The organism is Rhodococcus jostii RHA1 (genome assembly GCF_000014565.1).
GTDB lineage: Bacteria > Actinomycetota > Actinomycetes > Mycobacteriales > Mycobacteriaceae > Rhodococcus_F > Rhodococcus_F jostii_A.
Genome location: NC_008271.1, coordinates 173,015 through 229,507, shown reverse-complemented (window position 1 = coordinate 229,507; position 56,493 = coordinate 173,015). Strand labels below are relative to the sequence as shown.

The 56,493-nt window shown below is 66.3% G+C and carries 54 protein-coding genes (1 of these 54 running past the window's edge); 38 read left to right on the top strand and 16 right to left on the bottom strand.

Annotated elements, in window-relative coordinates:
- The 4 genes in view from RHA1_RS43870 to RHA1_RS43855 are tightly spaced (at most 59 nt apart) and all read right to left on the bottom strand, a layout consistent with a single transcriptional unit that may run on beyond the window.
- Nucleotides 1–15, bottom strand: the start of a protein-coding gene (locus tag RHA1_RS43870) for an ArsR/SmtB family transcription factor (protein WP_011600506.1). The gene continues 321 nt to the left of window position 1, outside the view; only the first 15 of its 336 coding nucleotides appear in the window; it begins with the start codon at nucleotides 13–15; the stop codon falls past the left edge of the window.
- Nucleotides 16–74: 59 nt separating this feature from the next.
- Nucleotides 75–434 carry a DUF202 domain-containing protein gene (locus tag RHA1_RS43865; RefSeq protein ID WP_011600505.1) on the bottom strand — a complete coding sequence of 120 codons (360 nt, stop codon included), beginning with the start codon at nucleotides 432–434 and terminating at the stop codon, nucleotides 75–77.
- Nucleotides 435–443: 9 nt separating this feature from the next.
- Nucleotides 444–866: a YidH family protein gene (locus RHA1_RS43860; RefSeq protein ID WP_041813753.1), complete on the bottom strand. Its 423-nt coding sequence runs from the start codon at nucleotides 864–866 to the stop codon at nucleotides 444–446.
- Nucleotides 830–1,975, bottom strand: coding sequence for an MBL fold metallo-hydrolase (locus tag RHA1_RS43855; RefSeq protein WP_011600503.1), 1,146 nt, complete (start codon nucleotides 1,973–1,975; stop codon nucleotides 830–832). The genes RHA1_RS43860 and RHA1_RS43855 overlap by 37 nt, the downstream gene beginning before the upstream one ends.
- Before the next feature lie 174 nt (nucleotides 1,976–2,149).
- On the opposite strand from RHA1_RS43855, the gene RHA1_RS43850 reads away from it, so the two are divergent.
- From RHA1_RS43850 to RHA1_RS43830, 5 genes are read left to right on the top strand one after another with little or no spacing between them, the layout of a single operon-like run.
- On the top strand, nucleotides 2,150–2,659 hold the full coding sequence (locus RHA1_RS43850; RefSeq protein ID WP_011600502.1) for a DsrE/DsrF/DrsH-like family protein: 510 nt from the start codon (nucleotides 2,150–2,152) through the stop codon (nucleotides 2,657–2,659).
- Between the two features lie 25 nt (nucleotides 2,660–2,684).
- A complete protein-coding gene (locus RHA1_RS43845; RefSeq protein ID WP_011600501.1) occupies nucleotides 2,685–2,918 on the top strand; it encodes a sulfurtransferase TusA family protein in 234 nt (77 codons plus the stop codon).
- 5 nt (nucleotides 2,919–2,923) lie between these two features.
- Nucleotides 2,924–4,444, top strand: a complete 1,521-nt coding sequence (locus tag RHA1_RS43840) for a 4Fe-4S dicluster domain-containing protein (RefSeq protein ID WP_050787739.1) — start codon at nucleotides 2,924–2,926, stop codon at nucleotides 4,442–4,444.
- A gap of 28 nt (nucleotides 4,445–4,472) precedes the next feature.
- Nucleotides 4,473–7,340, top strand: a complete 2,868-nt coding sequence (locus RHA1_RS43835; protein ID WP_011600499.1) for a molybdopterin-dependent oxidoreductase — start codon at nucleotides 4,473–4,475, stop codon at nucleotides 7,338–7,340.
- Nucleotides 7,337–8,506 (top strand): Mrp/NBP35 family ATP-binding protein, encoded by a 1,170-nt coding sequence (locus RHA1_RS43830; protein WP_011600498.1) that lies wholly within the window; start codon nucleotides 7,337–7,339, stop codon nucleotides 8,504–8,506. Before RHA1_RS43835 ends, RHA1_RS43830 begins: the two co-directional genes overlap by 4 nt.
- Before the next feature lie 247 nt (nucleotides 8,507–8,753).
- On the opposite strand, the gene RHA1_RS43825 is transcribed toward RHA1_RS43830, so the two are convergent.
- The gene (locus RHA1_RS43825; RefSeq protein ID WP_011600497.1) at nucleotides 8,754–9,119 is read right to left on the bottom strand and encodes an FHA domain-containing protein; all 366 of its coding nucleotides are present in this window, start codon (nucleotides 9,117–9,119) and stop codon (nucleotides 8,754–8,756) included.
- A gap of 567 nt (nucleotides 9,120–9,686) precedes the next feature.
- Here RHA1_RS43825 and RHA1_RS43820 point away from each other — a divergent pair.
- Entirely contained in the window at nucleotides 9,687–9,875 is a 189-nt protein-coding gene (locus tag RHA1_RS43820) for a hypothetical protein (protein WP_148228601.1), read from the top strand.
- A 34-nt stretch (nucleotides 9,876–9,909) separates the two neighbouring features.
- On the opposite strand, the gene RHA1_RS43815 is transcribed toward RHA1_RS43820, so the two are convergent.
- Complete coding sequence (locus tag RHA1_RS43815) at nucleotides 9,910–10,572, bottom strand: ArsR/SmtB family transcription factor (RefSeq protein ID WP_011600494.1); 663 nt, start codon at nucleotides 10,570–10,572, stop codon at nucleotides 9,910–9,912.
- A gap of 90 nt (nucleotides 10,573–10,662) precedes the next feature.
- On the opposite strand from RHA1_RS43815, the gene RHA1_RS43810 reads away from it, so the two are divergent.
- Both RHA1_RS43810 and RHA1_RS43805 read left to right on the top strand, forming a co-directional pair.
- Entirely contained in the window at nucleotides 10,663–12,027 is a 1,365-nt protein-coding gene (locus RHA1_RS43810; RefSeq protein WP_011600493.1) for an MBL fold metallo-hydrolase, read from the top strand.
- Nucleotides 12,024–13,340 carry an MFS transporter gene (locus RHA1_RS43805; RefSeq protein WP_011600492.1) on the top strand — a complete coding sequence of 439 codons (1,317 nt, stop codon included), beginning with the start codon at nucleotides 12,024–12,026 and terminating at the stop codon, nucleotides 13,338–13,340. The genes RHA1_RS43810 and RHA1_RS43805 overlap by 4 nt, the downstream gene beginning before the upstream one ends.
- Nucleotides 13,341–13,373: 33 nt before the next feature.
- Here RHA1_RS43805 and RHA1_RS43800 read toward each other — a convergent pair whose 3' ends face one another.
- Nucleotides 13,374–13,832 (bottom strand): SRPBCC family protein, encoded by a 459-nt coding sequence (locus RHA1_RS43800; protein WP_011600491.1) that lies wholly within the window; start codon nucleotides 13,830–13,832, stop codon nucleotides 13,374–13,376.
- Nucleotides 13,833–14,219: 387 nt separating this feature from the next.
- Here RHA1_RS43800 and RHA1_RS43795 point away from each other — a divergent pair, with 387 nt between their 5' ends.
- Nucleotides 14,220–14,888, top strand: coding sequence for an ATP-binding cassette domain-containing protein (locus RHA1_RS43795; protein ID WP_011600489.1), 669 nt, complete (start codon nucleotides 14,220–14,222; stop codon nucleotides 14,886–14,888).
- On the top strand, nucleotides 14,885–16,429 hold the full coding sequence (locus tag RHA1_RS43790; protein ID WP_011600488.1) for an ABC transporter permease: 1,545 nt from the start codon (nucleotides 14,885–14,887) through the stop codon (nucleotides 16,427–16,429). Before RHA1_RS43795 ends, RHA1_RS43790 begins: the two co-directional genes overlap by 4 nt.
- Before the next feature lie 54 nt (nucleotides 16,430–16,483).
- On the opposite strand, the gene RHA1_RS43785 is transcribed toward RHA1_RS43790, so the two are convergent.
- Entirely contained in the window at nucleotides 16,484–18,745 is a 2,262-nt protein-coding gene (locus RHA1_RS43785; protein ID WP_011600487.1) for a heavy metal translocating P-type ATPase, read from the bottom strand.
- A gap of 185 nt (nucleotides 18,746–18,930) precedes the next feature.
- Entirely contained in the window at nucleotides 18,931–19,215 is a 285-nt protein-coding gene (locus tag RHA1_RS43780; RefSeq protein WP_011600486.1) for a heavy-metal-associated domain-containing protein, read from the bottom strand.
- A 271-nt stretch (nucleotides 19,216–19,486) separates the two neighbouring features.
- Between RHA1_RS43780 and RHA1_RS50205 the strand changes: the two genes are divergently transcribed.
- The 7 genes from RHA1_RS50205 to RHA1_RS43745 all read left to right on the top strand — a co-directional run bounded on the left by RHA1_RS50205 (nucleotide 19,487) and on the right by RHA1_RS43745 (nucleotide 24,517).
- Nucleotides 19,487–19,732: a YgaP family membrane protein gene (locus RHA1_RS50205; protein ID WP_148228600.1), complete on the top strand. Its 246-nt coding sequence runs from the start codon at nucleotides 19,487–19,489 to the stop codon at nucleotides 19,730–19,732.
- A complete protein-coding gene (locus tag RHA1_RS43770; RefSeq protein ID WP_041813750.1) occupies nucleotides 19,729–19,980 on the top strand; it encodes a hypothetical protein in 252 nt (83 codons plus the stop codon). The genes RHA1_RS50205 and RHA1_RS43770 overlap by 4 nt, the downstream gene beginning before the upstream one ends.
- A gap of 115 nt (nucleotides 19,981–20,095) precedes the next feature.
- Nucleotides 20,096–22,534, top strand: coding sequence for a heavy metal translocating P-type ATPase (locus RHA1_RS43765; protein ID WP_011600484.1), 2,439 nt, complete (start codon nucleotides 20,096–20,098; stop codon nucleotides 22,532–22,534).
- A gap of 42 nt (nucleotides 22,535–22,576) precedes the next feature.
- Nucleotides 22,577–22,708 (top strand): hypothetical protein, encoded by a 132-nt coding sequence (locus RHA1_RS53140; RefSeq protein WP_011600483.1) that lies wholly within the window; start codon nucleotides 22,577–22,579, stop codon nucleotides 22,706–22,708.
- 188 nt (nucleotides 22,709–22,896) lie between these two features.
- Nucleotides 22,897–23,205 carry a metal-sensitive transcriptional regulator gene (locus RHA1_RS43755; protein ID WP_011600482.1) on the top strand — a complete coding sequence of 103 codons (309 nt, stop codon included), beginning with the start codon at nucleotides 22,897–22,899 and terminating at the stop codon, nucleotides 23,203–23,205.
- Between the two features lie 287 nt (nucleotides 23,206–23,492).
- Nucleotides 23,493–24,233 carry a DUF305 domain-containing protein gene (locus RHA1_RS43750; RefSeq protein WP_011600481.1) on the top strand — a complete coding sequence of 247 codons (741 nt, stop codon included), beginning with the start codon at nucleotides 23,493–23,495 and terminating at the stop codon, nucleotides 24,231–24,233.
- 56 nt (nucleotides 24,234–24,289) lie between these two features.
- On the top strand, nucleotides 24,290–24,517 hold the full coding sequence (locus RHA1_RS43745) for a heavy-metal-associated domain-containing protein (RefSeq protein ID WP_237727131.1): 228 nt from the start codon (nucleotides 24,290–24,292) through the stop codon (nucleotides 24,515–24,517).
- A gap of 336 nt (nucleotides 24,518–24,853) precedes the next feature.
- Here the strand turns inward: RHA1_RS43745 and RHA1_RS43740 are convergent, their stop codons facing one another.
- Both RHA1_RS43740 and RHA1_RS43735 read right to left on the bottom strand, forming a co-directional pair.
- A complete protein-coding gene (locus tag RHA1_RS43740) occupies nucleotides 24,854–26,011 on the bottom strand; it encodes a sensor histidine kinase (RefSeq protein ID WP_011600478.1) in 1,158 nt (385 codons plus the stop codon).
- A complete protein-coding gene (locus RHA1_RS43735; protein ID WP_011600477.1) occupies nucleotides 26,008–26,766 on the bottom strand; it encodes a response regulator in 759 nt (252 codons plus the stop codon). The genes RHA1_RS43740 and RHA1_RS43735 overlap by 4 nt, the downstream gene beginning before the upstream one ends.
- Before the next feature lie 132 nt (nucleotides 26,767–26,898).
- Here RHA1_RS43735 and RHA1_RS43730 point away from each other — a divergent pair, with 132 nt between their 5' ends.
- The gene (locus tag RHA1_RS43730) at nucleotides 26,899–27,171 is read left to right on the top strand and encodes an SHOCT domain-containing protein (protein WP_011600476.1); all 273 of its coding nucleotides are present in this window, start codon (nucleotides 26,899–26,901) and stop codon (nucleotides 27,169–27,171) included.
- A 101-nt stretch (nucleotides 27,172–27,272) separates the two neighbouring features.
- Complete coding sequence (locus RHA1_RS43725) at nucleotides 27,273–28,850, top strand: multicopper oxidase family protein (protein WP_050787738.1); 1,578 nt, start codon at nucleotides 27,273–27,275, stop codon at nucleotides 28,848–28,850.
- Nucleotides 28,851–29,035: 185 nt separating this feature from the next.
- On the opposite strand, the gene RHA1_RS43720 is transcribed toward RHA1_RS43725, so the two are convergent.
- From RHA1_RS43720 to RHA1_RS43710, 3 genes are read right to left on the bottom strand one after another with little or no spacing between them, the layout of a single operon-like run.
- Nucleotides 29,036–29,293 (bottom strand): hypothetical protein, encoded by a 258-nt coding sequence (locus RHA1_RS43720; protein ID WP_011600474.1) that lies wholly within the window; start codon nucleotides 29,291–29,293, stop codon nucleotides 29,036–29,038.
- A complete protein-coding gene (locus RHA1_RS43715) occupies nucleotides 29,290–29,667 on the bottom strand; it encodes a DUF2218 domain-containing protein (RefSeq protein ID WP_011600473.1) in 378 nt (125 codons plus the stop codon). The genes RHA1_RS43720 and RHA1_RS43715 overlap by 4 nt, the downstream gene beginning before the upstream one ends.
- The gene (locus RHA1_RS43710; RefSeq protein WP_011600472.1) at nucleotides 29,661–30,320 is read right to left on the bottom strand and encodes a class I SAM-dependent methyltransferase; all 660 of its coding nucleotides are present in this window, start codon (nucleotides 30,318–30,320) and stop codon (nucleotides 29,661–29,663) included. Before RHA1_RS43710 ends, RHA1_RS43715 begins: the two co-directional genes overlap by 7 nt.
- Nucleotides 30,321–30,448: 128 nt before the next feature.
- On the opposite strand from RHA1_RS43710, the gene RHA1_RS43705 reads away from it, so the two are divergent.
- From RHA1_RS43705 to RHA1_RS43690, 4 genes are all read left to right on the top strand, one after another.
- Nucleotides 30,449–31,027 carry a TetR/AcrR family transcriptional regulator gene (locus tag RHA1_RS43705; RefSeq protein WP_050787721.1) on the top strand — a complete coding sequence of 193 codons (579 nt, stop codon included), beginning with the start codon at nucleotides 30,449–30,451 and terminating at the stop codon, nucleotides 31,025–31,027.
- 98 nt (nucleotides 31,028–31,125) lie between these two features.
- The gene (locus RHA1_RS43700; protein WP_237727130.1) at nucleotides 31,126–31,731 is read left to right on the top strand and encodes a Clp protease N-terminal domain-containing protein; all 606 of its coding nucleotides are present in this window, start codon (nucleotides 31,126–31,128) and stop codon (nucleotides 31,729–31,731) included.
- Nucleotides 31,732–31,873: 142 nt separating this feature from the next.
- Nucleotides 31,874–32,245, top strand: a complete 372-nt coding sequence (locus RHA1_RS43695; protein WP_041813746.1) for a hypothetical protein — start codon at nucleotides 31,874–31,876, stop codon at nucleotides 32,243–32,245.
- A gap of 393 nt (nucleotides 32,246–32,638) precedes the next feature.
- Entirely contained in the window at nucleotides 32,639–33,580 is a 942-nt protein-coding gene (locus tag RHA1_RS43690) for a recombinase family protein (RefSeq protein WP_011600467.1), read from the top strand.
- Between the two features lie 1,565 nt (nucleotides 33,581–35,145).
- Here the strand turns inward: RHA1_RS43690 and acs are convergent.
- Nucleotides 35,146–37,074 carry an acetate--CoA ligase gene (gene acs, locus RHA1_RS43685; protein ID WP_148228599.1) on the bottom strand — a complete coding sequence of 643 codons (1,929 nt, stop codon included), beginning with the start codon at nucleotides 37,072–37,074 and terminating at the stop codon, nucleotides 35,146–35,148.
- Between the two features lie 664 nt (nucleotides 37,075–37,738).
- Entirely contained in the window at nucleotides 37,739–38,248 is a 510-nt protein-coding gene (locus RHA1_RS43680; RefSeq protein ID WP_011600463.1) for a hypothetical protein, read from the bottom strand.
- A gap of 314 nt (nucleotides 38,249–38,562) precedes the next feature.
- Here RHA1_RS43680 and RHA1_RS43675 point away from each other — a divergent pair, with 314 nt between their 5' ends.
- From RHA1_RS43675 to RHA1_RS43605, 15 genes are all read left to right on the top strand, one after another.
- Nucleotides 38,563–40,203, top strand: a complete 1,641-nt coding sequence (locus RHA1_RS43675; RefSeq protein ID WP_167541037.1) for an AMP-binding protein — start codon at nucleotides 38,563–38,565, stop codon at nucleotides 40,201–40,203.
- Nucleotides 40,196–41,341, top strand: coding sequence for a CaiB/BaiF CoA transferase family protein (locus RHA1_RS43670; protein ID WP_011600461.1), 1,146 nt, complete (start codon nucleotides 40,196–40,198; stop codon nucleotides 41,339–41,341). The genes RHA1_RS43675 and RHA1_RS43670 overlap by 8 nt, the downstream gene beginning before the upstream one ends.
- A gap of 63 nt (nucleotides 41,342–41,404) precedes the next feature.
- A complete protein-coding gene (locus RHA1_RS43665; RefSeq protein WP_011600460.1) occupies nucleotides 41,405–42,097 on the top strand; it encodes a GntR family transcriptional regulator in 693 nt (230 codons plus the stop codon).
- 108 nt (nucleotides 42,098–42,205) lie between these two features.
- Nucleotides 42,206–43,357 (top strand): thiolase family protein, encoded by a 1,152-nt coding sequence (locus tag RHA1_RS43660; protein WP_011600459.1) that lies wholly within the window; start codon nucleotides 42,206–42,208, stop codon nucleotides 43,355–43,357.
- On the top strand, nucleotides 43,354–43,770 hold the full coding sequence (locus RHA1_RS45305; protein WP_011600458.1) for a Zn-ribbon domain-containing OB-fold protein: 417 nt from the start codon (nucleotides 43,354–43,356) through the stop codon (nucleotides 43,768–43,770). The genes RHA1_RS43660 and RHA1_RS45305 overlap by 4 nt, the downstream gene beginning before the upstream one ends.
- A complete protein-coding gene (locus RHA1_RS43650) occupies nucleotides 43,757–44,920 on the top strand; it encodes an acyl-CoA dehydrogenase family protein (RefSeq protein ID WP_011600457.1) in 1,164 nt (387 codons plus the stop codon). Before RHA1_RS45305 ends, RHA1_RS43650 begins: the two co-directional genes overlap by 14 nt.
- Complete coding sequence (locus tag RHA1_RS43645; RefSeq protein WP_011600456.1) at nucleotides 44,917–45,747, top strand: enoyl-CoA hydratase/isomerase family protein; 831 nt, start codon at nucleotides 44,917–44,919, stop codon at nucleotides 45,745–45,747. The genes RHA1_RS43650 and RHA1_RS43645 overlap by 4 nt, the downstream gene beginning before the upstream one ends.
- A 38-nt stretch (nucleotides 45,748–45,785) precedes the next feature.
- Complete coding sequence (locus RHA1_RS43640; RefSeq protein WP_011600455.1) at nucleotides 45,786–46,571, top strand: enoyl-CoA hydratase-related protein; 786 nt, start codon at nucleotides 45,786–45,788, stop codon at nucleotides 46,569–46,571.
- A 48-nt stretch (nucleotides 46,572–46,619) separates the two neighbouring features.
- A complete protein-coding gene (locus RHA1_RS43635; protein WP_011600454.1) occupies nucleotides 46,620–47,369 on the top strand; it encodes an SDR family NAD(P)-dependent oxidoreductase in 750 nt (249 codons plus the stop codon).
- Nucleotides 47,366–49,177 (top strand): CoA-transferase, encoded by a 1,812-nt coding sequence (locus RHA1_RS43630; protein WP_041813743.1) that lies wholly within the window; start codon nucleotides 47,366–47,368, stop codon nucleotides 49,175–49,177. The genes RHA1_RS43635 and RHA1_RS43630 overlap by 4 nt, the downstream gene beginning before the upstream one ends.
- 72 nt (nucleotides 49,178–49,249) lie before the next feature.
- Nucleotides 49,250–49,894 carry a TetR/AcrR family transcriptional regulator gene (locus RHA1_RS43625; protein WP_011600452.1) on the top strand — a complete coding sequence of 215 codons (645 nt, stop codon included), beginning with the start codon at nucleotides 49,250–49,252 and terminating at the stop codon, nucleotides 49,892–49,894.
- Nucleotides 49,895–50,520: 626 nt separating this feature from the next.
- Nucleotides 50,521–51,972 carry an aldehyde dehydrogenase family protein gene (locus RHA1_RS43620; protein WP_011600451.1) on the top strand — a complete coding sequence of 484 codons (1,452 nt, stop codon included), beginning with the start codon at nucleotides 50,521–50,523 and terminating at the stop codon, nucleotides 51,970–51,972.
- 564 nt (nucleotides 51,973–52,536) lie between these two features.
- Nucleotides 52,537–53,703, top strand: coding sequence for a sugar ABC transporter substrate-binding protein (locus RHA1_RS43615; RefSeq protein WP_011600450.1), 1,167 nt, complete (start codon nucleotides 52,537–52,539; stop codon nucleotides 53,701–53,703).
- An 81-nt stretch (nucleotides 53,704–53,784) separates the two neighbouring features.
- Entirely contained in the window at nucleotides 53,785–55,308 is a 1,524-nt protein-coding gene (locus tag RHA1_RS43610; protein ID WP_011600449.1) for a sugar ABC transporter ATP-binding protein, read from the top strand.
- Nucleotides 55,242–56,414: an ABC transporter permease gene (locus RHA1_RS43605; RefSeq protein WP_237727129.1), complete on the top strand. Its 1,173-nt coding sequence runs from the start codon at nucleotides 55,242–55,244 to the stop codon at nucleotides 56,412–56,414. The genes RHA1_RS43610 and RHA1_RS43605 overlap by 67 nt, the downstream gene beginning before the upstream one ends.
- The last annotated feature ends 79 nt before the right edge of the window (nucleotides 56,415–56,493 follow it).

The window sequence follows — 56,493 nt, the reverse complement described above, 5'->3', positions numbered from 1 at the left end:
GATGTCTTGGTCCATCACCCCTCCAAACCGGGCCTCGGAAGCTGATTATAGGTGCGGCCCGCGCGCCGGCTCGGTCAGGCGTCGGTGAGGAGCAGCAGCGCCAGGGCGGACACCGCGAGGATGACGACACCGGCTGCGAGCAGGCGTACGAGGCCGGGGGCCGGCGGCGGCTCGCCGGCCGCCACCTTCTTGACCAGCCGCACGTACCGCTGTTCCGACAGCAGGAGCAGAAGCAGGGAGGCGGACAGCCCGGCGAGCCCTGCAACAGCCGCCGGGAATCGGCCCGCGGCCAGGTGTAGCAGCAACGCCGACACGCCACCGACGCCGAGGGCGGTCCGCTGCCATGCCATGGCGGTCCGCTCGGCCTGCAGTCCGACGTCGACGGCCGGGTCCTTCCTGCGGCGATGCGGCAGCAGCCGACCGGTCAGGGTCATCGCTGCGACCTAGGTCTCGACGAGGTCGACCACGATCAGCACCAGTGCCGCCAGGGATCCCAGCGCGAGCATCGCGGCCACCAGTCTCGGCATCGGCGAGTACGGCAGCTGTTCGCCGAGTCGCATCGCGCGTTCGTTGCGTTCCCAGTGGGTGTAGGACACGGCGCTGAGTGCGCCGCCGAGACTGATCAGCGCGAAGCCCAGTCCGTGGCGAATCGCCGTGGGGCCGGGCACGAACTGTACGACGGCAACTCCGGCCGCCATCAGGGCCAGTGCGGTGCGGACCCAGGAAAGGAAGGTGCGTTCGTTGGCGAGGGTGAACCGGTAGTCGGGATGCTCGCCGACCTCGTGCAGTGGGGTTTTCCTGGGGCGTGCCGGTCGGCGGGGAGTGCTGGTCACGATGTCCCCGTCAGTGAGGTCGATGCCGCGCATTGATTGCGTCCGACGTCGAGGACTTCGATCTCGTCGTCCCCGGGGGTGATCTGTCCGGCGTTCACCCGGCGGATCGTGTCGTAGGACTGCGGCGCTGCGGGTAGGGAGCTGACGATCTGCTCGACGAATCGTTCGATGGCCCGCTCGTTGAGCAAGGTGGCGGTGAAGACCTCGTCGAGGGTGGTGGTGACGAGTCCGTCGGTGTTGATCTCTTCGCTGCTGGACCAGTGCGCCGGGGCAATGATCGTGCGTGGATCGAGAGGTCGAAGCCGCTCGTGCACGCTGCGGAAGAGGTCGCGGGCGAGTTCGTCGGCCTGACCGGTCAGGTCGGGCCGTCCGAGCCCGCGAACGAAGACGGTGTCCCCCACGAGCAGTACCGTCTCGCTCACCAACAGCGCGGTGGTGCCGGGGGTGTGTCCCGGCAGGTGCATCGTCATGGCGCGGACCACGGCGGAGCCGAGGTCGAGCTGGTCGCCGTCTTTGAGGGGCCGGTTGGGAAATGGGACGATCCCGCCGGCGTCCTCCGGCGGCAGGTGGTACTCGGCGCCGAGCCGGGCGGCCACGGCGGGGCCACCACTGATGTGGTCGGCATGGACGTGGGTGTCCACGACGTGTGTGACGGCCATGTCGTGGACCTGCGCGAGTTCCAGGTAGGGCTCGGGAGATCTGGTGGGGTCGACGATGACGGCGTTGCCGCCGGGAACTCCGACGAGGTAGGACAGGCACGCCTTCGCGGGTCGCTGGAACTGCCACACGCGCACGTCCCCGGGTAATCCGGTGATCTCGACGGGGACGAGAAGCCGGTTCCAGGCGTCGGTTCCGCCCGCCAGGGAGCGGGTGCGCACTCCGAGCGCCTCGAACTCTTCGGCGACCAGTTCGGAGCCGTTTCCCTGCCCGCAGACGATCACCGCACCCTCGCGGGTGGCGGCGGCCTGCTCCTCGAGTTCCTCCATCACGCGGTACACCGGGACGTGTCGGGTGGGGACGGGCCGCGGGCCTTCGACCTTGCCGGCCTGGAAGTCGTCGGTGCTGCGGACGTCGAGGATCTCGGTGACGGTACCGGCCTGGATCTCGCGAAACAGTCCCATCGAGGTGATGGTGTCGGCCATGTGTCCTCCCGGAGTGCACGGATGTCGGGTGATCCGCGTGTTCGATACGACGCGAAGAGGCATCTTGCAGTATGCGCATATACGAATGTAGTGTTCTAGATCACAGTTAGCAATGTCTGCGCGAAGGCTCCACTGGGGCCTCCTGGGCAGCCAGCCGAGAAAGGGGGCCGGCGCATGTCCGACAGCCCGCAGCGCGATGACGATGTCATGCCGGAGAGCATGACGATCGTGGCCTGGAGTGGTGACCTGGACAAGATGTGGCCGACGCTGATCCTGGGGTCGACCGGTGCCGCGTACGGCATGTCCACCACGATTTTCTTCACGTTCTGGGGGCTGTTCCCGCTGGTGCGTGACGATGTCAGGATCACCGGCACCAACGCGATGACCAAGGCACTGGCAGGGATGAACCGGCCGGGGATGAGCCACATGAAGCTGTCCAAACTTCACATGGCCGGCGCCGGTCCATGGATGTTGAAGAAGCTGGCGCGGGGCCAGAATGTGGCCCTGCCGATGGACCTGGTGCAGATGTGCACGGAGCTGGGCGTGAACCTGTGGCCGTGCGAGATGAGCATGGAGTTGCTCGGCCTGCGCCGCGACCAGCTCATCGACGGTGTCGGCGAGCCCGTCGGTGCCGCCACCGCGCTGTCCGCGATGAGCAAGTCCCAGATCAACCTCTTCATCTGACCCGCCGCATTCAGGGGAGCCCGCCGTGACTTATCAGATCGACGTCACCATCGACGCCAAGGGCCAGAAGTGCCCGATGCCGGTGCTCCTCGCCTCGCGTGCGGCCCGGAAACTCGCGTCCGGTCAGATTTTGCTCGTCGAGGCCACCGACGGCGGGTCGAGGACCGATATCCCGTCGTGGGCGAAGGACACCGGGAACGAACTGCTGGAGCGCACCAGCGAAAACGGCGTCTACCGCTACATCATCCGGAAGAAGTGAGGTCGGTGCGCTACGGCTTCGCCATCGACCAACGCACCTGCATCGGCTGTCACGCGTGCACGGTGGCCTGCAAGACCGAGCACGAGGTGCCGGTCGGACAGTTCCGCACCTGGGTGAAGTACGTCGACACCGGCGAGTTCCCGGACACCACCCGCTCCTTCGGGGTGATGCGCTGCAATCACTGCACCGATGCCCCGTGCGTGAAGATCTGCCCCACTCAGGCACTGTTCAAGCGCGACGACGGCATCGTCGACTTCGACAACGAGCGCTGCATCGGCTGCAAGAGCTGCATGCAGGCGTGCCCCTACGACGCCCTCTACATCGACGACACCACCCACACCGCAGCCAAGTGCAACCTGTGCGCGCATCGGATCGACAACGACATGGAGCCCGCCTGCGTGGTGGTCTGCCCCACGCACTCGATCTGGGTCGGCGACCTCGACGACCCGACGAGCGGCATCGCCGGCTTGATCAGCACCCACGAGACCGCGGTGCGCTCCCCGGAGCAGAACACCGGGCCCAACGTCTTCTACCTCGGTGCCGACCGCGCCGTCCTCGACCCGCTGGCCGCACCGGTCGCCGACACCTACCTGTGGGCGAAACCGGACGCGCACCGCCTCGCGACCGCCGGCGATCTGCCCGGCGACCGCACCACCCGGGCGCGCACCACGCTGAACACCGCGCACCCGCGGCCGTGGGGGTGGCGGGTGACGACCTACCTGTGGACCAAGGCCGTGGCCGCCGGCGCGCTGGCCATCGCCGGGCTGGCCCACCTCCTCGGCGTCGACCTGGGCTGGCTCGGCGATTACGGTGCCCCCGCCGTCGCCCTTCTCGGCGCTACCGCCACCGGGGCCCTGCTGATCTGGGACCTCAAGCGTCCCGAGCGTTTCCTCTACATCTTCCTGAAATCCAACTGGACCTCATGGCTCGTCTGGGGCGCCTACGCCCTGGCCGCCTTCGCCGGCGGCGCGGTCCTGTGGATCCTCGCCGCCCTCCTCGGGATCGGCTGGGCCCAGACCGTGCTGGCCTGGCTCGCCATCCCGTTCGGTGCGCTCGTCGCCGGCTACACCGGCTTCCTCTTCGGGCAGGCCGAGGGCCGCGACCTGTGGCAGTCGCCGCTGCTGTTCTGGCACCTGCTCGTGCAGGCTGCAATGGTCGGCGCCGGCGCCCTCCTCGTCATGGCCCCGTTCGCGGACCTCGCCAGTGGCGCAATCGCTTTCCTCACCCGCGCGTTCGTGCTCTCGACGGGCCTGCACCTGATGATGCTGGGCATCGAGTACTCCAGCAGGCACGCCAGCCGCCAGGCGTCCGTGGCCGCGCACATCATCACGCACGGCCGCTACGCGCGACTGTTCTGGCTGGGAGCCATCGCCCCCGCGGTGCTGGCGGCCGCGCTGGCCGCGCCCGCGTGGACCGGGTCCGGCAGTGCCGTGCTCCTCGTCCTCGCGGGCCTGCTGGCCCAGGTCGCTCTCCTGGACTACGAGACGGCCTACGTCCGGGCGGGCCAGGACCCGCCCCTCTCGTGAACGAACGACCACGCCGAAGGGACCAGCCATGACTGCCGAGACGAACCGCACACCGGCATCGCCGGCGATGCCGGGCGAACGCACGCACGAACGGCTGCGGAACTTCCCGCCGGTCGAAAACTGGGACCACCACGTCGAATACGACGCCAAGGCGCACCCGCGCAAGGTGCCGCACGAGTACATGCTGGTGCCCACCACATGCTTCAACTGCGAGTCGGCCTGCGGACTGCTCGCCTACGTGGACAAGTCCGACATGTCCATCAAAAGGGTGGAGGGCAACCCCGCCCACCCGGGCTCACGAGGACGCAACTGCGCCAAGGGTCCCGCGACGATCAACCAGGTCAACGACCCCGAACGGATCCTGCACCCGCTCAAGCGCGTCGGCACGCGCGGCAGCGGCCGGTGGGATCGGGTCAGCTGGGACGACGCGCTCGACGACATCGCGGCCCGGATCCGGGCCGCCATCGTCGAGGACCGCCGGGACGAGGTCATGTACCACGTCGGGCGGCCCGGCGAGGACGGCTTCGCCGAACGGTTCCTGCTGGCGTGGGGCATAGACGGGCACAACAGCCACACGAACATCTGTTCCGCCGGCGCGCGGCTCGGCTACTCGCTCTGGGGCGGCTACGACCGGCCCTCGCCCGACTACGCCAACGCGAAGGTGATCCTGCTGATTTCCAGTCATCTCGAGGCCGGGCACTACTTCAACCCACACGCGCAACGGATCATGGAGGGCAAGATCGAGGGCGGAGCCACGGTCGTCGTGCTCGATCCGCGGCTGTCGAACACGGCCTCCCACGCCGACCTCTGGATTGCCCCGTGGCCCGGAAGCGAGGCCGCGATCCTGCTGGCCGTCGCGGCCCACCTGCTCCGAACCGGCCAGATCGACCGGGCATTCATCCGCCGCTGGGTGAACTGGTCGACGTACATGACACACCGCCACCCCGAGCACCCTGCCGACGACTTCGACCAGTTCATCCGCGCGTTGACCGAGGACTACGCCGGATACACCTTCGCCTACGCGGCGCAGGAGGCGCAGGTGCCCGAGGAGCAGATTGCCGAGCTAGCCCGGATCGTCGCCACCGCCGGCAGAGCACTGTCGGCACACGTCTGGCGCGCCGCGGCGTCCGGCAACCTCGGCGGGTGGCAGGTGTCGCGGGCCCTGTTCTTCCTCAACGTGCTCACCGGCAGCGTCGGCACCAAGGGCGGCACCAGCCCCAACGGCTGGGACAAGATCATCGCCCACGGCCCCAACGTCCCCGAGGGACACCAGTCGTGGAACGAGATGATCTGGCCGGCGGAGTTCCCCCTGTCGACCAACGAGATGTCGATCCTGCTACCCCACCTACTCGCGGACGGCCGCGGGAAGCTGTCAATGTACTTCTCCCGGGTTTACAACCCGGTGTGGACCAACCCCGACGGCTTCAGCTGGCTCAAGGCCCTGACCGACGAATCGCTCGTCGGCTGCCACGTCGCGCTCACCCCGACGTGGTCGGAGACGGCGACGTTCGCGGACTACGTCCTGCCGATGGGGCACAGCACCGAACGGCACGACACCCAGTCCTACGAGCAGTACGCCGGCAAGTGGCTCGGATTCCGCCAGCCGGTCACCCGGGTGGCCCTGGAAAAGATGGGCCGGCCCGTGTCCGACTCCCGTGAATCCAACCCGGGGGAGGTGTGGGAGGAGAACGAATTCTGGTTCGAGCTGTCCTGGCGCATCGACCCCGACGGCAGCCTCGGCATCCGGAAGTACTTCGAGTCGCCGTACCGGCCGGGCGAGAAGGTCACCGTCGACGAGTACTACCGCTGGGTCTTCGAGAACAGCGTGCCCGGTCTGCCACACGCTGCCGCCGGCCAGGGGCTGACCCCCTTGCAGTACATGCGAAAGTACGGCGTCTTCGAGGTCACCAGGGATGCCTATCGACTCGACGAGCGGCCACTGTCGGACGCCGAAATCGACGGGGCGACCCCGGACGGCAACGGGGTGCTCCGCAAACCCGTCACCCTCGATTCGACCCCGCCGCTGGTCGGGGAGGCGGGTGCGGTGGGGGTCGTCCACGCGGACGGCAGCAGGACCGCCGGCTGGCTCACGCCGTCGCGCAAACTCGAGCTGTTCAGCGACACCATGGTCGACTTCGGGTGGGAGGAGTACGCCACACCCGGCTACATCGAGTCCCATGTCAGCTACGGCTCGATCGACCAGGCCAACAACGAGATTGTGCTGATGCCGACCTTTCGGCTCCCGACCCTGGTCCACACGCGATCAGGTAATGCCAAGTACCTCAACGAGATCAGCAACACCCATCCCCTGTGGATGAACAGCGTGGACGCCGGGCGCTTCGGGGTCGGTACGGGGGATCTGGTCCGGGTCAACACCGAGATCGGCTACTTCGTGGCCCGCGTCTGGTCCACCGAGGCGATCCGCCCCGGTGTCATGGGGCTCTCCCACCACATGGGGCGGTGGCGCACGTCCGAGAACGCGGGGTCCCGGTGGGTGATGGGCCTGGTCGACCTCGGCAACGACGGCAACGGGGTGTGGAGGCTGCGCTACAAGGAAGGGGTGAAGCCGTTCCACAGTGACGACCCGGACAGCGACCGGATCTACTGGGACGACCCCGGGGTGCACCAGAACCTCGCATTCGCCGTGCATCCCGACCCGGTCTCGGGCATGCACTGCTGGCACCAGAAGGTGCGCGTCGAGAGAGCCCACGCGGACGACCGGTACGGCGATGTGGTGGTGGACACGCAGCGGTCCCGTGAGGTGTACCGGGCCTGGATGGACAACACCCGTCCCGGACCGAGCCGGTCCGGGCTGCGCCGTCCAGAGTTCATGATGCGTCCGGTCAAACCCCGCCGACGCGCCTTTCGATCGCCCGATGCGGAGGAGCGAGCATGAGCCTGTTGTCGCGGAGGCGTGCCGACGCGAAGGTCGATCCGGCCGACGTGCGCACCGCACTGGCACGCGTCGAGGATCCCGAGCTGCACCTGCCCCTCGAGGAGGCCGGGATGCTCGGCGAGGTGGAAGTCGACCGCTCCGGCGTCGCGCGGGTGACTGTCCGGCTCACGACGCCCTCATGCCCACTGAAGGAGACCCTCACCACCGACGTCACCGCGGCAGTCCGCGCCATCGCCGGCGTCTCCGGCGTCGAGGTCGCCTTCGCGGCGATGGGCGAGGGCGAGCGTATGCGGCTCGCCGCACGCCTGCGCGGCTCCGTGCCATTGGGTGCCCATTCGTTCGGCCCGGGTTCGGCGACCCAGGTGTATGCCGTGGCCTCCGGCAAGGGTGGCGTGGGTAAGTCCACGATCACGGCCAACCTCGCGGTGGCCCTGGTCCAGCAGGGCAAGCGGGTCGGCATCCTCGACGCCGATGTCTGGGGATACTCCATCCCGCACCTGTTCGGGGTGCGCCGGGCGCCGGTCGCGCTGAAGGGACTGATGCTGCCGGTCGAAGCCTTCGGGGTCGCGTTGATGTCGGTGGGGTTCTTCGTCCGGGACGACGAGCCGGTCGTCTGGCGCGGCCCGATGCTGCACAAGGCAATCGAGCAGTTCTTGGACGATGTGTACTGGGGTGAACTCGATGTTCTGCTCATCGACCTCCCGCCCGGCACCGGCGACGTGACGCTCTCGCTGCTCGAGTTCGTGCCCGACGCAGCGCTCATCGTCGTCACCACACCACAACCGGCGGCACAGACCGTCGCCCAGCGGGTCGGCCGGATGGCCCTCGATTCACGAACGCCGGTCGCCGGCGTCGTGGAGAACATGTCGGCGATGATCTGCTCGTCGTGCTGCGAGAGCACTCCGCTGTTCGGCGCCGGAGGCGGTCAGCGTCTCGCCGAGGCCATCGCCGCACCGCTGCTGGGGCAGGTGCCACTCGACATCGAGCTACGCGAAGCGGGCGATGCCGGGGTCCCGGCATTGATCGCCGCCCCCCGGGCCGCCTCCGCCACACAGATCCGGCAGATCGCGGCATCCCTGCCGATTCTGCGGCGCAGTCTCGTCGGCCGGTCCCTCCCGTTGACCGTCCGACCCCATCACGCCCACGGAATGTCGGTGGACGATTAGTTGCATCCCTCACGGCGGGGTTGGCCCATAGTCAGAAAACCGACCCAGACACGACGCCAGAGATCGGACCCTACGGGCACCAGCACGAACCGCCGGCCACCAGCGGTTGGGCCGCCGCTACCGTGCTCGCGGATCTGGTGCCCTCATTGCCGGAATCGCGATCGGCGCGCACCTCCAGGCGGAGCGCAGAACGGCAGCGCCATGATGGTGTGGTGGATCGCGTGTACCGGCACGTTGGGGTCGGCCGTCAGTTCGTCGATGCGGCGGGTAGCCGAAAGAGCATGCGGAAGACTCCGATCTGAACCTCGTCGCCGTCCACCAGTCCGGCGCAATCGACGGGCTGCCGGTTCAGATACGTTCCGTTGAGGGAGCCGGCATCGCAGAGGATGAACTTTCCACCCTCCCTGCGGATTTCGGCATGTCGACGAGAGACGGTTCCGTGTCCGAGCACGATTTCCGACTCCGGATGGCTGCCGAGCACAGTGATGTCACGGTCGACGGCGAGGGATGCACCCTTCGCCTGACTCGGTCCTCGAATCACGAATATCTGCGGGGCATCGCCGATCCCGTCGTTTGGAGGGCGCAGAAGCGGCCGCGCGTCGGTTACCTTCATTATCGACACCTCGCTCGAAATCGATGTTCTGATATACCCCCATGGGTATATAGGTACCAACCGTGGTAGGCGCTCAGAGATTCCCGCAGCTTCCCCCGCGATTCGTTCACTGCGGTTCGGGTCGGATCGGTCAGGTACTGGGGTTGCGCCGCGAGGTGACGGTGGTGGCGACGTTCGGATGGGTGACGGTTCGGTGGCGCGTTCAGCAGGGCCAGATCAGGAGGTCGGTCGGTGTCGATCCTATTCGTGCCCGAGCAGGACGATCTGGGCTATCGAACTTGCCATATCCGATTCACCGTGACACCTTCGACGAGGCCGGGCTGCCCGATCACTCGTGCGAGGGGGCGTTCGGCTTTGAGGCTCCCCGAGAAGGTTTCGACGGCTCTACCGGACTCCCGGCGCACTTCGAAGTGCTTCCCCCGCGGTACCTGACATCGAGCACCTCGTAGTCATCAGCACTGATCTGAACCAACAAACTGACGGGTGCGCCGTCAGCACCCAACGCGATGGCTGCATCGCGGATGCCGCGGCGCCCCTCGTCGAGGCGGCAGACCCCAGGAAGTGGCCGTGGAAACAGGCATTGCGATCATGATCCACGGCGGGCCCGCCACCGTGGACGGATCCCGCCTTCGCGATCATTGCGGCGAGATGCGGCAGTGGATCGCCGATCCGGAGAAGACCCCGAACGCCGCCGAAACGCTCGAGGCGCTGACGTCGCTGGGCACGCTCGCCGCGCTGGGCACCCCGGGCGTCTGACACCCCGCAGGCGCCAGGCCCGGCTGGATCGTGGTCAGGCCGGGGTGTCGACCGGCAGGGCCGCCAGCCGCCACTCGAGCATGCCCTCGGTCAGCCGCGCCGCGCGGCGGCCGTGGTCGGTCAGCAGTCGGACCGCGTCGTGGGCGAGCACGCAGTAGGCGCCGCGGCAGTAGGCGACGATCTCCTGATCTTCGGGTAGGTCGGCGAGGTGATCGGCCAACTCGTCCAACGGAATCGACACCGCCCCGGGGATGTGCCCGGCCCGGTATTCCTCGCGGGGGCGCACGTCGAGCACCGTCACCGTCCCGGACCGGGCCCGCTCGAGCAGCTGGTCCTTGCTGACCTGTTCGGTGTCGGCCGGCCCGAGATAGGCGGCGGCGGCGGCCTCGACGTCGGGCAGGTGGTCGTTGGCGACCGTGCGGACCAGCGCGAACAGCTGCGCCACATCGGCGCCGGCGAGCCGGTAGAACACCTTGGTGCCCTCGCGGCGGGTGGCGACCAGGTTGGCCTGCTTGAGAGTCTGCAGATGCGCGGACGCGGTCGTCAGCCCCAGCCCGGCGGCGCGGGCAAGGGCGTCGACGGTGCGTTCGCCCTGAGCGAGCAGATCGAGCAGTTCGAGCCGCTTGCCGCTGCCCAGGGCCTTGCCGACCCGGGCGAACTGATCGAACAGTTCCGTCTTCGCGAGCCGATCACCCATAGCATTCTCCAATCATCTTTGGAATAGTGTAGAACATGGATCGGGTGTTCCGTCCGGGAACGCCCACGGAGCCGAGGCAGGGAGAAGGCCATGGCCGGGATCGATCTGGTGCCGCTCGTCGACGAGGGGCTCGGCAACTCCGCGTACCTGGTGGATCTGGGGGACGGGCGGGCGTTGGTGGTCGACGTCAGCCGGGACCTGCGGGCGGTGCACGCGGCGGCCGCCCGCCGCGGGTTGACCGTCGCGTTCGCCGCCGACACCCACCTGCACGCCGACTTCCTCTCCGGCGCCCACCAACTCGGCTCGAAGAGCGGAGCTACGGTGTTGGCGTCGGCCGCCGGGGACCGGGAGTTCCCGCACACCGGGCTGCGCGACGGCGACGAGGTGGACCTCGGTGGGCTGCGGCTGCGGGCGTTGACGACGCCCGGGCACACCCACGAACACCTGTGCTTCTTGCTCCTCGACGGCGACACCGAGGTCGGGGTGTTCACCGGCGGATCGTTGATCGTGGGTTCGGCCGCCCGCACCGACCTGATCTCCCCGGAGCGCACCGAGGCCCTCACCCGCGCCCAGTACGCCTCCCTACGCCGGCTCGCCGCACTACCCGGCGAGGTCGCGGTCTGGCCCACACACGGGGCGGGCTCGTTCTGCTCGGCCCCGCCCGGCACCGACCGCACCAGCATCATCGCCCGCGAACGCGCCACCAACCCGCTGCTGCGGGCACCTGATGAGGACGCGTTCGTGCACCAACTGCTCGGCTCGCTGGGCAGCTACCCGCCGTACTTCCGCCGGCTCGGGGAAATCAACCGACTCGGCCCACCGCTCCTCGACCGGGATCCGGTACTGCCGGCCCTGACCGTCGACACCGTCCGCGCCCAATTGGCCGAGGGCGCCGCCCTCATCGACGTGCGCCCGCTGACCCGGTTCGCGGCCGCCCACATCCCCGGTGCGCTCTCGATCCCGCTGCGGCCGGTGTTCGCCAGCTGGCTCGGCTGGCTCGCCCCGACCGACCGGCCGCTGATCATCGTCCGCGATGAGGACCAGGACCCGGGCGAAATCGTCTGGCAAGCAATGAAGATCGGGTACGACAACCTGATCGGCGAACTCGGCGGCGGCATCGCCGCCTGGAGAGCCGCCGACCGCGAGGTAACCGCCACGGCGCTGACCGGACCCGACGCGGTCGGCACCAACATTCGGGTACTCGACATCCGGCAACGCCCCGAATACCTGGCCGGGCACCTGCCCGGCGCCGTCCACATCGAACTCGGCGCCCTCGCCGGCCGGGTCGACGACCTGCCCCGCGAGCCGACCGTGGTGATGTGCGGGCACGGCGAACGCGCGATGGGCGCCGCCAGCCTCCTCGAACGCGCCGGCCACCGACAGCTGACGGTGCTCGCCGGCGGCCCCGACGACTGGGCCGCCGCCACCGGGCGCACCCTCGAGACCGGCGCATGAGCGAAGACCAGCCCATGAGCACCACCACGCCCCGGCCGATCCGACTCGGCTTGGGCCCCAACCTCGCCCAGTTCAGCCTGCTCGTCGCGGTCAACGCCCTCGTCGGCGGCATGGTCGGCCAGCAACAAACGGTGCTCCCGCTGCTCGCCGAGAACGAATTCGGGCTGACCGGCTACACGTTCATCTTCACCTACGTGGCCGCGTTCGGAATCACCAAGGCCGCCGCCAACTACGTCGCCGGAACCTTCTCCGATCGCTTCGGCCGCAAACCGGTGCTGCTGGTGGGCTGGCTGTTCGCCATCCCCGTCCCACTGATGCTCATCGCCGCCCCCAACTGGTGGTGGGTCGTGGCCGCCAACGTGCTGTTGGGCATCAACCAGGGCCTGACCTGGTCGACCACCGTGGTGATGAAGATCGACCTGGTCGGCCCCGCCCGCCGCGGCCTGGCGATGGGACTGAACGAGGCCGCCGGCTACGGCGCCGTCGCGGTCAGCTCCCTGATGGCCGGCTACCTCGCCGACCACTACGGGCTCCGGCCCGCCCCGTTCCTGCTCGGCATCGCCTACACCGCACTCGCCCTGTTGCTGTCCGGGGTGTTCATTCGCGAGACCCGCGACTACGCGCGCCTGGAAGCGGCCCAGCACACCCCGCGTGCGGACGGTGCGCACGATCATCTGCACGCTGACCTGACCGACCGGCAGATCGCGATCCAAACGAGTTTCACCGAGCCCGCCCTGTCCTCGGCGAGTCAGGCCGGGCTGGTCAACAACCTCAACTTCGGGCTCTCCTGGGGTCTGTTCCCGCTGCTGTTCGCCACCGCCGACCTCGGCGCCGGGCAGATCGGTGTGCTCTTCGCCCTCTATCCCGGCGTCTGGGGCGCCGGACAATTGGTCACCGGCGCCCTGTCGGACCGGATCGGCCGCAAGCATCTGATCACCACCGGAATGAGCCTGCAGGCCGCCGCGTTGGCGCTGATCGCCGCCTCCCACGGCTTCACCGGGTGGGCGGCCGGGACGGTGTTGCTCGGGGCCGGGACCGCCATGGTCTACCCCACCCTGCTCGCCGTGATCGGGGACGTCGCCCACCCGGCCTGGCGCGGGCGCGCCGTGGGGATCTACCGGGTCTGGCGCGACAGCGGCTACGCCGTCGGCGCGATCTGCGGCGGCATCGTCGCCGACCTGATGGGACTGCACGCCGCGGTGTGGGGCGCCGCCGCGGTCAGCGCCGCCGCCGCCCTGGCCGTCGCGGTCCGCATGTACGAAACCCACCCCACACCCCTCCGCACGAACAAAGAGCGGGCCCCGAAAGGATGAGCTCGATCCCGGGTGGCGACGAATGTGCGGCGCCTAGTTCGGCTGTGCCGGTGACGCTTCCAGACGCTGCTTGAGCGTGGCCAGATTGCCCGGCATCTCCTTGCGGGCCTGCGGTCGCACCGCCAAGGGCACGAGCACCTTCCCGATCCCATGCCCCTCGAAGTCCACCGCGATCGTCACCCGGGAACGCTGCCCGGCGTCGAGCGGGTCGACGGTCACCTCCACGACCGCACGGATCGGCCCGTCGACGCCGTGCACACCCCAGGTACTGGGCGGATCGATATGCGTCAGTTCGGACGTGACCGGGCGCTCGGCGAACCCGATACGACGGGTGGTGAGGCATTTCTCGCCGACCCGCGGGGCCGCGTCGCCATCCATGTGGCCGCTGACGACACCCTTCTGCCACTGGGCGAAGCGGGTCGGGTCGGTGCCGTAGGCGAACACCTGCCCCGGTGGGCGGTCGACGTCGATGCTGGTCGTGATCGGCGCCATCAGGACTGCTCCTTCTCGGTGGCGGCACAGCTCGATCCCTGGTGGCGGCTGACCCGTTTATGCGTCGGTTCGTTGCCGAGTGTCGGCGGCGTACCCCCGCAAATCGGTGAGGCTTTTGTGAAGATTCGTTGAAGAAGAGGGCCGGTCGAGTGCGCCCGGGCGCCGGCACGGTATTGAGTTGAGGAATCGGCGGAGAGTGAACCGATCAGGCCGGCGCTCAGTCGGGTTGGTGTCGTGCAGGGGAAGGGGTGGCACATCGACCTCGACGTCGCGGCGATTCGACAGCCCCACCGCCGCTTTCCGGTGCCGGCCGTCGCCGGTGTGCACGCGCCGGACGCAGTGGCGCTGAGGTCCCGATGACCACCCGCAAGTGTTCCGAGGAGTGAGATGAACAGGTCGGGGTCCGCGGAGTCGGCGCCGGTGAACGCGGTGCTGACCGCCGAGGGAATCGAGAAGAGCTTCCGGCAGGGATGGTGGCCGGCCCGCCGCGATTCCCGAGTGCTGCGGGGCGTGGATCTCGTGCTGCAGCCGGGTGAGGTGGTCGGGCTGACCGGGGAGAACGGGTCGGGGAAGTCGACGTTGATGAAGATCCTCGTCGGCGAGTACCGGCCGGACGCCGGCACCGTGGCCCGGTCGGGGCGGCTGGGCTACTGTCCGCAGCAGCCGGTGGTCTACGAAAGGTTGACCTGCGACGAACACTTCGAGCTGTTCGGTTACGCCTACCGAATGACCCCGAACGAGCAGCGGCGGTCCCGCCGGGGACTGTATGCGGCGCTCGGCTTCGAGCGCTACGCGGACACCCGCGCCGACCGGCTGTCCGGCGGCACCCTCGCGAAACTCAACCTGGGGTTGGCGATGCTCGCCGACCCGGAGGTGCTACTGCTCGACGAGCCGTACTCCGGATTCGACTGGGACACCTACCTGCGGTTCTGGGAACTGGTGGCACAACGCCGGGAAACCGGCCGCTCGGTGCTGATCATCAGCCACTTCGTCACCGACGAGCACCGATTCGACCGCATCGTCGACCTGCGCAACGGGAGGGCGGCGGCGAGATGAGAAGCGAGGATCACCTGCCGGGGGCGCCGGGCGAGGTGGCGCTACTCGTCCACCGATTCCTGGTCGACTACGCCCGCAATCCGGTCAACATGCTGGTGCTGGTGTTGGTCCCGGTGGTGTTCGTGATCGTTGCGGCCGGGTCGATGGCCGATGCGGCGAAGCTGCTCGGCGGCGCGGGTGGGCCCGCGGTGGAAACCGCGACCGCCGGCTGGGCGGCGGGATTCCTCGCCGGTATCGCCATGTTCTTCCAGATCAGCGCCGCCCGTGCGGCCGATCGGCGGCTGGTGTCGGCGGGACTCCCACCGGCGCGGCTGGTCGCGGCCCGGCTCGGGACCGGACTGGTCCTGGGAGTGCTGGTCGCCGCGACAGCCCTGCTCGCCCTGGCCGCGCGCACCGGCATCGACGACCCCGGCCGGGCGATCGCCGGAACCCTGATGTTCGCGGTGATCTATCTGGCGATCGGCGCACTGGTCGGGGCACTGATCCGCAACCCGGTCAACGGCACCGTCCTCATCTTGTTCGTCTGGATTCTGGACGTGTTCTTCGGACCCGCCGTCGGATCCCCCGACCGCATCGAAACCCGGTGGTTCCCGACGCATTTCGTGACGTTGTGGATGGTGGATATCCCGTCCCGGCACGGGGGCCGGATCGGGGACTTGGGCTGGGCGCTGGTGTGGATGTTCTCGGCGCTGATCATCAGCACCGCCGTCATCACCACCACAGTCGGGGTGTCCCGGGGCTCGCGTCGGCGATCCCCCGCCGCGTCCGGCCCGGCCCAGTTTTCGGCCGGACTGCGGATGGGGTTGCGCGACTACCGCCGCAACCCGGTGCTGTGGGTGCTGCTGGTGGTGGTACCGATCGTGTTCATCGTGCTGGCCAAGGCGATGACCGCGAGCGAGTCCGGAGTGTTCTCCCTGGTCGAGGGCGGTCGCACGGTGATGCAGGTGTTCTGGTTGCCGGATGTGCATGCCGGGACGATGACCCCGATCGCGATCTCCTCGCTGGCGGCGTTGGCGGGGCTGTTCGTCGGGCTCGACGCGCGCGCGGGCGATCGACGACTGACCCTGGCCGGCTTCCCCTTCCCCCTCCTGCTCGCTGTCCGTGTGTCGATGATCGGGATCGCCGCGGGTCTGGTCACCGTCTCGTCGCTGATGATCACCGCGACGGTGTTCGATGCCCGGCAGTGGGGTGTCTACGGCGGCGGGAACCTGCTGATGGCCGTGACCTACGGGCTGCTCGGTTTCTGCCTGGGGCCGATCTTCGGGCGCGTGGGTGGGGTGTTCATCGCGTTTCTGGTGCCGTTTCTCGATATCGGGATCGGCCAGAGTCCGATGCTGCGGCCCGAACCGGCGACCTGGGCACACGGCCTACCGGGATATGGGGCGATGCGGGTGTTGCTCGACGGCGGGCTGACCGCACGGTTCGATGCGGTCGGCCCGCTGCTGGGAGCGCTGGCATGGGTGCTCGCGCTCAGTGCGCTGGCCGGGTGGTTGTTCCACCGAGCCCCCGCCACCCCGGTGCGTCCCCGGTTGGGGATGTGATCGGCGGCGAACCCTCCACCCCGCTGCCCTCGGGCAGCGGGGTGGAGGGTGCTGTTACTGGTGGGGGGTGAACCGGCGCAGTCGCAGGCTGTTGCTCACCACGAATACCGAGCTGAAGGCCATTGCGGCCCCGGCGATCAGCGGGTTGAGCAGGCCCAGCGCCGCCAGCGGCAGGGCCGCCACGTTGTAGGCGAACGCCCAGAACAGGTTGCCCTTGATCGTGCGCAGGGTGGCCCGTGCCAGACGGATCGCGTCCGGGGCGGCCCGCAGGTCACCGCGCACCAGCGTCAGGTCCGAGGCCTCGATCGCGACGTCGGTGCCGGTGCCCATCGCCAGGCCCAGGTCGGCCTGGGCGAGGGCGGCCGCGTCGTTGACGCCGTCGCCGACCATCGCCACCACCCGCCCCTGGTCCTGCAGGTTCTTGATCACGTCGACCTTGCCGGAGGGCAGGACCTCGGAGATCACCTCCTCGATCCCGACCTGGTTCGCGACGCTCTGCGCGGCGCGGTGATTGTCCCCGGTGAGCAGCACGGGTGAGAGGCCGAGCTCGCGTAGTTCGCCGATCGCCGCCGCGGAGGTGTCCTTGACGGTGTCGGAGACCACGATCACCGCGCGGATCGCCCCGTCCCACGCAATCCACACCGGGGTGCGTCCCTGGGTTTCGGCGTCGTCGACGACGAGCTGCAGCGTGTCGGGGGCGGTCAGCGCCCACTGCTCCCACAGCCAGCTGTACCGGCCGGCGAGCACGGCGTGACCCTCGACGACACCGGACACCCCACGGCCGCCGTGGTTTTCGAAGCCCTCGACCGCTGGCAACGGGCCTGCCTCGGCGGCGCGGGCGGCGACCGCATGGGCGATGGGGTGTTCGGAGGCGTGTTCGAGAGCGCCCGCCAGACGCAGCACTTCGGTGTCGGATACCCCGTCGGTGGCGTGCACCGAGGCGACGGCCATCCGGCCGGTGGTGATGGTGCCGGTCTTGTCCAGGACGATGGTGTCGACGCGGCGGGTCGATTCGAGGATCTGCGGGCCCTTGATCAAGATGCCGAGCTGGGCGCCGCGGCCGGTGCCGACGAGCAGCGCGGTCGGCGTCGCCAACCCCAGCGCGCACGGGCACGCAATGATCAGCACCGCGACCGCGGCGGTGAACGCCGCCGTCACCGTGTTCCCGGTCAGCAGCCATACCGCGAGGGTCAGCAGCGCCAGCCCGATGACGATGGGCACGAACACCGCCGAGATCCGGTCGGCGAGGCGCTGGACCTGCGCCTTCCCGTTCTGCGCCTCGGTCACCAGCCGCGCCATCTGCGCCAGTTGGGTGTCGGCGCCGACACGGCTGGCGCGGACGACGATTCGGCCACCGGCGTTGACGGTGGCACCGACGACGCTGTCGCCGGGCCCGACCTCGACGGGGACCGGTTCGCCGGTGAGCATCGACGCGTCGACCGCGGAGGTGCCCGCGGTGACGATCCCGTCGGTGGCGATCTTCTCCCCGGGCCTGACCACGAACTGGTCACGGACGGCGAGTTGGCCGATCGGGACGCGGATCTCGGATCCCCCGCGGAGCACGGCGACGTCCTTGGCGCCCATGTCGAGCAGGGCGCGCAACGCCGCCCCGGACTGCCGTTTCGCGCGGGCCTCGAAGTAGCGGCCGGCGAGGATGAAGGTGGTCACCGCGGAGGCGACCTCGAGGTAGATGTGCGGTTCGGTGCTGCCGGTGGTGAGCAGGTCGAAGTTCATCCGCATGCCGGTCATGCCGGCGTGGGTGAAGAACAGCGCCCACAGCGACCACAGGTAGGCGGCGGTGACGCCGACGGAGATGAGGGTGTCCATCGTGGCGGCGCCGTGCCGCAGGTTCGCCCAGGCGGCGCGGTGGAACGGCAGAGCGCCCCACACCACCACGGGGGAGGCGAGGGTCAGGGTCAGCCACTGCCAGTTGTCGAATTGGAGCGCCGGGATCATCGACAACAGCACGACCGGCATGGTCAGCACCGTCGAGACGATCAGCCGCTGCCGCCACTCGGCGGCCTCGTCCGGTTCTGCGGGGGCGCCGGTCGTCGCCCCGGCGGCGTCCGCGGGGGAAACGGGGAGGGTTGCGGTGTATCCGGTCGCCTCGACCGTCGCCACAAGATCGTCGGGGGCCACCCGGTCGGCGAAGGTGACCTTGGCCTTCTCGGTGGCGTAATTGACGGTGGCGGTGACGCCGTCCATCCGGTTGAGCTTCTTCTCGATCCGCGCCGCACACGACGCGCACGTCATTCCCCCGATCGACAACTCGAGATCATGTTCTCGATCACCGGACTCGGTCAGGTGGGTCGTCATGTGCTCATCCTCTTGCCACTCGCATCTCTCTCATAATACCCCTAGGGGGTAGCCTGAACCAGGCGGTATCCGGCACTCCCCGGATATCGCCGACGCGCCCCGCCGCACTGCGCTGGACGCGGTACCCACCGCGCGGTCGACCCCTCGGCCCACCGGCCCGGATGCATGCCGGGCCGATTGCGGGCTCAGCTGCAGCAGCACCCGCCGGCATCGCCGACCAGGGGCAGGGCGGTACCGACCACCGTGTCATGCGACTCCGTGTTGCGCCCCGCCGCCACGACGTCGTACCCGGCGTCGGAGATGGCCTGTGCGACAGCGCCGTCGATCGGCACGCCGGCGATGGTCGCCGTTCCCGCCGCCAGATCCACCTCCACCCCGGTCACCCCGGGGACCGAGCCCACCGCGGCCCGCACCGCCGACACGCAGTGCCCGCACGTCATTCCCTCGACCTTGTACGTGGTGACAGTCATCGATCTCCACCTTTCTCGCCCACGCTCCGGTGAGCCTGAACCGAACATATACCCATAGGGGGTAGTGGTAAAGACGATTGTCGGGTCGGCTGCGAAAAAGCGAGGTCAGCAGGCTGAAGTGGGTCACGCCCGGCTTCCGCGGGTGGCTTCTTCATCGAATCTTCATCAAATCACTAACCAAGGCATACCCGGTGGGGGCACTCTCGGACATGATCGGCAGGTGGCGGCGAGAACGGTGAAACCGGTTGCGGCGGAAAGCGAGGGAGTAGCGATGACGCGGAGGGTGAGTGTCAACGTCACCCCTGCCGAGCGGATCGCCCGGATCGTGATCGGCGTTGTCGGTACGGTCGGCGGTCTCCTGGTCATCGCGGGCGGAGCCTCGCTCTGGTCCGTGGTGTTGGCCGTGTTGCTCATCGCCGCCGGACTGGATCTGGTGGTGACCGGGTCGACCGGTCATTGCCCGCTGTACCAGAGGCTGGGTCATGTACCGGCCTCGTTGAAGGGCGGAACATCATGACGAACGAGGATGGGCGGGCGCCGTACGTCGGCGACGACGGAGACCGTGGGGCTGGTGAGGAACCACAGGGAGCCGGTGGTCGCAGTCGTCACCGGTGGATGATGATCGCCTGCTGCATTCCGATGCTGATTGTCGCCGTCGCGCTGATCGCCAGCGGAACGGTGGGAATCGGGAGCCTGGTGTTCGCGCTGGCGTGCCTCGGGATGATGGCGGTGATGATGTTTTCGATGGGGGGACAACGGCATTGACTCCCGCCGTAGATGACGGCAATGGGTGCCCGGGCCGCACCCGGACCGGAAGAAGGCGTCATACCGAACGGAGCGTCGGACTCGGCGCCGCCACAACGAAGAGGTGCCAGCGCGAATGAACAGAACCACCGTGCTCGAGGTCAGTGGGGTGCACTGGGCGAGTTCGACGGCGACCGTCGAGGCCACCCTGCGCCGCCGACCGGGTGTCACCTCCGTGGAGGCGAATGCCGTCAACCAGACCGCCACCGTCACCTACGATCCCGGCCTCACGTCGGTGGTCGAACTGTCGAAGTGGGTGCGCGACTGCGGCTATCACTGCGCCGGACGCTCGGTGCCCGAGCACGTCTGCGACCCGATGTCCGAACCGGCCGCCGTGCGCGGCGAGGCAGAACACGCTCACCCCGCCCCGGAAGCTGCGGCAGCCGCCGGGCCGACCGGTCACCAGATGCCCGCCGGGCACGAGGCGCCTGCGGGGCGGTCACCGCAGGAGATGATGGGCCACGGCGGCGGTCATGCCGGGATGTCGATGGACGCCATGGTCCGCGACATGCGGAACCGTTTCCTGGTGGCGCTGGTGTTGTCGGTCCCGATCATGTTGTGGTCCCCGATGGGCCGGGACATGTTCGGGTTCATGGTGCCGGCACCGTTCGGGCTGCGCGACGACGTGTTCACCCTGATGCTGAGCCTGCCGGTGGTGTTCTACTCGGCGTGGATCTTCTTCGACGGCGCCTACCGGGCGCTGCGGGCGCGCACCCTGGACATGATGGTGCTCGTCGCCGTCGCGGTCGGTGCCGGCTGGCTCTACAGCGTCGGGGTGACCCTCACCGGCGGCGGGGATGTGTTCTACGAGGCCGCCACGATGCTGACCACCTTCGTGCTGCTCGGGCACTGGTTCGAGATGCGGGCCCGCGGCGGCGCGAACGACGCGATCCGCACCCTGCTCGAGCTCGCTCCGCCGCGGGCGGTGGTGCTGCGCGGCGGGCAGCCGGTTGAGGTCCCCACCGCCGAGGTCACCGCCGGGGATCTGCTGCTCATTCGGCCGGGCGCGAAGATCCCGGTCGACGGCACCGTCGAGGACGGCCACTCCGAGGTCGACGAGTCCATGGTCACCGGGGAAAGCCTGCCCGTGACCAAAACACCCGGCTCCGAAGTGATCGGTGCATCCATCAACACCACCGGCACCCTGCGGGTGCGGGCCACCAAGGTGGGCTCCGACACCGTGCTCGCTCAGATCGTCGCCCTGGTGCAGCAGGCCCAGAACTCCAAGGCCCCCGGGCAACGCCTGGCCGACCGGGCCGCGTTCTGGCTGGTGCTGGTCGCACTGATCGGCGGCATCGGCACCTTCCTGGTGTGGGTGCTGGTCGGGGAGAGCGTGCAGACGGCGCTGCTGTTCGCGATCACCGTCGTGGTCATCACCTGCCCCGACGCCCTGGGTTTGGCCACCCCGACCGCGATCATGGTCGGCACCGGCCTCGGCGCCCAACGCGGGGTGTTGTTCAAAAACGCCACCGCACTCGAGACGTCGGCGCGGATCGACACCGTGGTGATGGACAAGACCGGCACCCTGACCAAGGGCGAACCCGAGGTCACCGACCTGATCACCGACGGCATCATCGAGGACGAGTTCCTCGCGCTCGTCGCGACGGTCGAACGCGAATCCGAGCACCCGCTGGCCGGTGCGATCGTCCGCTACGCCACCGACCGCGGCATCCCGCAGTTGCCGCTGACCGGGTTCGAGAACGTGCCCGGACACGGGGCCACCGCCCAGGTGTACGGCCGCCGCGTCGCGGTCGGCAACCGCAAGCTCATGGCCGCCGAACAGGTCGACTTCGGTGCCCTGATGGACCGGCGGGACGAGCTGGCCGCGACCGGGCGGACCGCGGTGCTCGTGGCCGTCGACGGCCACGGAGTCGGGGTGATCGCCCTGGCCGACGCCGCCCGCGACACCTCCGCCGCCGCCGTGTCCGCCCTCCACGACCTCGGCGCCGAGGTGGTCATGCTCAGCGGCGACAACGAGGCCACCGCCGCACGCATCGCCGGGCAACTGGGCATCGACACCGTCATCGCCGAAGTCCTCCCCGGCGACAAGGCCGCCAAGATCGCCGAACTGCAGCGCGCGGGCAAGACGGTCGCGATGGTCGGCGACGGCGTCAACGACGCCCCCGCCCTGGCCCAGGCCGACCTGGGCATCGCGATCGGCGCCGGCACCGACGTCGCGATCGAGACCGCCGACCTGGTGCTGATGCGCTCGGACCCGCTCGACGTGCCCATAGCCCTGCGGATCGGGCGCGGCACGCTACGCAAGATGCGGCAAAACCTCGGATGGGCCGTCGGCTACAACGTCATCGCATTGCCGATCGCCGCCGGCGTCTTCGAACCCTCCTTGGGACTGGTCCTGCGCCCGGAAATCGCAGCCCTGTCGATGTCCGGGTCGAGCGTCATCGTGGCGGTCAACGCCCTGATGCTCAAACGGCTCGCGTTGCCCGCACCGCCCGAACCGCAGCTCACGGCGCCCCTGCCGGCACCCGAACCCACCCCCACCGGTCCCCGATGAGCGAAGAGCCCGCGGCGCCAACCGAATTCACTGTCCACCCTCATGCCCGAGGAGGAGATCGTGGTCATCTTCTACGAGACACTGCTGGTCCTGGTGAGCGTGCTCATCACATGGTTCTCGCTGTATGTCCTCTACCGCCTGATCACCGACGACTCCCGCCACCGCTACCGGTGACGGCCGCGGACCCGGCCGCGGCCGACACGGGCGGGCGGGCCCGTGAACCGGCGTCGAAGAACCCCTACGGAACTCCTCGGCGACCACCCCGTCGGTGCCTGCGATCGGACATCTCCCGCCGCCACCTCCCGCTGATACCCATCATGGGTATGTTGGGGGTGGAAGCGGCCCGATGAGAGGAGTCGGCAATGAGCACCGAGACCCCCGAGGCCGGCCACGGCTACATCCAGTCCAAGGACGCCTACCTCATGCGTCTGCGGCGCATCGAAGGCCAAGCCCGTGGGCTTCAACGGATGGTCGAGGAGGAGAAGTACTGCATCGACATCCTCACCCAGGTCTCGGCGATGACCAAGGCCCTGCAGGCGGTGGCACTGGGGCTGCTCGAAGATCACATCAGCCACTGTGTGGTCGATGCCGCCGCGACCGGCGACCGCGACCAAGCCGAGGCCAAGATCGCCGAAGCCTCCAACGCCATCGCCCGTCTCGTCCGGTCCTGACGGCCACGACCGGTCCCGACCTCCGACGGCGCTCCACCGGCCGCATCCACCGCGCCCGCGATGCGAAAGGGCGCTCGTCACACGGGCTCTGCGCTACCCGTTCCGCGGCAAACCGACGTGTGGCCCCGAGCCGTCACCGGTGCGCCGGACCTCTCCGTCCTGCTCATGCGGTACCTGCGGCTTCCCGCGAAGCTCGGTACGCGGAGCTTGCACAAGCACTGACCAACCTCCCCGTGTCCGGGATGAGCAGCAGTTGTGTCCAGAAGTGAGAAAGGAATTTCCCTGCCATGAAGACCACGAACCTTGCCATCGGCGCCGCCGCGGTCGCCGCCCTGGTCGCGTTGACCGCCTGCAGCAACTCCAGCACCGATCAGTCAGCGCAGAGCAGTACCTCGGCAAGCGTCACCGCCAGCACCGCCCCCGCCGATACCCACAACCAGGCGGACGTGACGTTCGCGCAGCAGATGATTCCCCATCACGCGCAGGCGATCGAGATGAGCGATGTCGTGCTCGCCAAGGACGGTATCGACCCCCGGGTGACCGATCTGGCGACCCAGATCAAGGCAGCCCAAGGCCCGGAGATCGAACAGCTGCAGGGCTGGCTGACCGACTGGGGACAGTCCGGCATGCCGATGGCCACGTCCGGGATGATGACTCCGGGCCAGAGCATGCCCATGTCCGTGCCCGGGATGAACCCCACCGGTGAGAACATGCCGATGTCCACACCCGGGATGGAGATGCCGGGCCACGCCATGCCGATGCAGTCCTCGCAAGCTCCGGTGCCCGGCGCCGGGATGAGCGGAATGATGTCCGCCGAGGACATGACCGCACTGCAGAACGCTCAGGGGGTGGACGCCAGCCGGCTCTTTCTCACGCAGATGATCGCCCACCACCAGGGCGCGATCGCTATGGCGCAGACCGAGATCGACTCCGGTCAGTATCCCGACGCCGTCGCGATGGCACGCACCATCGCCGACACCCAACAGCAGGAGATCACCACGATGCAGAACATCCTGGCCTCGCTGTGACACCCCGGCCTCGTGGAGTCGACCACCCGCCGCTGACCGCGCCCGAGGAGAACACGGTGAGCACCACCGCCAGCTACCAGGTGAGCGGCATGACCTGCGCGCATTGCGGGCAGGCGGTCACCGAGGAACTCGGCCACCTCGATGCCGTGACGAGCGTCGACATCGACCTGGTTCCCGGCGGCGATTCCCGGGTGAGGGTCACCAGCAGCCGACCCTTGTCACTCGACGAGGTACGTGACGCCGTCGACGAGGCCGGATACTCCCTGGCCGAACCACCCACCTGAGCCACCCTCAGCGCGCCCTGCCCGGGGCATCGGGAAGGTTTCGCGACGGTGAGGACGAGGACAGACTCGGCTCGGCGCCTCGACCCGGGGAGTACGCGCCGCGGTGATCGCGACCAGATCGCCCGCCACCGCAACCTGCCCCGACCGCCCATGATGTACACGGTGGACTCGCCGCGAATGGGAACATCGGCCGCTCGCCGACGGGGGTGAGCGCGATGAGAGTCCGGCGCAGCCGGTGCTCGTGACCACCGTAGACGGTGTCCGCGCTCCGTCCGCTCGGCACGCTGCGAACGGGCGCGAGCCGGTGCCGGGCGATCGCCGTCACAGAGTCCGTCCTCATCGCTGATCCGGTCGCAGCGGAAGGGTGATGGTGAAGGTACTGCCGGTTCCGGGGCCGTCGCTGCGGGCGGTGATATGGCCGCCGTGCGCCTCGACGAGGGCCTTGGCGATCGCCAGCCCGATCCCGGCGCCGCCGTGTTCGCGGTCGCGTGCCGCGTCGACTCGATAGAACCGTTCGAACAGGTGCGGGAGGTGCTCGGCGGCGATCCCGTCGCCGGTGTCGGTCACCTCGATCACCAGCAGCTCCTGTCGCTGGCCGGCGGTCACCTCCACCCGGCCGCCGCCGGGGGTGTGGCGCAAGGCATTGTCGAGCAGGTTACCCAGCACCTGCCCGAGCCGCTCCGGGTCGGCCCACAGGCGGGGAAGGTGCGCAGCAACATTCGAGGTCAGTGCCACCTGCTTCGCTGCGTAGCGGTCGGCCGCGGCGATCAAGGTGGTCGAGAGCAGTGCTGCGGGATCCACCCAGGTAGGCTCGATCGAGGTCCGGCTCTCTTCCGCGTGGGAGAGGCTGCGGACATCATCCGAGAAACGGACCAGCCTGCGGGTCTGATCGCGCAACATCGTGATCGTGTCGGCATCCAAGGTCTCGACCCCATCCTCGAGTGCCTCCATGTACGCCTCGAGCACCGACACCGGGGTGCGGATCTCGTGGGCGAGGTCACCGAGCAGTTGGCGGCGGGTGGTCTCGACCGATTCGAGCCCGGCGGCCATCCGATTGAACGCCTCGGCGAGTGCGTCGAAATCCTCACCCAGGTGCGGTGACGTGACCCGGATGTCGTAGCGCCCGTCGGCCACCGCGGTCGCCGCGGAGGACACCTCGGTCACCGACCGTTGCAGGCGCCGACTGAAATACCAGGTCACCACCAACGCGGCCAGGGAGGCCACCCCGAGGGCCACCGCCAGGGAAATGGCTGTGGCGGAGCGGTACGCCTGCTCGGCGTGGAACTGCTCGTCGGACGAGGCCGGTACCCCGGCGCGGTGCAGGTGCTCGCGGAACAGCGGGGGGCCGGCAAACACCGCGACCACCCAGCAGGTGGCGGCGCCCGCAACCAGCACCAGCGATTGCGCCAGCAGCAACCGCACGCCGAGGCCGGGGCCACGGCTGCGCCGCGGATCTGCGCCGAGGGTGCGGGGCCGGTCCCGATGCGAGGTCATTGCCCGGTCCCCATCCGGTACCCGATGCCGCGGACGGTGGTGACGTACCGGGGCGCGGCGGGGTCGTCGCCGAGCTTGCGGCGCAGGTGCCCGACATGCACGTCCACGAGGTGCTCATTCCCGACCCAGGATTCTCCCCACACGGCCTCGATCAACTGGCGCCGACTAAATGCCATCCCCGGCCGGGACGACAAGACCGCCAGCACATCGAACTCGGTGCGGGTCAACATCACCGGCTGCTCGCCGAGGCACACCTCCCGGCCCGCCACGTCGATGCTCAGTGCCCCGAAGACCCGTGGCGCCTCCTCTCCACCCCTATCGGGTGACGGTGTCTCGTACACCGGTGCCTTCCGGGGCCTTCGCAACATGGCGCGGATGCGGGCCACCAGCTCCCGTGGACTGAACGGTTTGGTGACGTAATCGTCGGCGCCGACCGACAGCCCGATGATGGTGTCCACTTCCGCGCTGCGGGCGGTCAGCATCACCACATAGGCATCGGAGAACGTCCGCAGCTGCCGGCACACCTCGATTCCGTCCATGCCCGGCAGCCCGAGGTCGAGGACCACCACGTCGGGGTCGATCTCCCGGGCGAGGGCGAGCGCATCGACCCCGTTGTAGGCGACGGCGACCTCGAAGTGCTCCCGTTCGAGGTAACTGGCGACGACCGCGGCCAGCGGGCGCTCGTCGTCGACCACTAAGGCCCGATATCCCGCGGCGTCGGGCGACAGGGGCGGCGTGTTGTCCATGATCTCCATCGTCGCCGGTGCCCTCCCCGAACCCGTGCAGCTCGCCCCGAACCGGCCTCATCTTCAGCGAAACTACACAGAACCCTCATCGATTCACCGCATCCGGACTCCACGATGGAGTGCAACGAAAGGTGAACGGCGATGATGTGGCGGAACAACGGAATGGGCTACGGGATGGGCTGGGGCGGCTGGGTGCTGATGGCCGGGCTGATGGTCGCGTTCTGGGGGTTGGTCGTCGTCGGGGTCATGGCACTGTTCCGCACCCTCCGCACGGACCGCAATCCTCCCTACGACACCGACACCCGCAGGCCGAGCGCGGACACGATCCTCGACGAACGCTTCGCCCGAGGGGAGATCGACGCCGAGGAGTACCGCATCCGCAGAGATCAACTACGCACCGGGCATGACCGATAACCAGGTGGGACCGCCCGTCAGCGTCGTTCGCTCAGGTGTGTCCGGGGTCCGAGGCACATCTGGTGTGCAAGCACACCGGCCGCGCAGTGCGCGAGAATCCCGTGACCCCCGTGCCTGACAACGGATCCGGCCTGAATCGGCGCGCCTTCCTCACCGCGGCCGCCGCAGGCCTGGGTGGCCTCGCCCTCGCCGCCTGCACCCGCGGCTCATCGCCCCCCGGCCCCCATCCGGTCGACGGGAACACCATCGCCGCCGTCGAAGCTGCCCGCCCTCACACCGGCCGCACCGTCGACGCCGCCCTGACCCCGCAGGCGGCCGACATCGACCTCGGCGGGATACACGTGCGCACCCTCGCCTACGGCAACACCGTCCCCGGGCCGACGATCCGGGCCAACGTCGGCGACGAGATAGCTGTCGCCCTCACCAACGGCCTCGACCACGAGACCTCCGTGCACTGGCACGGCATTGCGCTGCGCAACGACATGGACGGGGCCAGCCCCGCCAGCCCCGACATCGGACCTGGCCAGAGCTTCACCTACCGATTCTCGGTGCCGCATGCGGGCACCTACTGGGCGCACCCGCACGTCGGCCTCGACACCGACTACGGGCTCTACCTGCCCGTCATCGTCGACGACCCCCGCGAACCCGGCGACTACGACGCCGAATGGATCGTCGTCCTCGACGACTGGACTCACGGAATCGGCCCGAGCCCCCAGCAGATCTTCTCGAATCTGCAATCGAGCGGGATGGGCCCGATGGGCGGACCAGGCGGCATGGGGAACATGCCAGGGATGGGAGGTATGGGCGGCGGCTCGGATCAATCCGGCGTCCCCACCTCGAGTGCGACGTCGAACGGGGTGGGCACCAGCAGCCTCCTGGGCGGCGACACCGGCGATATCACCTACCCGTACTACCTGATCAACGGGCGGCTCCCGTCCGCGCCGTCGACGTTCACGGCCACACCCGGTCAGCGCGTGCGGATCCGGATCATCAACGCCGGAGCCGACACCGCCTTCCGCATCGCACTGGCCGGGCACACCATGACCGTCACCCACACCGACGGCTTTCCGGTGAGACCGGTCGAGGTCGACGCTCTGTTGCTCGGCATGGGTGAACGCTACGACGTCATCGTCACTGTCGGGGACGGCGTCTTTCCCCTTGTGGCGGCGGCCGACGGAAAGAACGCGCACGCCCGAGCTGTGCTGCGCACCGGGCCCGGATCGCCGCCGAATTCGGGATTCACGCCCCGTGAGTTGGCTGGCCGGGTGGGGACGGCGGACGCCTTCGTCGGCGCCGACACCGTCCTGCTGCCCCAGAGTCAGCCGGAGGTTAACCTGGCAGCGGTTCTCGGTGGGGGCATGATGAGCTACGACTGGACCATCAACGGCCGCCCGTACGAGCAGACCGAGCCGTTGACGATCCGGGAAGGCCAGCGCGCCCGCCTGACCTTCACCAACATGACCATGATGTGGCATCCGATGCACCTGCACGGGCACACCTTCCAGATCGTGAAACCCGACGGCACCCCGGGCCCCCGCAAGGACACCGTCATCGTTCTCCCGATGCGCACGGTCGCCGTGGACCTCGTCGCCGACAATCCCGGCGACTGGATGCTGCACTGCCACAACGCCTACCACCAAGAATCAGGAATGATGACCCGCCTTGACTATCTCCGGTGAGAACACCCGAGTCCGTAGTGACCGCGGGAGCGGTTGCCCCCGGATCCGGCCGGTCCGTGGTGTTGCCTCGGGCGGAGTCGGCGCGGTTCCGCTACGGGATGACGAGGATCGGCGTCTGAACGCAACCCGGACGCTCGCGACGACGACGAGGCCGCGGGTCCCGCGCTCGGGGGCCGCCCGAGTGCTCATGGCGTGCGTCGCGGCGGCGCCGGGGTGGCTCTGCGGCGTCGAATTACCTTGCGGCCGAAGATAATGGCGAGCAGTTTCACGAGCACAACCACGACGACGACGGTCGCGACGGCGGCAGTCCAACGGGTGTGGGCGAGCAGGTATCCGCCGAGCCCGAGATGCACGGCGACGGCCACGGCGACGACGATGGTGAGCACGACGGGCAGGCGGTGGCCTCGACGTACCCCCGCCTGTCCGGTGGGTGAGTACCTCACGTCGTGGCCCCCGTCCCCGGTGCCGCGGGCTCAGGCCAGGTCACCGTCGGGTGTTCACGGCCGCCGAACCGGTGCAGGTCATGGGTGATGATGTCCTGGATCCGTGACAGTTTCTCCTGGTCGACGGCTTCGACGCGCACCGTGAGCGTGGTTGCGGCCGCCTCGAGTGTGCACCGGCCCCACGGCCCGAATCGGATGACGCCGCTGGTGTCCGAGGCTTCGGCGCTCGGGTGCACGTCGCGGATCGGTGTGTCACCGCCGGCGTGGGGGCGGAACCGGTGGCCGGCGGTGGCCACCGCGGTGGCGTGACGGCAGAGTTGGGTGAGGTACCGGCTCGCCAGATCGGTGGGGATCTGGGTCTCCGCGGTCAACATGGCGCGCTGCACTCCCTTTCGATTGGGTGGGGCCAGGTCCGGGTGGCGGCGAGCTGCCACGCACGCATGCCTGCGGGGTCGAGGGTGACCTCGAGGGTGGCGGATTCGAGCGAGTCGATGGTCCAGCCGTCGTCGAAGGCGGTGGTGATCTCGTCGCGGGTGAGTCGGTGCGGCCCCCAGTCGCCGGGCTGCTGGTCGCTGAAGCCGAGCATGAGGTAGCGCCCACCCGGGACCAGGACGTCGCGGAGACTGTCGACGTAGGCGGCGCGGTCGTCGGGGTCGAAGATGTGGAACAGCCCGCAATCGAGCACGGTGTCGAACCTCTCGCCGAGCTCGGCCAGCCGACGCGCGTCGTGGTGGAGGAACCGTGCGGTCAGCCCGCGGTCGCGGGCTTTCTGCTCGGCGATTCGCAGCGCGGTCGCAGCCAGGTCGACGCCGGTGGCGTCCAGTCCCAGCCCGGCCGCCAACAGCACGTGCTCCCCGGTGCCGCAACCGCAATCGAGAACCCGCCCCCTGATCGCACCGCCCTCCGCGAGGGCCACGAACACCGGTTGGGCTCGGCCGATGTCCCACGGCGGCGGGGTGACGTAGAGGTCGTCGGGCCCGTGCACGGGCGGCGAACCGGGGTACGGGAAGCGCGGCGCGTCGACCATCTCGACGACTCCTTACTGCTGGGACTTCCGCCGTCGCCCTCGATTGGCGACCACCTCACTCTATCGAGACATAGTGTCTATGGACAAGATGCGATGTATCGACCATGGTCGCGCCGTATAGTGGGTGCGTGCCGAAGCTGTGGAACGAGACGATCGAGACGCATCGCCAGCAGGTTCGTGACGCGATCTGCGACACGACCGCCGCGCTGGCGTTCGAGCACGGACTGCGGTCGGTGACGATGAGCCAGATCGCCGAACAGACCGGGATCGGACGCGCCACCCTGTACAAGTACTTCCCGGACGTCGACGCCATCCTGCGCGCCTGGCACGCCCGCCAGATCACCGCTCACCTGCAGCATCTCGCGCAGGTGCGCGACCACACCACCGGCCCAGGCCGTCGTCTCGGCGCGGTGCTGCACGCCTATGCGCTCGTCTCCCAACAAACCCGCAACCACGGCGACACCGACCTGGTGACGTTCCTGCACCACGATGAGCGCGTCGCTGGCGCGCAGCAGCAGCTGCACGACATGATCCGCGAGCTGATCGCCGACGCCGCCGAGGCCGGCGACGTCCGCGACGACATCAGCCCCGACGAACTCGCCGGCTACTGCCTGCACGCCCTTGCCGCGGCCACCAGGCTGCCGTCCGAGACCGCGGTCCAGCGACTCGTCACCGTCACCCTGGCCGGTCTGCGCCCGCCCGTCTGACCGCCGGTTGGCCGGGAAGCCACCCCGCCCGAGCCTGCAGTTGGTGTAGCGGGAAGATGAGGTACCGCATGCAGCGGCCAAAACCGATGGGAGCAAAGGTGTTCGAGAGGTTTACCGACCAAGCACGGCGCTCCGTCGTCCTGGCCTCCGAGGCGGCCCGGGCCCACCACCACGCCTATCTCGGAACCGAGCACCTCCTGCTGGGCCTCATCGGCGAACGTGAAGGGGCAGCGGCGAGATCGCTGGAATCGTTCGGCGTGTCCGCGGCAATCCTCGACAGCCGACTCCCCACCGGTCACGGCGATCCAGCCCGATCCGTGCACATCCCGTTCACCCGGCACGCCAAACGGATCCTCGAACAGAGCCTGCGCGAAACTTCCCTGCTCGGCCATGACCGCATCGGCACCGAACAGATCCTCCTCGCCCTCATCGCCGACCGCGAATCCACCGGCGCACGGTTGCTCGGCGAGGTCCTCCCGGTGGACTTCGACCAACTGCGTCAGCACATCCTCCGGCAAGTCACCGAGCACCGGCTCACCGCAGAGCGGGGGTTGGAGCCGACACACGTCACCAACCTCAGGTTGACCGACGCCGAACATGCGCTGTGCGTCGCCGCGGCCGCCGCGGCGGGCCAGCCCCTCGACGCGTGGATGCGAGACCGGATCCTCGACGCGGCCCGTGCCGGCGGCGCGAGTACCGAATAGGGCCTTTGCCTCGGGCGAGACCGAGCGCCCGGTCGCCGCTGCGGGTTCGCGGCACCATTCCCACTGCGGTGAGGCCGGTCCGGTCGGGACCCGGCCCTGTGACAGCGTCACCATGGTCCCGTGCCGGCGTTACGATCAGGCCATGGGACTGGGCGCCGTGGCGCGAGCGCTGGTACGGGCCGCCTACCGGCTCGTTCGTTTCCCGTTCCACCTGGTCGACGAGGTGGTACTGCCGGTGATCTTCGACGAGGAGGCGCCGGTGAGACGGGCGTACGGGAAGTTCCTCCTCGACTGCGACGGTGCCGCGGCGTACCTCCTCGCCGACGACACGGCGACGGTGCATGACACCTTCCTCCGTCGTCGCAGTGCCGCCTTCCAAGACGCGATCGCCCGCCACCCAAGTAGCATCCACACCGAATCCGATGTCGTGATGGTGCGGCACCGGGCACGCTTTCGAGAACGCCGCCGCGCTACCCACCCGCCCGGAAACTCGACAACCCTCCGGCCGCGGTAACAGCCCCCTGGACTGAGGCATGTGACGGAAATCGATCCTTTTGTCCTGTCTCGTTGAATACGAGGCAGGATCAGCACGCTGAGGGGCCGCTGAGCTGCGATGCCTCATATGCGTGAGATGGCTGGAGACGCGCGAAGACTCGCCGATCATGAGGCAATACATCAAGCCGCCAGCGGTCTGCCGGTGCCATCTCACCACGTCAGCGGACTCGGTGTCTCAGTTTGGTGAGACGCCATACCGAATACCTCGGATCGGTGAGCCATACCTCGGGTTGGATGAGACAGGACACTTTTTCGACACCGCCTCTGACCGGCGGACTCGGTACGTCGGATGCGTCGACAACCCGTGTCGAAAAACTATGTCGAAAAACCCTGTGCAGGGTATTGTCGACACATGCTGATCGGCTACGCACGGGTGTCCAGCGCAGACCAGAACCCTGACCATCAGGTCGACGCCCTGCGCCGCGCCGGCGTCACCGCCGAGAACATCCACATCGACCATGCCGGTGGTGCGAAGGCCTCGCGGCCCCAACTCGATCTTGTGCTGCAGCTGCTGCGCGCGGACGACGTCCTGGTGATCACCCGGCTGGACCGACTCGGACGGTCGATGCTGCACCTGATCACGCTCGGCGCCGACCTGCGCGAACGGGGCATCGGGCTGAAGGTGCTCGAGCAGGGAATCGACACCGCCACCGCCGAGGGCCGCGCCATGTTCGGGATGTTGTCGGTGCTGGCCGAGTTCCAACGTGAGCTGATCGTGGCCAACACTCGCGACGGCCTCGCGGCGGCCCGTGCCCGTGGCCGTAAGGGTGGCCGTCCCTCGAAGCTCAGCCCCGACCAGATCGCACTCGCTCAACGCCTGTACGACGCAGGGGAACACACCGTCGCTCAGATCGCGGACATGCTGAAAGTCCCGCGCACCACCGTGTACGGGCACCTGAACAAACGAGCCGTGAGTCATCCGGACAAGCCGGCAACCGCTGATGTTGCGGATCCTCCTGCAGTGGTGAGGGCGCCACGTGCTTGTCCCACCTGTGGGCATGAACCGACCACGCGCGCCGAGGCCGCGCACCAACGCGCCGACCTCGCAGTCACCTGGCTCCACCCGGACCCGGACCATCTCGGGACGCTCATCAGCCGCAGCCATTGCCGCCATTGCGAACCCGGGCAGCCAGCGTTCGACATCGCTTGTTCGGTCTGCGGTGACGGCCCCATCCTGGCCGGCGCACTCGCCGAATCCGCCGACAATGGCGGCCTTCCCGAGTCAGTCCAGCGATGGCTCACCGACGCCGGATGGCGCACCACCCCGAAACTCCTTTGCCCCGACCACTCTTGACGGCCGTCGTCGGGTGCATCGCGGGGCATCTCGGCGAGGCCGGTGCCAGCCTGGTGGAGCTGATGACAAAGTCCCGCCACCGCAACCCGAGAACGCCGCTACTTCAAACCGTCACCGGCAGCCATGCGCGGCATCACCAGCCTCATCGGCCCCGACCGAAGCCACCAACAACGAGCGTCCGGATTCCCGCTGACCAGGCACTAAGCGAACTTCGTTGTTTTTTGCGCCATTACTACCGGAACCCGGAATTGACACGCGGATTGTCCAATTGCCAGTCTTTCTGTCCAATCGCGCCTACGGCTTGTCCAGTCCTTGCAGGCAAACCGCCTCGTGACAGCGGCCCGACCAACGCTCGAGCGCTGTCATCGGCGCAGGTCCGGCCCCCTCATTCCCAGAACGACGATGGGTTTCGGCCGGGTCTCCGCGGTGGACAACATCAACGGCACAACGGGCGAAAGGGCCCAGGATCCGCGGTAGTTGGACAAGATCATTGGCACGCTGACCCCACCGCTCCGCGCCCAGGACACTGGACAAATACCTGGTCCTATTGGACAACTTCGGTGTCACTTCACATGTCCTATGCCATCGGATCCGAGGCATTGCCAGAGCACCTGAGGTAAGTGCAGGACTTCTGCCACCAAGTTGAGGCAAAGCACTGGCTCTACCTGGCACGTTCTCGCCGAGAACCCGCATGCCCGACGTGCTCTTGCGTCAACAATATGGCAGAAACGCCACGGTGCCTCATTGCCACATTGTTGAGGCACCGCTGGTCAGCGTCCCAGTCGTGCCTCAGGTCGAACGGCAACGGACAACATCCCAGGGTTGGCCGATCGGGTCCGCGGGTTCAGCGAAGGCATGGGCGAGTGCGCCGTGCACTGGACAACTGCTCGGCGATCATCCGCAGCTTGCATGCCGGACCTGCTGACCGGAGATTCGCTGTGATTTATCATCATTTCGCATTTTGATCTGGCAGGGTTCCGGTTGGGTCGGCATACATCGTGAGTCGACTTTGCGTTTCGGGTGGGCACTTTCCTAGGTGCAGGAGGTCTCGTACTGTCTCGAAGAATTGACGAGTGGACATCCCGAACCGTTGGTATGTCTCTTCATCGGATGGAACACCGTATGGGGCCCAAATCACGGCAAATTGGATGATCTCTTCTTCTCGGCTTGGTATGCAGCGTCGCTGCTGATCTCGCCGCTCTTTGTTCTTTTGTTCCTGGTGACGGCGACGGCGTTCATCTCGGTATCTGCGCACTTGGTCGTCTATCCCTAGATCGCTCCCGATGAAGGGTCCCAGCGGGTGCTGGGGATGGTGATCGGCATTCATCACCTTCTCCTGTTCAGGTTTTCTCAGTTGCGTTGAGCCAAGAGGTCCGGAGTTCAACTTGAGTGAGCGGAGTGTTTTGTCCGCAGTCGCGAATCCTCGGTCTGCGCTATCTCGGATCGAACGTATTGCGGAACCGATCCCAATCTCAGTGAAGATGTGCTCATCTCCACCGTCATACGGGTACTAGTTCTTGGCGAAGGACAACATGGCGAGATCGAGCGAGTCCATAGTTTGTCCGTCACTGGCCGTCCTTATCTCCGATCGCGTCGAAGACCTTGGGGTCGACGAGGGTGGAGGTGTCGCCGAGGTCGCGGCCTTCGGCGATGTCCTTGAGCAGGCGTCGCATGATCTTGCCGGAGCGGGTCTTGGGGAGTTCGGGGACGATGGTGATCTGGCGGGGCTTGGCGATCGGGCTGATCTCCCGGGACACCTCGGCCTTGAGTTCGGCGATGAGGGTGTCGCCGGTGTTCTCCACACCTTCGCGGAGGATGACGAACGCGACGATGCCCTGGCCGGTGGTCTCGTCCGCGGCGCCGACGACGGCGGCCTCGGCGACACCGTGGTGGCCGACGAGGGCGGATTCGACCTCGGAGGTGGAGATGCGGTGGCCGGAGACGTTCATGACGTCGTCGACGCGGCCGAGGACCCACAGGGCGCCGTCGTCGTCGTATTTGGCGCCGTCACCGGCGAAGTACCAGCCCTGCTCGGGGTAGCGGGACCAGTAGGTTTCGCGGTAGCGGTCCATGTCGCCCCAGATGCCGCGGAGCATCGCCGGCCACGGCTTGTCGAGCACGAGGTAGCCGGAGCCGCCGGCGCCGAGTTCGTGTCCGTCGTCGTCGACGATCTTCGCGGAGATACCGGGCAGGGGTGCCATCGCCGATCCGGGTTTGGTGGCGGTGATCCCGGGCAGCGGGGAGATCATGATGGCGCCGGTCTCGGTCTGCCACCAGGTGTCGACGATGGGGGCCTGGTTTCCGCCGATCACCTCGCGGAACCACTTCCAGGCCTCGGGGTTGATCGGTTCGCCGACGGAGCCGAGGAGCCGGATCGAGGTCAGGTCGTGGGCGTCGGGAATGTCGCGGCCCCACTTCATGAACGTGCGCACCAGGGTGGGTGCGGTGTAATAGATGCTGACGCCGTACTTCTCGATGATCTGGAAGTGGCGGTGCTCGTCGGGGGAGTTCGGAGTGCCCTCGTAGACCACCTGGGTGACACCGTTCGAGAGTGGCCCGTAGACGATGTAGCTGTGGCCGGTGACCCAGCCGATGTCGGCGGTGCACCAGTACACGTCTTGGCCGGCCTTGTGGTCGAAGACGTTGTGGTGGGTGTACGACGCCTGGGTGAGGTAGCCGCCGGAGGTGTGGATGATGCCCTTGGGTTTTCCGGTGGTGCCGGAGGTGTAGAGGATGAACAGCGGGTGCTCGGCGTCGAACGGCTGCGCGTCGTGGGTGCCGGACGCCTTGTCGACGGTCTCGTGCCACCACAGGTCCCGGCCGTCGGCGACCTCGACGTCGATGCCGGTGCGCTTGACGACGAGGACGTGCTCGACGGACGCGGCCCCGTCGACGGCCTCGTCGACGGCGGGCTTGAGGGGTGCGGCCTGGCCGCGGCGCCACTGCCCGTCGACGGTGACGACGAGCTTGGCTTCGGCGTCGTCGATGCGCGAGCGCAGGGCGCTGGCGGAGAAGCCGGCGAAGACCACGGAGTGGGTCAGGCCGAGGCGGGCGCAGGCGAGCATGGTGACGATGGCCTCGGGGATCATCGGCATGTAGATCGCGACGCGGTCGCCGGCGACGAGTCCGAGGTCGGTGAAGGTGTTGGCGGCCTTGGACACTTCGGTGAGCAGGTCGTTGTAGGTGAGGTCGCGGGTGTCGCCCGGTTCGCCTTCGAAGTGGATGGCGACGCGGTCGCCGTTGCCGGCGATCACGTGGCGGTCGACGCAGTTGTAGGCGACATTCAACTCGCCGCCGACGAACCATTTCGCGACGGGTGCGTCGGAGAAGTCGAGTACCTCGGTGAAGGGCGTGTGCCAGTGCAGGCGCTCGGCCTGTGTCGCCCAGAATGCGAGTCGGTCCTCGTCTGCGGCAGCCTGGAGGTCGGGGCCGGCGTTCGCCGCGGCGGTGAACTCGGGGCTCGACGGATACACCTGCGGGAAGTCCATTTCCATTCTCACTCCTGGTTCAGTCGGTTTGTGGTCACGTGAGACATCTGCATTCAATGACACTGGATGCGAATATCGCCGTATCATGTTGCACCACAACGGAAAGCGAGACCCGACGAACCTCGATGGCCCGTCACATGCCGCGACTCGGGTCGCCCTGGTTCCCCTAAACAACTGACCCGTCGAGATGCGGCATGAGCACCAGGGCGTGCGGGGCGAACACGCCTGTCGCGTCCGACGCCTTGACGGAGGTCCTGGGTAAACCGGTAGCGCTCGTATCGATCCCCGCACACATGGCACGGGTGGTGCCACAGGCGCGCCGGGACCGCCGGAACCTTGTCGGTTCACGCGCGAAGGAGTCTCCCAGTGGATTCTCGACCCTCGCGCACTTCGTCGCGCTATGAGGCGCGGGCCGCACCGACAGCGCGCGATCCTCAATCGCAGAACTGGTCCACTCCCAGCGATTCTCAAAAGCCGAGACCGACCAGGAAGGCATGCAGCCGTCGCGGTTCGAACGCCGTTCCCGTCGGAGTCCCCGTAGCCGGGCGCTGTATTCCCACAACCTTTAGTTGGGTCGAGTTCGCCTCTTAGGGGAAGGTTCAGGTGGTGAGCCGGATTTCTCGGGGGCTGCTCATCTCATCCGATCCATCCAGCGATCCGTTCGTGCAGATCAGGGCTTGTTCAGTTGCGCTGCTTGGGTGGCCTTGATTGCTGCAACTCGGCTCGCGACGTAGTCCTGGTACTTGTCCTTGCCGGCCGTGCCGTAAATCTCGAGGTACGCAGGAACATGCTCCTTCGGGCAGAACTCGATGTATCTATGGTTCTCGATCCACACCACAGCGATCTTGATCTTCTGATCGGTGATGTAGTAGCGCCAGCCCTGCTCCTCGCAGATCTCACGAATCCTGTCGAAGGACACAGCGGCGTCCCAGAACGAGTGCAGATAGTCGTGCTGCTGCACGAGGTCATCCAACTTCGTTTCAATCGGCAATGCCTTGTCGTTCGGAACCCACGCGGATCCGGTCGGCGCGAGTTCGATCAGTGTTCCATGCTCGTCCCAAAGGCACACGAATAGGCTCTGCGGTCCATAGGGTGGTCTGGCGGGAACCTCAACGGTTCCCCCCAGAATCTCAGCCAGGATCTTGGCTACGTTGGCAGTGTCGTGGACGGTGAACGACATATGACGTATCACGTATGCCCCTTTCGTTACGGAATGGTGTATACCGTATTCGGACTTTGATTGATGTCAAGACCATGTGGGTCAGGGAGTCTCAAACGTCGAATCGCGGAGCCGAGTAGTCGAATCCACCTCTGACTGGGCAGCGAATTGCCTTGCCCCGAGGTGTCCGCGCGGAAGGGGGCGGTTCCCCGACCCACAACTGGCTCGGCATTGCGATTCGCACTTCACGGGGAGCCTGACACTCGCACCTCCTCCCAGCTGCGGCGAGGCGGCGACCATTGTTTCGGTAGACTGTATACGGTATTGTCGGCCTGGTGAATCGAGAAGGTAGGGCTCTGGAGGCGCGTACAACCACGTGGATCACGGACGAAACGCGGTCCGAATTCGAAAAGGCAGGACTGTGGTCGACCGACACTTGGACCACTCGCATTCGCAAAACCTCGTCGGAGGACCCACATGCGATTGCAGTCGTCGACGAGGAAGGTTCGCTCACTCGGGGTGAAGCCTATTCGGCCGCTGAACGACTCGCGTCGTACATGCACGGGCGAGGAGTGAGGCGAGGCGATGTCGTCACGTTGGTGCTTCCCAACTGGCGTGAGTTCTTTGTCGTCCACAGCGCGATCGGCCTCATCGGGGGTGTCGTCAATCCTCTACTTCCGAAGGTCGGCACGCCCGAGATCGCGCACATCCTGCGCACAGCGGAAAGTCGCTTCGTCTTCGCCGCCGCAGACCTTCGAGAAAACTCCCCGTGGCACAGAGTGATTGCTGCTGCCGAGGGCCTCGATTCGATTCTCGGGATCGTACCAGTGAGAAGTGGGACGAATTCTCTCGCGGACATTCTTGAGGAGCCGTGGGAACAGCGATTCCCACTCGACCCGGTAGTCGTCGACGCCCGGGAACGGGACACCGTCACCTTCACGTCCGGGACAGAATCCCTACCGAAGGGCGTGGTGCACAGTCATCAGACGACGATGTTCGTGCTTCGGGCTTATCTCGACAAGGTTCTGGGCCTGAACGGCTCCGACAGCGTGTTCATGCCGTCGCCGATCTGCCACGCGTCGGGCATGGCTTGGGGACTGAGAGCTGCGATCCATGCAGGCGTTCCGCTCATCCTGCAGGACAAGTGGAATCCGGATACGGCGCTCAGGCTGATCGACGAGCACCGATGCACTTACACCCTCGCGGCGACACCGTTCATCATTGACATGCTCGGGGCGAAGGCGCGTGGCGCCGGCAGTGGTGAGACGTTGCGGTACGTCGCGTCCGGCGGTGCGGCGATCCCGAGGCATCTCGTCGCCGAGGTGCGTGAGAACTTCTCCGCCGAACTCATGGCGGTCTTCGGTGCCAGCGAAACGTATGTGACCACGGCGACGCGCCCTGGGGCTCCGGATGACATCTTGGCAACCGACGGCGAACCGCTCCCCGGTGTTCAGGTGGCCATCGTCGATGAGTCGGGACGTGAGCTGCCTCGCGGTGAAGAGGGCGAGATCGTCACCCGCGGCCCCCAGGTGTTCCTTGGGTACCTTGGCGACCCAGATCTCACGCACCGAGCGTTCCGCGGAGACTGGTACCGCTTCGGTGACCTCGGGCGCATCGACGAGAACGGGATGCTCCACGTCACCGGGCGGATCAAGGACATAGTGATCCGCGGAGGAGAAAATATCAGTGTCCGTGAGGTCGAGGAATTGCTCATCAACCATCCGAATGTCGCGTCCGCCGCGGTCGTCGGCTATCCGGATCCTCGACTGGGCGAACGCTGCTGCGCTGTTGTGGTTCCCACGGCCGGGACCGAGGTCGACCTGCAAGAGCTGAACTCGTACCTCGTCGGGCGTGGTCTCGCCAAGTACAAGCTCCCAGAACGGCTCGAGGTCTTCGACGAGATGCCGATGACGGCGACGGGCAAGATCCGCAAAGCAGACCTGCGCCGACAGATTGCGGGGTCTGATGATGAATAAGGCCGACATGCCCGCAGACGCGCAGAAGGGTGCCCTTGACGGTCTGAAGGTGCTCGATCTGAGCATGTATCTACCGGGGCCGTACGCGTCGATGTTGCTCGCAGACCTCGGCGCCGACGTCATCCATGTGGAGCCGCCGACCGGTGACCTCGTCCGCGTCATCGAACCCTCGGTCGGCGGGGATAGCGCTTTGCACCACTGGGTTGGACGGAACAAGCGGAGTTGTACTGTCGATCTGAAGTCGCAGGAGGGGCACGAACTGTTCCTGGGGCTAGTACGTGATGCAGACGTCGTGATCGAGGGGTTCACCCCTGGAGTGGCAGCCCGGCTCGGAGTCGGGTACGACGACTGCCGAGTCGTCAATCCGGACGTCGTCTACTGCAGCATCTCGGGAGCCGGCCACGGGCACGACGGCAGCGGGTCGCCGGGCCACGACATCAACTACCTCGCTCGGTCGGGCTTCCTTGATCAGGCGACCGACGCCGCCGGAAGCCCGGTCCCGATCGGCCCCCCGATCGCCGATGTGGCGGCCGGACTGCACGCCGCCGTCGGGATTCTCGCGGCCCTTCGACACCGGGACTCCGGAGGTGGGGGACAGTTCATCGATGTAGGTCTAATGGGTGCTGCTCTCGCGATGACCGGCCCACAGATTGTCAAGGCGCTCGCCCCGAAGCCGATGCCTCGCGACCGGGACCACAATCTGGGTGCCGACCCGGCCTACCGCACATATCGAACGAAGGACGGGCGCCACGTCGTGATCGGTGCTTTCGAGGGCAAGTTCTGGATCCGGCTCTGCACGCTGCTCGAGCGTGAGGACTTGATTTCCCTCCGGCACTCTGAGCCGGACAAGGCTGCGTCGGAGTTGGCCGGAATTTTCCGCACGCATGATCTCCAGCACTGGAATTCCCTGTTGGACGACGCGAATGTGTGTTATTCCCCGGTCAACCGGATCGACGAGGTATCCCGGGACCCGCTGGTCCTCGCACGCCAGGATTTCGAGATCTCCGAGGGACACGCAGGGTTACTGACCAGTATGCGCAACCCGATCCGGCTGTCTGCGACGCCCACCGCCACGCGTTCCGGCGCGCCTGGGCTGGACGAACACGGTCCCACGGTCGAGTGGATGGTGCGCGGATGAACCCAAGCCTGGATAATGTATACGAGAAATTGTGCGCAGATGAGGTCTAGCGGAAGGGCAGTTATGACGGGGGTTCGTGCAAGTCGCGGCTCGGTCCAGCCGGTGCAGCGTGCGCTTCTGGGAAATCAGATCGCTGACGAGCTCCGCCGGAATATTCTGCTCGGCGTCATCAAGCCCGGCACGAGACTGTCCCAGCAGCAGTTGTGTGAAGAGTTCGGCACAAGCCGGATGCCGGTTCGGGACGGTCTCCGTGCCCTCATACATGAGGGAATGCTGACCACGGATGCCACGCAGCACACGGTCGTTGCGCCGCTGAGCAGATCCGACCTGCTCGACACCTACCTCATCGAGGGAACGCTGACCGGCATAGCCGCCGAGCGGGCGTCGCGCAATGCGCAGGAGGCAGATCTTCTGGCCCTCACCGGTCTGCACGAGGCCATGCTTGATGCGGCGGCTCAGGAGAATTATCAGAAGATGGCGGAGTTGAACTGGACTCTGCATCGCAACATCAATCGGTTGGCCAAATCGCGCAAACTGCTTTCCGCGATCAAGACGACCTCACTCGAGCTTCCGCGAGATTTCCTGGTCGAAATGCCTGAGTGGTCGGTGAAGTCGAATTGTGAACACGGCCAGATCCTCGACGCGATGCGTGCGGGCGAGCATGACGAGGTCGGCCGCCTGATGACCGAGCACATAGTCGATTCCGGCCGCGGACTGGTGGCCTACCTAGAGTCGCAGGGACTGGAACTGGACTGATTCGACTGTCGTGGTCGAGATCGTTGACCTGCAACCATCATCCGTATACGGTATACGCACAGACAGGAGCTTGCGGTGACACGCAGCACATTCCTCGCAGGGGTAGGTATGACGCCCTTCGGAAAATTCCCCACAGAGAACATGGGTTCCCTGGGGCGAGACGCTGGCCTCTCGGCGCTTGGTGACGCGAACGTCCGGCCGCACGATGTGGAGATGATCAGCTGCGGATCCGCGCGAAGCGGCATCCTCCATTCCCGCGAGAGCGGCGTCGGTCAGCTCGTAGGGTGGGAGATCGGCATCGAAGGTGTCGCCGTGTACAACGAAAAGGCGTACTGCGCTTCCGGTTCGATTGCGTTCAATGTCGCGAATATGGCCGTGGCGAGCGGCACCTACGACGTCGCACTCGTCATCGGGGTGGAACAGATGTCTCGCCGAGACGGGAAGGGCCGGCCGCTCACTTCGGACGGAATGCTTCTGGAAGGCGAACAAGGTTTTACGCCGCCGGCGTACTACGCCATGGCTGCTCGCCGGCACATGGAGCACTACGGGACCACTCGCGAACAGATCGCCGCGGTCGCAGTGAAGAACCGTCGAGCTGCCGCACTGAATCCGAAGGCGCAGTATCGTACCCCGATCACGATGGAGGATGTCCTGTCCGCAAAGCACGTAGTCGGTCCGCTGCATCTCCTCGACTGCTGTCCCACCGGCGACGGCGCCGCGGCCGCGGTCATCGTGAGCGAGAGAGGCGCCGAACGGTTGGGGATCGAACCTGGGATCCAGATCGGGGCATCGGTGATCGGCAGTGGTTTCTATCGGAACCAGACCCGAGATATGACGTCCTTCGGGCTGGACCGCTCGACCTCACGCCAGGCATACGACGTCGCGGGGGTCGGCCCCGCCGACATCGACGTAGCGGAGGTCCATGACTCGTTCTCAATTGCGGAGATCATTCACTATGAGGACCTCGGATTCTGCGAACCCGGAATGGGCGGCAAGTTCGTCGAAAGTGGCGAAACATCGCTCGGCGGAAAGATTCCTGTGAACACCGGAGGTGGTCTCCTCAATCGTGGCCATCCGCTCGGCGCCACCGGTGTGGCGCAGATCGTCGAGCTTGCGGACCAGCTTCTGGGCCGCGCCGGCGATCGACAGGTCCCGTCCGCGCAGACGGCCCTGGCCCACATCTCCGGTGGCTTCCACGAAAGCGACTTCGCCACATCGGGAGTGACCATCTTGAAGAAGATCAAGGAAGGAGCCGCATGAGCTACGTCGGAGAGGCGTCCCTGGGGCAGTCCATCATCACCGAGAACGGCGACGGTAGTTGGTCTCTCGCCGCCAGCAAGTGCCCCCAGTGCGGCGACGTCCGTTTGCCGGCCCGGAAGATCTGCCCGAACGACTCGACGAAGTGCGAATCTGTCAACCTGAGCGGCCGCGGAGAGATCTACGAATCGGTCCAGGTGAGTATGGCTCCGCGCGGATTCGAACCGCCATACTGGGTCGGTTACGTCGATCTGGAGGAGGGTGTTCGACTCTTCTCCCAGATCGATTGCGCACCAGGAGAAAATGATCCAAGTCACGGTGAGCGTGTCGTGCTCGACGTACGGGTGATCAGTTCCGAGGAGGAGCCCGTTTACGGGCCCGTGTTCAAGAGGATTGGGTTCAATGCTGACAACTGACCTCAATGAGGAACTGCAGGACCTCGCAGTGATGACCCGCGCGGTCGCTGTGAAAAAGATCGGCCCACTCGTCGAACAGACGGAGCAGGCCGGGACCTTCAGCCCTGCAATCCGCGAGATCCTCGCGGAATCTGGGTTCTTCGGACTCGTCGTGAAGCCCGAGTACGGCGGCGCCGAAAGCGATATCAGGCACCAGTCCATAGTGCTGGAGGAGATTGCCCGGGTGTACCCGAGCGCGTGTACCTATCTGACGGCCCACTGGCTGGCCACGAAGATCATCGCGCTGAACGCGACCGGCCCGAGCGAGGCGCCGTGGGTCAAGCCACTCCTCGAACAGGCCGCCGCGGGCGAAAAACTCGGTGCGATAGCGGTCACGGAGCCCGAAGCCGGCTCCGACCTGGGCAATGTCACCACCCGAGCCCGACGTGACGGCGACGAGTGGGTCATCCAGGGGACGAAGCGATTCATCACGAACGGTGGTTTCGCCGACTTCTACAGCGTCCTCGCGCGGACCGGGGGGCCCGGTGCGCGCGGACTCTCCATGTTCTTCGTGGAAGCGGATCGCCCGGGAGTACGTGCTGCTCGCTGGGAACAGAAGATGGGTCTCCACGGCTCGGCGACGGCCGAGATGCATTTCGACGAGGTCCGGGTCCCTGCCGACCACCTGATCGGTGAGGCGGACAAGGGCTTCACGCACCTCATGCGGGGCTTCGACGAAGGTCGGCTGGGTGTCGCCGCAATGTGCCTCGGAATCTCGCAGGGAGCCCTCGACGCTGCGACTCGGTACGCCTCCGAACGCAAGCAGTTCGGCAAGGAGATCGCGGGCTATCAGGGCGTCCAGTTCCTGATCGCGGACATGGCGATCGGAGTGCATTCCTCGCGGTCACTGGTGTACGACGCCGCGAACGCCTTCGTGAACAAGCACCCGGACTCGTCTCGACTGGCCGCGATGGCGAAGACCTATTCGTCCGACGTGTCGATGGAGGTGACGACGAATGCCGTTCAGGTCCATGGCGGTTCAGGTTATGTCCGGGACTTCCCCGTCGAGATGTTCATGCGCGACGCGAAGATCGGCCAAATCTACGAGGGAACCAACCAGATCCTCCGCATGCTCATCGCCCGGTCGTACTTCGGGGAGCTCGCACGATGAACACCGAGGCCGGAGACGTGCCGACCGCTCAGGACACCGTCGAGAACGCTTCCGTGGGCGCGGTCCGATACGAGATCGATGGCAGGGTCGCCCACATCGTCCTGAACCGCCCATCGAAGATGAACGCGATCGGTCGATCCGTCCTGGGCGGGATCCGCGAGGCGGTCTTCTGCGCCGAGAGTGATCCTGCGGTGAAGGTGATCATCGTGCGGGGGGAGGGTAGGGCCTTCTCCGCTGGTGGTGATCTGGACGAGGTGTCCGCACTGGTCCGGGACAGTCCCGAGTTCGACCGCTTCCTCGACTACTGGCACGAAACGCTGATACTGCTCGAGCGGTGCCCGCTCCCGACGATCGCTGCCGTACACGGGGTGGCCTTCGCCGGTGGGTTCGAGGTGACCCAGGCGTGTGACTTCGTCGTCATGGGTGACGAGACGAAGATCGGCGACCAGCACGCGAACTTCGGGCTCTTCCCGGCCGGAGGCTCCACGCAGCGTCTGCCCAGGCTTGTCGGTCCGCGAACAGCGAAGTGGATGCTCATGACGGGCGCCGCGATCGGGCCCGCGACAGCACTGGCATCCGGCCTCGTCAACGAGGTCGTGCCCGAGGCGGATGTACTGGCACGAGCCAAGGTGATGGCTGCCGTGCTTGCCGGGAAAAGCATGTCTGCCAGCGCGGCGATCAAAGCCGCGGTCTCGATCGGTGCGGATCTGCCCTTGCGGGACGCGATCGACGCCGAGCGGCAGATCGCACTGCGCCACATGGCATCGGAAGACGTCCAGACAGGGCTCGCGGCTTTCCGCTCGAGGGCCACGCCCGAGTTCGATTAGAACGACGAGTTCGACCAAGTCACGAACAAGGAGTAATCATGCAGCTTCAGGATGTTCTGTACAGCGCTCAGAATGGCGTCGCACGTATCACCATCAATCGCCCCGAAAAGTACAACGCCTTCCGCGAAGAAACCCTCGACGATCTGATTGCGGCTTTCAGCGAGGCCGAGGCCGACACCTCGGTCGGCGTGATCGTCCTTACCGGTGCCGGTGACAAGGCGTTCTGCTCCGGCGGCGACATTGCTTGGGAGGACGCCTCGGACCCCGCGGGTGCTGCCCGGATGAACCGCCGGACGAGCAACCTCTCGATGATCATGCGCGGCTGCGGCAAGCCGATCATCGCCCGCGTGAAAGGCTATGCGGTCGGCGGCGGCAACGAGATGCAGATGCTGTGCGACCTCACGCTGGCATCGGACGACTCGATCTTCGGCCAGTCGGGGCCGAAGATGGGCAGTGTCCCGGTGTGGTGGGGCACGCAGCTCCTGCCGCGCATCGTCGGCGAGCGCAAGGCCCGCGAGATCGTCATGCTGTGTGAGCAGATCCCCGCACCGCAGGCCGTTGAACTGGGCCTGATCAACAAGTGTGTGCCCGCTGATCAGCTGGACGCCGCAGTGGACGCCTGGTGCGAACGACTGCTGTCCCTCAGCCCGCAGGCACTACGCGTCGCCAAGATCTCACTGAACTACGAGACCGATCAGCTCTGGCCGTCCGTCCAGCACGGACAGCAGATGATCAACTTCATCCACGGAACCGATGAGTTCCACGAGGGCACTCAGGCCTTCCTCGAAAAGCGGGCGCCGGACTTCGCCAAGTTCCGCAAGTAAGTCGTACCGGACTTACAGAAGCCCGCACCAAGCCGATAGGAGACAGAAATGAAGTGTGACGGAAAGATTGCGATCGTCGTCGGGGGCGGCAGCGGCATCGGCCGCGCGACCGCGGAACTGTTCGCAGAGAACGGCGCAAAGGTGGCGGTGGCCGACATCAACGAGGAGGGTGCGGCAGAGACCGCCGAGATCCTCCGCAGCAACGGCGCCGACGTCTCTGTCCACACCTGCGACATCACGGAGCAGCCGCAGACCGATGCGCTCGTCGAGGAGGTTGTGAGCCGGTTCGGCCGCCTCGACATGATGACGAGCACCGTCGGTTGGTCGGACACCACGTTCTTCGCGCAGGAGGACGCGAAGTACTGGCGCCGCATCATCGACATCAACCTGATGGGGTCAATCTTCCTGAGCCGCTCGGCGATGGGGCCGATGAGCGAACAGAAATCGGGTTCGATCGTCCTGACAAGCTCGGATGCCGGCAAGGTCGGAACGATGGGTGAGACCGTGTACGCCGGAGCCAAGGCCGGCGTCATCGGATTCGTCAAGTCACTCGCCCGTGAGATCGCCCGCGACGGCATGCGGATCAACGCGATCTCCCCAGGGCCGACCGATACCCCGCTGCTGCGTGCCCAGTCGGATCAGCACGTGATCGATCGCATGGTCAAGGCGGTCCCGCTCAAGCGCATGGGCACCGCTTCCGAACAGGCGGCTCCGATCGTGTTCCTGGCGTCCGATTACGCCAGCTACATCACCGGACAAACCCTCAGCGTCAGCGGTGGCCTGACCATGACATCATGACCGCCTCACCCACAACGGTGTTGGAAGTAGAACTGGCCGAGAGGTTTTCGCTGCCAGCGAGTGAGGGAACTTCGAAGGTCACCGACCTCGGTTCGGCCATCCGCCGTCACATCCACCCCGGAGCGACCATCCACGTCGCCTATTCCGACGCCCGTCCGAACGCCGTGCTGCTCGAACTCGCGCGAGCGTTCGCCGGTACCGATCCGCGCTTCACCCTGGTCACCGCCGGTCTGGTGAACGTCCAGCACTCCTTGATCGAGTTGGGCCTGGTCGAGCGTGTCGTCTCCTCGTTCGCGGGGGAAAACTACCCCGTGGCACGACCGAACCCGGCCCTGGTCAGGGCGATCCGAGATGGCCGCGTGACTATCGAGCACTGGTCTCTGTGGAGCCTTGTCGCTCGTCTGGTGGCCGGAGCCCTCGGCGTGACGCACTTCCCGGTCAAGTCCATGGGTGGGAGCACCATGGGTGCGGAAGCGGGGGCACGGGGGGAGTACATCGAGGTGCAACTCGATGAGAGCGCCGGACCCACCGGACTCGTCAAGGCACTCCGCCCGGACATCGTGCTGCTCCACGGGGCCGCGGCCGACCCGCACGGGAACGTCGTCCTGTCGGCTCCGTACGGGGAAGGGCACTGGGGTTCTCTGGCCGCGAAGGACGGGGTGATCGCCTGCGTCGAGCGCATCGTCTCGACCGAGGAACTCCGCGAGATGAACACGCTCACCCGAATACCGGGCCACGTGGTGCGTGCCGTGTGCGAAGTGCCCTTCGGTGCACACCCGTACGGCTTCAACAGCCCCGGCGTGCCTGGTGTGTCCAGCTACGTCGAGGATGAGGCGTTCGTCGCGAGGACCCTGACGGCGAGCCGCACCCCTGAGGACTTCCGTGCGTGGATCGACGAGTGGGTTCTCGGCGTCGACTCGCACCAGGAATACCTCGAGAAACTTGGATCGGGGCGCACAGCTGAGCTCGTGCGTGCCGCACGGCCCGAGGGCTGGAAGACACGCGTCACGGAGTCGTGGGGGGCGAGAGATCCCGCCACGCCGACCGAGACGCAAGTGATCGTCACGGCCCGCTGTCTCGAGCGCGCGGTACGAGAACGCGGTTTCGACGTCGTCCTGTCCGGTGTCGGACTCGCGAACCTGGCGTCCTGGACCGGAGCCGAGCATCTACGTAACGCAGGGATCGACGTTGAACTCATGGCGGAGATCGGTCTGTACGGTTACCTGCCCCGACCGGGGGAACCATTCATCTTCGCCGGCCAGAACGTGCCCACTAACAAGCTGCTCACCGACGTGATGGGTGTGCTGGGTACGTTGGTCTCGGGACCGGGCTCCAAGTCCATCGGAGTCATCGGTGCCGGCCAGATCGACAAGACCGGCGCGATCAACTCGACGTACGGAGCCGATGGCGGCTTCATCGTCGGTTCGGGTGGCGCGAACGACGTGCTTTCCGCCGCGGACGAGGTCATCATCACGGTGGCGCACCAACCCGGACGACTGGTCGATCAGGTCGACTACATTACGTGTCCGGGCCGGCGCGTCCGAACGATTGTCACGGATCTGGCGGTGTTCGAGCGTTTGTCAGAGGGACACTTCGTCCTCACCGCGGTACTGCCGACTGCGGGTGACACCGTGGAGGAAGCGGTCGATGCGATCCGCGGGATCACCGATTGGGTCTTCGAGGTCGCCGAAGATCTCGTGGCGGAACCAGCTCCGACCGCAGCGGAACTGGCGACGCTGAGGGTCTTCGATCCAGGTCTGTTGTTCTTGCGAGATCGGCGAAAGGTTCTGACCTCCGACCATAGGTGAGTCCCATCGCGCCTAGGCGCCGGCCCGTGTCGCGTTTAGAACGCTCCTGGGTCGGTGGTCTAGTCTTTCGACATGAACGCCAGGGTCGGGGGAAATAATCGGGGAACATATGCAAAGGGGATTCGTCGCCGACAGGAAATCCTCGACCGCACATTAGAAGTCGTCGTCGACAAGGGGATCGACGGTACGTCGCTGCGGGCGATCGGTGAGGCGATCGAGGTATCGCACGCTGCGCTGCGGCACTATTTCTCGTCACGAGAAGAGTTGTTGCTGGAGGTGTTGAATGCGCACGGGAGTCTCAGCCAGACATGGGAGTTGCGGGATCGCAGCGTCCCGCTGATCGATAATCTCGCGGAGATTGCCAAGCAGAACGCGGCCGTGCCCGGTCTCATCACGTTGTACACGAGCCTGCTCGCGCACTCGGTCGAACCGGGGAACGAAGCCTCGCGCGACTTCTTCATCGAGCGCTTCGCGCTCGCGCGGCAGATCATCTCGGATCGAATTCGCCAGGGGCAGGCACGCGGGGAGATTGACCCCGACCTCCCGGTGGACGAGGCGGCGTCCCTCGTCTCCGCGGTGTTCGACGGTATGCAGATCCAATGGCTCCTCGATCCGTCCGTCGACATCGCGGCAGCTCTCGGACTGATCGGACGGATTTTCGGTTCCCCTACCCCAGGTGCGCCCACTTCAGAGGATGCTGCCGCGCAGGCCGAGTAACCGCCTCAGTCGGCAGGCGCCGATGCCGAAGGCATCAACGCGCTGATCGGCACTCACCTTCGGCTGGGCAATGCCTGACAGGCGATCCCTCAGCCGCTCGCCAGGCACACGCCCCACAGGAGGGCGAGCGGCCGTTTCGGCACCCCTGGGCAGGTCGATTGACGCAGACGAGGGGTGTTCCCCTCGTCCCTCCGCGCGTGTTTGTAGTCGTATCTGTTGCCCGGGCGGCGCCCGAACCCAACGACGGCTTCGGATCGCTCGTCACGATGCCCGGTGTCCAGGTCGAGTCCACACACGTCCTGGGGATGCGCTGGAGGGACTCATTGCGATGAACCGGGGAATCTGTCTCCGCTCTGTTCCGCCGTGGCCGAATAGCTCGCCATCCGGACTGCTGTCAGAAAGTCCGCTGCTGGTCGCATTGAACATCCCCTGCCTATGCGGCCAGTTCGTGCGGGTCCGGCGTACGAGTCCTGAGAAGTGGGACTACCAAAACTTCCACGTGGATGTTTTGATGTAATGTAGATCACGACGGCGGGCGGCGGATGTGTCCTCGCACGCGGGGAACCGCCCCGAATCAGACGATCCCGCGTTCCGACGAAAGCCCGACAATAAATGGAGCATCCAGAATGAGTCTTTCGGTGAGCTCGTACGACCGCCTTTACCTTGCGGGCCGGTGGTCCGACGCCGACCAGCCGACGGTCGAGGTTCGCAATCCGGCAACAGGTGAGGTCGTCACCCGAATCGCAGTCGCAACCCTGGAGAACGCGGATGCCGCGGTCGCCGCCGCGACGCAGCTACACGAGGACCGCACATGGGCGGATCTTTCGTTCGGCGAGCGTGCGGATCGGCTCGACGCGATCGCCGACGCGATCGAGCGGCGTACCGAGGAGTTAACCCGAATCTACGCGGAGGATCAGGGTGGCCTTGTCTCCCTGGCCCCATTCGTCATCGGACAGTCTGTAGGAGTGTTCCGCGGTACCGCGAAACTCGCTCGGGGAATGGATAATTCTCCATCCCGCCGCTCAGGGAGCGGCAGTGACGTCCTCATCCACCGAGTGCCGGTCGGGCCGGTCCTGGCGAGTGTTCCCTGGAACGGTCCGCTCATCCTCGCCGCTGTGAAGGTGGCAACCGCGCTTGCCGCAGGATGTCCGGTAATCGTGAAGGTCGATGTCCAGACGCCCCTCGCCTCCTTCCTCTTGGCGGAGGCGATAGACGAAGTCGGACTCCCGCCCGGCCTCATAAGCGTGCTGCCAGCCGAGGTCGACGTCGCCAAGCATCTGGTGTCGCATCCCGGAGTGAAGCACGTGTCATTCACCGGGAGTACGGCCGTCGGCAAGGACGTCATGAGGGCGGCGGCCGAGAACATGACGCGCCTGACCCTCGAACTCGGCGGCAAGAGCGCCGCCATCGTTCTGGACGACTTCGACCCCGCATCCGCCCCGATGCTGGTGCCGGGCTGTCTGGCTCAGACCGGGCAGGTATGTACGACGTTCAGCAGACTCCTCGTCCCAGCGGAGCGATTCGAGGAGTGGAAGGCCGCACTGGTGCATGTGTTCTCCTCTCTGAAGATCGGCGATCCGACCGATCCCGCCACGGTGGTGGGCCCGCTCGTCTCGGCGCAGCAACTCGAGAAGACTGAGTACTACGTGTCGCTCGCACGCGAGGAGGGCACCATCATTGCAGGTGGACAGCGGCCGGACGGATTCGATGGGGGTTACTGGTACGAACCGACTCTGGTCACCGACGTGGAACCCGATTCACGCATTGCACGGGAAGAAGTGTTTGGACCGGTCACCGTTCTGTTGCCTTTTCAGGATCTCGACGACGCGATTCGTATTGCCAATGACTCCGAATACGGACTTGCAGCAGGGATCTTTACGAATGACGTCGATCAGGCCGTGAAGATAGCACCGCACCTCACCGCCGGCGCGGTCAGCATCAACAATTTCGGTGCGAACTTTCTGGAACCGTTCGGCGGTTTCGGTGCATCCGGAATTGGCCGGGAAGGCGGTATCGAAGGCATCGAGTCGTTCCTCGAAACGATGCAGATCCAGTTCCCGATGGCGATCGGATTCTGAGGGCACGACCGAACGTGTATCGCGGTGTCACCGAGCGACTCTGATGTCGACAGTCAAAAGGAACGGACCCGACCAAAGTCGGGATCTCTAGTATTCAGAGGAGAAGGAGGCCACGATGACCATTCGAGATCTTCCCCGGAGCGGGGACGCAGAAGCAGTTCTCAGCGCTGCCCGGCAGTGGGCGCCGTATGGAGGAGTGCCCGACGAGGAAATATTCGTCCTGTTCGGGACGTCGAAGACGAGATTCGTCGAAATGCTCTGGGGGGCCGTCTCGAATACTCGATGCGATCAGGAGCTGGTGAGGTTGCTCGAAGAGATCTACCCGCGTAGGGGCATTCGCTCCCGTAGCTGTCACGCATCGACGCCTGTTTGATAAACACCGGATCGACGAAACTCGGGCGGAGCGGCGGCGTGTACACCGCCCGTACGCCCAGCGGCACGTTCTAGTGCGTTCTGTCGCAACACAATTCAATCCAGATGTGGGCTTGACCACAAACCGTATCCAGAATACGGTATTCGTACCTCGGCGGACGCTCGCCGACTCATCTTCACAAAGGACAAGTGATGTCACTCTCTGGACTGCGACGAAATACCCTGCGCCGCACATCGCTGGTTTCCGCTGCGCTACTTGCCGGGGCGCTCATCACGGCATGCGGATCGGGAACTGACACCAGCAGTGCCGCCGGCGGAAGCCCTCGGGGATCGGCCGAATGCGCATCCCAGTCAGGCGATCTGGTAGCCGACCAGCTCGACGCCAAGGCGCAGGCCCCATACCCGACGGATGCTCTCGATGCATCGGTGGTGAAAGGGAAGAACTACTGGGTGGTGCTTCTCAGCGCTGCCGTACCCACACAGGCCGACTACGCGAAGGGCTTCCAGGCCGCGGCGGTGGCTGCGGGCGCTCAGGCGCAGGTCTTCGACGGCAAGGGCACTGCCGCCACGGTCATCCAGGGCATCAACGCGGCGATCGCGGCGAAGGCCGATGGCATCATCACCGTCGCAGTCGACCTGTCTCAGATCGACCAGGCGCTTGCCGACGCGGCAGCGGCGGGGATTCCTGTCGTCGACGGTTCGAACGGCAATCCGAACGCACCGTTCCCGAAGGGCAATGTCGGTCACGTGACGCTGGACAGTGCAGAAGTCGGTACGTGGCAGGCCAACTACGCATTGAAGGCGACCGGCTGTGACACCCACGCCGTCATCGTCGGTACCCTGAGCGCGCCGACCAGCCTGGCGGTCGTGGACGGCGCGAAGAATCAGATCGCGAGTCTCTGCGGGGACGACTGCACGACGGAGGTCGTGGATGTCCGGGCGACCGACCTCGGGCCCAAGCTTGTGGGCATGCTACAGACCACGCTACAGCGCAATCCGAATACGAACGTGATCCTGTCGGCTACCAACGTGTACGACCCCGACATCAAGCAGGCCCTCTCGGCCCTGGGCCGCGACATTCCGGTCGTCAGCCTCCAGACGGAGGGAGTTCTGGCAGGCAATTCCGACGCAGGCCCGCTGATCGCGAACGTGGTCTATGCGCCGGCGACCGCCCTGGGCTGGTTCTACTTCGACGGGATGATCAAAGCGGCTGCAGGTCAAACCAATTTCGCCGTGAAGATCCCGGTCGCGATGATCGACGAAAGCAACTGGGGAACGGACCCGTCTACCCCCCAGCCACCTCGCTACAGCGGCTACGAGGCCGAGTTCGCAAAGCTCTGGAGCCTCAAAAATGACTAGGGGTGCGGTGAGCGGTCGCGCTGAGGCGTTCGACGACCCGCCGAACTCCTTGTGATGCGGATCGATCGGGTGGAGGTAAGCATGATGAAAGCTGCGGTTCGTTTGGTCGGGATGACCAAGAGTTTCGACGGTGTCACCGTTCTCGACGGGGTCGAGTTCGATATCGCACCCGGCGAAGTACACGGTCTCATCGGCGAGAATGGGTCGGGTAAGTCGACCCTCGTCAAAGTCCTGGGTGGCGTCCACGCACCCGACGCCGGAAGTGTCTGCGAACTATGGGGGAATCCACTGGAGTTCCCCGTCGATCAGCCCCAGCGGCACGGAATTGCCATCATCCACCAGGACCTTGCACTCTGCGACGCGATGACTGTAGCGGAGAACATTGGAATCTCCAGCGGATTCGACGCGAAACTCCTGTCACCCTATAGCAAGTCCCGTGAGAGCGAGCTGATTCGCAAGCTGTCGGAGGAGTTCGATCTGCAGCTCGATCCGGATGTCGAAGTCGGCACGCTCGCGCCGACCGAGCGGACAGTGGTCGCGATTCTCCGCGCGCTTCGACTCCTCCGGAAGCACCAAGACGGGCAGGTTCTCGTACTCGACGAGCCCACGGCCGCGCTTCCCCACTCCGAATCCGAACGACTTCTCGCCATCGTCCGCAGCCTCGCTGCAGCGGGGACCGCCGTGCTCTTCATCGGCCACCGCCTGCAGGAAGTCCTCAGTGTGTGCGACCGAATCAGCGTATTACGTAGCGGGAAGCTGGTCGCGACGGTCCAGGCGTCGGAAACAACTGATTCCGAGTTGGTGCGCATGATGCTCGGTTACGACATCGGAGCGTTCTATCCCGACCGGCACGTCCCCGACCGGAAAGTCGACGTCCTCCAGATCCGTGGACTGAGCGGCGGAACCGTCGAAGGGCTCGATCTCACGGTCGGGCGAGGCGAGATCGTCGGTGTGACGGGCCTAGCCGGTATGGGACAGGACGAGGTGCCCTATCTCGTCAACGGGCACTACAAGCGTGAGTCCGGCACCGTCACGGTGGACGGTGTAGCGGTGAAGTCCTCAGTCCGATTCGCGCTGGCGGCCGGGATCGCACTCGTACCAGGTAACCGGCAGCGCGATTCCGTATGGGGAGACGGAACTGCAATCGAGAATCTCACGCTTCCCTTTCTGCCGAGGTTCCGAAGAGGTGGGGTAGTCCGTCATCGGGCCGAGGCAGAATTCTCACACGGCGAGTTGGTGAAGTTCGGAGTACGACCGCTTCGGCCCGCACAGCACATCACCAGGTTCAGCGGCGGAAACCAGCAGAAGATCGTTCTCGCCAGATGGCTCCAGGTGAATCCCAAAGTCCTTCTCCTACACGAACCAACCCAAGGTATCGATGCCGGGGCGAAGAAGGAGATCTACAAGCTGATCCGCGACGCAGCCGAAAATGGTGCTGCGATCGTGGTGTTCTCCACCGACATCGAGGAGGTGGCCAATGTGTGCCACCGAGTCATTGTCATGCGGCACGGCCGCGCCACTATGGAAATCGCGGAAGAGTGCTTGTCGGAGCAGCAGCTCATCGCAGCGAGTCAAGGCGCTCTCGACGTTCTCGAACAGAAGTGAGATCTGACATGAAGAATCAGACCGTAACGAACGCATCGCTGGACGTGCCCGGCGACTCAGTTGGTGCGAAGTCGCCGCAGTCCGCGCAGCAGCAGACCAGAAAGAATCTGACCGAGATCCTTCCACACGCCGCGGTCCCGCTGCTGTTCGTCGCAACCTTCGTACTCTTCAGTGTCTTGTCGCCCGATCTGTTCTTCTCGTGGACAAACGTGCGAATTGTGCTGGCAGCGCAGGCTACCGTCCTGTTGCTCGCTGTTGCCATCACGATTCCGCTCCGTTCAGGAGACATGGATCTGTCGGTCGCGGCGGTGATGGTGATGTGTGCGACCGTGGTGGGTGCGCTGTATTCCAACGGGGTGTCCGCGCTGTTGAGCTGCGTCATCGCCGTCGGAGTGGGGCTCGTGATCGGAGTGCTGAATGCGGTGCTCATTGTCGTCGCGGGTCTCGAGTCGATTATCGTGACACTCGGTATGTACACCCTTGTCGCAGGACTGACGAGCTTCGTCAGTGGCGGTAATCTTGTGACCACTATTCCGAAGTCCCTCAAGGATTTCGCGACTACTCCATTCCTCACCCTGCCGGCGATCGTGTGGATCGGATGGCTGGTTGCTTTGGTGGTGTGGTTCGTGTTCGAGTTCACCCCGATGGGGCGTTACCTCCTCTTCGTCGGCGGCAACCGCGCTGCGGCGACACTCGCGGGCCTGCGCGTCTCGCGGATCCGAATCACGGCGCTCATCGCCGCCGCCGTCATCAGCGCGATCGCCGGCGTGTTGTTCGCTGGTTCAATCGGCTCCGTCGATCCGTCGAGCGGACATTCGTACCTGTTGGCACCTGCGACTGCAGCTTTCCTCGGTACGACGATGATCCATATGGGTCGTTTCAATATCATCGGCACCCTCATCGGTCTGTACCTGCTCGCATTCGGCATCACCGGACTGCAGCTCCTCGGAGTCCAGGGTTGGGTGTCGGACGTATTCAACGGTGCCGCCCTGATCGTTGCGATTACCTTCGCGCGTTACTTCGAGGTCCTGAACTTCGCCAAGGTCAGGCCGAAGAAGCTGCGGAACAGTAAGGGCGCACACAGTTCTGAACCACCCTTGCGGTGATGACGGAACTGAGCAGCAGTCCCGGGCGAGATTGATACCCCACAAATCGATCCCGCCCGGGACTGCACCATCGAACGAA

What these genes read in the sequence shown, in the direction of transcription:
- RHA1_RS43620 (WP_011600451.1), top strand. Translation starts at nt 50,521, where the DNA reads ATGAGTCTTTCGGTGAGCTCGTACGACCGCCTTTACCTTGCGGGCCGG.
- RHA1_RS43855 (WP_011600503.1), bottom strand. Translation starts at nt 1,975, where the DNA reads ATGGCCGACACCATCACCTCGATGGGACTGTTTCGCGAGATCCAGGCC.
- RHA1_RS43670 (WP_011600461.1), top strand. Translation starts at nt 40,196, where the DNA reads ATGAATAAGGCCGACATGCCCGCAGACGCGCAGAAGGGTGCCCTTGAC.
- RHA1_RS43740 (WP_011600478.1), bottom strand. Translation starts at nt 26,011, where the DNA reads ATGACCTCGCATCGGGACCGGCCCCGCACCCTCGGCGCAGATCCGCGG.
- RHA1_RS43815 (WP_011600494.1), bottom strand. Translation starts at nt 10,572, where the DNA reads ATGGGTGATCGGCTCGCGAAGACGGAACTGTTCGATCAGTTCGCCCGG.
- RHA1_RS43645 (WP_011600456.1), top strand. Translation starts at nt 44,917, where the DNA reads ATGAACACCGAGGCCGGAGACGTGCCGACCGCTCAGGACACCGTCGAG.
- RHA1_RS43715 (WP_011600473.1), bottom strand. Translation starts at nt 29,667, where the DNA reads ATGTTGACCGCGGAGACCCAGATCCCCACCGATCTGGCGAGCCGGTAC.
- RHA1_RS43615 (WP_011600450.1), top strand. Translation starts at nt 52,537, where the DNA reads ATGTCACTCTCTGGACTGCGACGAAATACCCTGCGCCGCACATCGCTG.
- RHA1_RS43825 (WP_011600497.1), bottom strand. Translation starts at nt 9,119, where the DNA reads ATGAAGGTAACCGACGCGCGGCCGCTTCTGCGCCCTCCAAACGACGGG.
- RHA1_RS43830 (WP_011600498.1), top strand. Translation starts at nt 7,337, where the DNA reads ATGAGCCTGTTGTCGCGGAGGCGTGCCGACGCGAAGGTCGATCCGGCC.
- RHA1_RS43630 (WP_041813743.1), top strand. Translation starts at nt 47,366, where the DNA reads ATGACCGCCTCACCCACAACGGTGTTGGAAGTAGAACTGGCCGAGAGG.
- RHA1_RS43860 (WP_041813753.1), bottom strand. Translation starts at nt 866, where the DNA reads ATGCGCGGCATCGACCTCACTGACGGGGACATCGTGACCAGCACTCCC.
- RHA1_RS43680 (WP_011600463.1), bottom strand. Translation starts at nt 38,248, where the DNA reads ATGTCGTTCACCGTCCACGACACTGCCAACGTAGCCAAGATCCTGGCT.
- RHA1_RS43710 (WP_011600472.1), bottom strand. Translation starts at nt 30,320, where the DNA reads ATGGTCGACGCGCCGCGCTTCCCGTACCCCGGTTCGCCGCCCGTGCAC.
- RHA1_RS43765 (WP_011600484.1), top strand. Translation starts at nt 20,096, where the DNA reads ATGAACAGAACCACCGTGCTCGAGGTCAGTGGGGTGCACTGGGCGAGT.
- RHA1_RS43770 (WP_041813750.1), top strand. Translation starts at nt 19,729, where the DNA reads ATGACGAACGAGGATGGGCGGGCGCCGTACGTCGGCGACGACGGAGAC.
- RHA1_RS43800 (WP_011600491.1), bottom strand. Translation starts at nt 13,832, where the DNA reads ATGGCGCCGATCACGACCAGCATCGACGTCGACCGCCCACCGGGGCAG.
- RHA1_RS43635 (WP_011600454.1), top strand. Translation starts at nt 46,620, where the DNA reads ATGAAGTGTGACGGAAAGATTGCGATCGTCGTCGGGGGCGGCAGCGGC.
- RHA1_RS43785 (WP_011600487.1), bottom strand. Translation starts at nt 18,745, where the DNA reads ATGACGACCCACCTGACCGAGTCCGGTGATCGAGAACATGATCTCGAG.
- RHA1_RS43610 (WP_011600449.1), top strand. Translation starts at nt 53,785, where the DNA reads ATGATGAAAGCTGCGGTTCGTTTGGTCGGGATGACCAAGAGTTTCGAC.
- RHA1_RS43640 (WP_011600455.1), top strand. Translation starts at nt 45,786, where the DNA reads ATGCAGCTTCAGGATGTTCTGTACAGCGCTCAGAATGGCGTCGCACGT.
- RHA1_RS43790 (WP_011600488.1), top strand. Translation starts at nt 14,885, where the DNA reads ATGAGAAGCGAGGATCACCTGCCGGGGGCGCCGGGCGAGGTGGCGCTA.
- RHA1_RS43755 (WP_011600482.1), top strand. Translation starts at nt 22,897, where the DNA reads ATGAGCACCGAGACCCCCGAGGCCGGCCACGGCTACATCCAGTCCAAG.
- RHA1_RS45305 (WP_011600458.1), top strand. Translation starts at nt 43,354, where the DNA reads ATGAGCTACGTCGGAGAGGCGTCCCTGGGGCAGTCCATCATCACCGAG.
- RHA1_RS43690 (WP_011600467.1), top strand. Translation starts at nt 32,639, where the DNA reads ATGCTGATCGGCTACGCACGGGTGTCCAGCGCAGACCAGAACCCTGAC.
- RHA1_RS43660 (WP_011600459.1), top strand. Translation starts at nt 42,206, where the DNA reads ATGACGCCCTTCGGAAAATTCCCCACAGAGAACATGGGTTCCCTGGGG.
- RHA1_RS43805 (WP_011600492.1), top strand. Translation starts at nt 12,024, where the DNA reads ATGAGCGAAGACCAGCCCATGAGCACCACCACGCCCCGGCCGATCCGA.
- acs (WP_148228599.1), bottom strand. Translation starts at nt 37,074, where the DNA reads ATGGAAATGGACTTCCCGCAGGTGTATCCGTCGAGCCCCGAGTTCACC.
- RHA1_RS43750 (WP_011600481.1), top strand. Translation starts at nt 23,493, where the DNA reads ATGAAGACCACGAACCTTGCCATCGGCGCCGCCGCGGTCGCCGCCCTG.
- RHA1_RS43835 (WP_011600499.1), top strand. Translation starts at nt 4,473, where the DNA reads ATGACTGCCGAGACGAACCGCACACCGGCATCGCCGGCGATGCCGGGC.
- RHA1_RS43850 (WP_011600502.1), top strand. Translation starts at nt 2,150, where the DNA reads ATGTCCGACAGCCCGCAGCGCGATGACGATGTCATGCCGGAGAGCATG.
- RHA1_RS53140 (WP_011600483.1), top strand. Translation starts at nt 22,577, where the DNA reads ATGCCCGAGGAGGAGATCGTGGTCATCTTCTACGAGACACTGCTGGTC.
- RHA1_RS43780 (WP_011600486.1), bottom strand. Translation starts at nt 19,215, where the DNA reads ATGACTGTCACCACGTACAAGGTCGAGGGAATGACGTGCGGGCACTGC.
- RHA1_RS43650 (WP_011600457.1), top strand. Translation starts at nt 43,757, where the DNA reads ATGCTGACAACTGACCTCAATGAGGAACTGCAGGACCTCGCAGTGATG.
- RHA1_RS43665 (WP_011600460.1), top strand. Translation starts at nt 41,405, where the DNA reads ATGACGGGGGTTCGTGCAAGTCGCGGCTCGGTCCAGCCGGTGCAGCGT.
- RHA1_RS43810 (WP_011600493.1), top strand. Translation starts at nt 10,663, where the DNA reads ATGGCCGGGATCGATCTGGTGCCGCTCGTCGACGAGGGGCTCGGCAAC.
- RHA1_RS43625 (WP_011600452.1), top strand. Translation starts at nt 49,250, where the DNA reads ATGAACGCCAGGGTCGGGGGAAATAATCGGGGAACATATGCAAAGGGG.
- RHA1_RS43730 (WP_011600476.1), top strand. Translation starts at nt 26,899, where the DNA reads ATGATGTGGCGGAACAACGGAATGGGCTACGGGATGGGCTGGGGCGGC.
- RHA1_RS43695 (WP_041813746.1), top strand. Translation starts at nt 31,874, where the DNA reads ATGGGACTGGGCGCCGTGGCGCGAGCGCTGGTACGGGCCGCCTACCGG.
- RHA1_RS50205 (WP_148228600.1), top strand. Translation starts at nt 19,487, where the DNA reads ATGACGCGGAGGGTGAGTGTCAACGTCACCCCTGCCGAGCGGATCGCC.
- RHA1_RS43865 (WP_011600505.1), bottom strand. Translation starts at nt 434, where the DNA reads ATGACCCTGACCGGTCGGCTGCTGCCGCATCGCCGCAGGAAGGACCCG.
- RHA1_RS43735 (WP_011600477.1), bottom strand. Translation starts at nt 26,766, where the DNA reads ATGGAGATCATGGACAACACGCCGCCCCTGTCGCCCGACGCCGCGGGA.
- RHA1_RS43795 (WP_011600489.1), top strand. Translation starts at nt 14,220, where the DNA reads ATGAACAGGTCGGGGTCCGCGGAGTCGGCGCCGGTGAACGCGGTGCTG.